At 69.7% G+C, this 56,346-nt stretch carries 52 protein-coding genes and 1 tRNA gene (1 of these 53 only partly in view); 28 read left to right on the top strand and 25 right to left on the bottom strand.

Annotated elements, in window-relative coordinates; genetic code table 11:
* The 5 genes from ACFFJD_RS13440 to ACFFJD_RS13420 form a co-directional block, all read left to right on the top strand.
* On the top strand, positions 1-883 hold the 3' portion of the coding sequence (locus ACFFJD_RS13440; protein WP_382364992.1) for an MFS transporter. Its footprint begins 362 nt before the window's first position; the window shows 883 of its 1,245 coding nt (coding positions 363-1,245); the start codon falls outside the window, past its left edge; it ends in the stop codon at positions 881-883.
* 165 nt (positions 884-1,048) lie between these two features.
* Positions 1,049-2,128, top strand: a complete 1,080-nt coding sequence (locus ACFFJD_RS13435; protein ID WP_382364964.1) for a beta-ketoacyl-ACP synthase 3 — start codon at positions 1,049-1,051, stop codon at positions 2,126-2,128.
* 69 nt (positions 2,129-2,197) lie between these two features.
* The gene (locus tag ACFFJD_RS13430) at positions 2,198-3,217 is read left to right on the top strand and encodes a beta-ketoacyl-ACP synthase III (RefSeq protein ID WP_382364962.1); all 1,020 of its coding nucleotides are present in this window, start codon (positions 2,198-2,200) and stop codon (positions 3,215-3,217) included.
* 58 nt (positions 3,218-3,275) lie between these two features.
* Positions 3,276-4,883 (top strand): peptide chain release factor 3, encoded by a 1,608-nt coding sequence (locus ACFFJD_RS13425; RefSeq protein WP_382364960.1) that lies wholly within the window; start codon positions 3,276-3,278, stop codon positions 4,881-4,883.
* A complete protein-coding gene (locus ACFFJD_RS13420) occupies positions 4,883-5,599 on the top strand; it encodes a hypothetical protein (RefSeq protein ID WP_382364958.1) in 717 nt (238 codons plus the stop codon). Before ACFFJD_RS13425 ends, ACFFJD_RS13420 begins: the two co-directional genes overlap by 1 nt.
* A gap of 16 nt (positions 5,600-5,615) precedes the next feature.
* Here the strand turns inward: ACFFJD_RS13420 and ACFFJD_RS13415 are convergent, their stop codons facing one another.
* Positions 5,616-6,620, bottom strand: a complete 1,005-nt coding sequence (locus ACFFJD_RS13415) for an enoyl-CoA hydratase/isomerase family protein (protein ID WP_382364956.1) — start codon at positions 6,618-6,620, stop codon at positions 5,616-5,618.
* A gap of 81 nt (positions 6,621-6,701) precedes the next feature.
* On the opposite strand from ACFFJD_RS13415, the gene ACFFJD_RS13410 reads away from it, so the two are divergent.
* Positions 6,702-8,234: an ATP-binding cassette domain-containing protein gene (locus ACFFJD_RS13410; RefSeq protein ID WP_382364954.1), complete on the top strand. Its 1,533-nt coding sequence runs from the start codon at positions 6,702-6,704 to the stop codon at positions 8,232-8,234.
* On the opposite strand, the gene ACFFJD_RS13405 is transcribed toward ACFFJD_RS13410, so the two are convergent.
* Positions 8,231-8,869 carry a zinc ribbon domain-containing protein gene (locus ACFFJD_RS13405; RefSeq protein WP_382364951.1) on the bottom strand — a complete coding sequence of 213 codons (639 nt, stop codon included), beginning with the start codon at positions 8,867-8,869 and terminating at the stop codon, positions 8,231-8,233. The genes ACFFJD_RS13410 and ACFFJD_RS13405 overlap by 4 nt on opposite strands.
* Positions 8,870-9,059: 190 nt before the next feature.
* Between ACFFJD_RS13405 and ACFFJD_RS13400 the strand changes: the two genes are divergently transcribed.
* Both ACFFJD_RS13400 and ACFFJD_RS13395 read left to right on the top strand, forming a co-directional pair.
* A complete protein-coding gene (locus tag ACFFJD_RS13400; RefSeq protein ID WP_382364949.1) occupies positions 9,060-10,760 on the top strand; it encodes an HNH endonuclease signature motif containing protein in 1,701 nt (566 codons plus the stop codon).
* Between the two features lie 150 nt (positions 10,761-10,910).
* Positions 10,911-12,596 (top strand): vWA domain-containing protein, encoded by a 1,686-nt coding sequence (locus tag ACFFJD_RS13395; RefSeq protein WP_382364947.1) that lies wholly within the window; start codon positions 10,911-10,913, stop codon positions 12,594-12,596.
* A 9-nt stretch (positions 12,597-12,605) separates the two neighbouring features.
* Here ACFFJD_RS13395 and ACFFJD_RS13390 read toward each other — a convergent pair whose 3' ends face one another.
* The 6 genes from ACFFJD_RS13390 to ACFFJD_RS13365 form a co-directional block, all read right to left on the bottom strand.
* Positions 12,606-14,441 carry an ABC-F family ATP-binding cassette domain-containing protein gene (locus tag ACFFJD_RS13390; protein ID WP_382364945.1) on the bottom strand — a complete coding sequence of 612 codons (1,836 nt, stop codon included), beginning with the start codon at positions 14,439-14,441 and terminating at the stop codon, positions 12,606-12,608.
* A 46-nt stretch (positions 14,442-14,487) separates the two neighbouring features.
* Complete coding sequence (locus ACFFJD_RS13385) at positions 14,488-15,408, bottom strand: 4-(cytidine 5'-diphospho)-2-C-methyl-D-erythritol kinase (protein WP_382364943.1); 921 nt, start codon at positions 15,406-15,408, stop codon at positions 14,488-14,490.
* Positions 15,405-16,292: a 16S rRNA (adenine(1518)-N(6)/adenine(1519)-N(6))-dimethyltransferase RsmA gene (gene rsmA, locus ACFFJD_RS13380; RefSeq protein WP_382364941.1), complete on the bottom strand. Its 888-nt coding sequence runs from the start codon at positions 16,290-16,292 to the stop codon at positions 15,405-15,407. Before rsmA ends, ACFFJD_RS13385 begins: the two co-directional genes overlap by 4 nt.
* Positions 16,293-16,341: 49 nt before the next feature.
* Complete coding sequence (locus tag ACFFJD_RS13375) at positions 16,342-17,454, bottom strand: resuscitation-promoting factor (protein ID WP_382364939.1); 1,113 nt, start codon at positions 17,452-17,454, stop codon at positions 16,342-16,344.
* Between the two features lie 76 nt (positions 17,455-17,530).
* Positions 17,531-18,430 carry a TatD family hydrolase gene (locus tag ACFFJD_RS13370; RefSeq protein ID WP_382364937.1) on the bottom strand — a complete coding sequence of 300 codons (900 nt, stop codon included), beginning with the start codon at positions 18,428-18,430 and terminating at the stop codon, positions 17,531-17,533.
* A complete protein-coding gene (locus ACFFJD_RS13365) occupies positions 18,427-19,326 on the bottom strand; it encodes a PhzF family protein (RefSeq protein ID WP_382364935.1) in 900 nt (299 codons plus the stop codon). The genes ACFFJD_RS13370 and ACFFJD_RS13365 overlap by 4 nt, the downstream gene beginning before the upstream one ends.
* A 3-nt stretch (positions 19,327-19,329) precedes the next feature.
* Between ACFFJD_RS13365 and ACFFJD_RS13360 the strand changes: the two genes are divergently transcribed.
* From ACFFJD_RS13360 to ACFFJD_RS13345, 4 genes are read left to right on the top strand one after another with little or no spacing between them, the layout of a single operon-like run.
* Positions 19,330-20,049, top strand: coding sequence for an HAD family hydrolase (locus tag ACFFJD_RS13360; protein ID WP_382364933.1), 720 nt, complete (start codon positions 19,330-19,332; stop codon positions 20,047-20,049).
* A gap of 14 nt (positions 20,050-20,063) precedes the next feature.
* On the top strand, positions 20,064-22,493 hold the full coding sequence (locus ACFFJD_RS13355; protein ID WP_382364931.1) for a glycoside hydrolase family 65 protein: 2,430 nt from the start codon (positions 20,064-20,066) through the stop codon (positions 22,491-22,493).
* A 45-nt stretch (positions 22,494-22,538) separates the two neighbouring features.
* Positions 22,539-24,080, top strand: coding sequence for a methionine--tRNA ligase (metG, locus tag ACFFJD_RS13350; RefSeq protein ID WP_382364929.1), 1,542 nt, complete (start codon positions 22,539-22,541; stop codon positions 24,078-24,080).
* The gene (locus ACFFJD_RS13345; protein WP_382364927.1) at positions 24,077-25,243 is read left to right on the top strand and encodes an aminodeoxychorismate synthase component I; all 1,167 of its coding nucleotides are present in this window, start codon (positions 24,077-24,079) and stop codon (positions 25,241-25,243) included. The genes metG and ACFFJD_RS13345 overlap by 4 nt, the downstream gene beginning before the upstream one ends.
* A gap of 1 nt (position 25,244) precedes the next feature.
* Here ACFFJD_RS13345 and rsmI read toward each other — a convergent pair whose 3' ends face one another.
* Positions 25,245-26,060 (bottom strand): 16S rRNA (cytidine(1402)-2'-O)-methyltransferase, encoded by an 816-nt coding sequence (rsmI, locus tag ACFFJD_RS13340; RefSeq protein WP_382364990.1) that lies wholly within the window; start codon positions 26,058-26,060, stop codon positions 25,245-25,247.
* Positions 26,061-26,126: 66 nt separating this feature from the next.
* Here rsmI and ACFFJD_RS13335 point away from each other — a divergent pair, with 66 nt between their 5' ends.
* On the top strand, positions 26,127-27,698 hold the full coding sequence (locus ACFFJD_RS13335) for a dolichyl-phosphate-mannose--protein mannosyltransferase (RefSeq protein ID WP_382364925.1): 1,572 nt from the start codon (positions 26,127-26,129) through the stop codon (positions 27,696-27,698).
* A 24-nt stretch (positions 27,699-27,722) separates the two neighbouring features.
* Here the strand turns inward: ACFFJD_RS13335 and ACFFJD_RS13330 are convergent, their stop codons facing one another.
* A complete protein-coding gene (locus ACFFJD_RS13330) occupies positions 27,723-28,070 on the bottom strand; it encodes a hypothetical protein (RefSeq protein WP_382364923.1) in 348 nt (115 codons plus the stop codon).
* Positions 28,071-28,249: 179 nt separating this feature from the next.
* Here ACFFJD_RS13330 and ACFFJD_RS13325 point away from each other — a divergent pair, with 179 nt between their 5' ends.
* Together ACFFJD_RS13325 and ACFFJD_RS13320 are read left to right on the top strand one after the other, a co-directional pair.
* A complete protein-coding gene (locus ACFFJD_RS13325; RefSeq protein WP_382364921.1) occupies positions 28,250-29,119 on the top strand; it encodes a universal stress protein in 870 nt (289 codons plus the stop codon).
* A gap of 28 nt (positions 29,120-29,147) precedes the next feature.
* Complete coding sequence (locus tag ACFFJD_RS13320) at positions 29,148-30,428, top strand: MFS transporter (RefSeq protein ID WP_382364919.1); 1,281 nt, start codon at positions 29,148-29,150, stop codon at positions 30,426-30,428.
* Here ACFFJD_RS13320 and ACFFJD_RS13315 read toward each other — a convergent pair.
* The gene (locus ACFFJD_RS13315; RefSeq protein WP_382364917.1) at positions 30,376-32,091 is read right to left on the bottom strand and encodes a cation:proton antiporter; all 1,716 of its coding nucleotides are present in this window, start codon (positions 32,089-32,091) and stop codon (positions 30,376-30,378) included. The two genes, ACFFJD_RS13320 and ACFFJD_RS13315, sit on opposite strands and share 53 nt — an antisense overlap.
* A 165-nt stretch (positions 32,092-32,256) precedes the next feature.
* Here ACFFJD_RS13315 and ACFFJD_RS13310 point away from each other — a divergent pair, with 165 nt between their 5' ends.
* From ACFFJD_RS13310 to ACFFJD_RS13290, 5 genes are all read left to right on the top strand, one after another.
* Positions 32,257-33,270, top strand: a complete 1,014-nt coding sequence (locus ACFFJD_RS13310) for an AurF N-oxygenase family protein (RefSeq protein WP_382364915.1) — start codon at positions 32,257-32,259, stop codon at positions 33,268-33,270.
* A gap of 1 nt (position 33,271) precedes the next feature.
* Positions 33,272-34,759, top strand: a complete 1,488-nt coding sequence (locus ACFFJD_RS13305) for an FAD-dependent oxidoreductase (protein WP_382364913.1) — start codon at positions 33,272-33,274, stop codon at positions 34,757-34,759.
* A 135-nt stretch (positions 34,760-34,894) separates the two neighbouring features.
* Positions 34,895-35,176: a hypothetical protein gene (locus ACFFJD_RS13300; protein WP_382364911.1), complete on the top strand. Its 282-nt coding sequence runs from the start codon at positions 34,895-34,897 to the stop codon at positions 35,174-35,176.
* Positions 35,173-36,864, top strand: a complete 1,692-nt coding sequence (locus ACFFJD_RS13295) for an alpha/beta hydrolase (protein ID WP_382364909.1) — start codon at positions 35,173-35,175, stop codon at positions 36,862-36,864. The genes ACFFJD_RS13300 and ACFFJD_RS13295 overlap by 4 nt, the downstream gene beginning before the upstream one ends.
* 118 nt (positions 36,865-36,982) lie before the next feature.
* A complete protein-coding gene (locus ACFFJD_RS13290) occupies positions 36,983-37,993 on the top strand; it encodes a GmrSD restriction endonuclease domain-containing protein (RefSeq protein WP_382364907.1) in 1,011 nt (336 codons plus the stop codon).
* Positions 37,994-38,004: 11 nt separating this feature from the next.
* On the opposite strand, the gene ACFFJD_RS13285 is transcribed toward ACFFJD_RS13290, so the two are convergent.
* Positions 38,005-39,078, bottom strand: a complete 1,074-nt coding sequence (locus ACFFJD_RS13285; RefSeq protein WP_382364905.1) for an AI-2E family transporter — start codon at positions 39,076-39,078, stop codon at positions 38,005-38,007.
* 698 nt (positions 39,079-39,776) lie between these two features.
* Positions 39,777-39,849: transfer RNA gene (locus ACFFJD_RS13280), tRNA-Ala, on the bottom strand.
* A gap of 106 nt (positions 39,850-39,955) precedes the next feature.
* On the opposite strand from ACFFJD_RS13280, the gene ACFFJD_RS13275 reads away from it, so the two are divergent.
* Complete coding sequence (locus tag ACFFJD_RS13275; RefSeq protein WP_382364903.1) at positions 39,956-40,687, top strand: hypothetical protein; 732 nt, start codon at positions 39,956-39,958, stop codon at positions 40,685-40,687.
* Positions 40,688-40,716: 29 nt separating this feature from the next.
* Here ACFFJD_RS13275 and ACFFJD_RS13270 read toward each other — a convergent pair whose 3' ends face one another.
* Together ACFFJD_RS13270 and sepX are read right to left on the bottom strand one after the other, a co-directional pair.
* Entirely contained in the window at positions 40,717-40,893 is a 177-nt protein-coding gene (locus tag ACFFJD_RS13270; protein WP_382364901.1) for a hypothetical protein, read from the bottom strand.
* Between the two features lie 10 nt (positions 40,894-40,903).
* The gene (gene sepX, locus ACFFJD_RS13265) at positions 40,904-42,043 is read right to left on the bottom strand and encodes a divisome protein SepX/GlpR (protein WP_382364899.1); all 1,140 of its coding nucleotides are present in this window, start codon (positions 42,041-42,043) and stop codon (positions 40,904-40,906) included.
* A 126-nt stretch (positions 42,044-42,169) separates the two neighbouring features.
* On the opposite strand from sepX, the gene ACFFJD_RS13260 reads away from it, so the two are divergent.
* Positions 42,170-42,889, top strand: a complete 720-nt coding sequence (locus ACFFJD_RS13260; protein ID WP_382364897.1) for an ABC transporter ATP-binding protein — start codon at positions 42,170-42,172, stop codon at positions 42,887-42,889.
* The gene (locus ACFFJD_RS13255) at positions 42,886-43,644 is read left to right on the top strand and encodes an ABC transporter permease (protein ID WP_382364895.1); all 759 of its coding nucleotides are present in this window, start codon (positions 42,886-42,888) and stop codon (positions 43,642-43,644) included. Before ACFFJD_RS13260 ends, ACFFJD_RS13255 begins: the two co-directional genes overlap by 4 nt.
* 34 nt (positions 43,645-43,678) lie before the next feature.
* Here ACFFJD_RS13255 and ACFFJD_RS13250 read toward each other — a convergent pair whose 3' ends face one another.
* The 4 genes from ACFFJD_RS13250 to ACFFJD_RS13235 all read right to left on the bottom strand — a co-directional run bounded on the left by ACFFJD_RS13250 (position 43,679) and on the right by ACFFJD_RS13235 (position 47,053).
* Positions 43,679-44,059 (bottom strand): VOC family protein, encoded by a 381-nt coding sequence (locus ACFFJD_RS13250; protein WP_382364893.1) that lies wholly within the window; start codon positions 44,057-44,059, stop codon positions 43,679-43,681.
* The gene (locus tag ACFFJD_RS13245) at positions 44,056-44,718 is read right to left on the bottom strand and encodes a GNAT family N-acetyltransferase (protein WP_382364891.1); all 663 of its coding nucleotides are present in this window, start codon (positions 44,716-44,718) and stop codon (positions 44,056-44,058) included. The genes ACFFJD_RS13250 and ACFFJD_RS13245 overlap by 4 nt, the downstream gene beginning before the upstream one ends.
* A 34-nt stretch (positions 44,719-44,752) precedes the next feature.
* A complete protein-coding gene (gene glp / locus ACFFJD_RS13240; RefSeq protein ID WP_382364889.1) occupies positions 44,753-46,057 on the bottom strand; it encodes a molybdotransferase-like divisome protein Glp in 1,305 nt (434 codons plus the stop codon).
* Between the two features lie 102 nt (positions 46,058-46,159).
* Entirely contained in the window at positions 46,160-47,053 is an 894-nt protein-coding gene (locus ACFFJD_RS13235) for a UTP--glucose-1-phosphate uridylyltransferase (protein WP_382364887.1), read from the bottom strand.
* Between the two features lie 62 nt (positions 47,054-47,115).
* Here ACFFJD_RS13235 and ACFFJD_RS13230 point away from each other — a divergent pair, with 62 nt between their 5' ends.
* Positions 47,116-47,703 (top strand): 5-formyltetrahydrofolate cyclo-ligase, encoded by a 588-nt coding sequence (locus ACFFJD_RS13230; protein WP_382364988.1) that lies wholly within the window; start codon positions 47,116-47,118, stop codon positions 47,701-47,703.
* Here the strand turns inward: ACFFJD_RS13230 and ACFFJD_RS13225 are convergent.
* Positions 47,700-47,972 (bottom strand): FmdB family zinc ribbon protein, encoded by a 273-nt coding sequence (locus ACFFJD_RS13225; protein ID WP_382364885.1) that lies wholly within the window; start codon positions 47,970-47,972, stop codon positions 47,700-47,702. The genes ACFFJD_RS13230 and ACFFJD_RS13225 overlap by 4 nt on opposite strands.
* Before the next feature lie 177 nt (positions 47,973-48,149).
* Between ACFFJD_RS13225 and ACFFJD_RS13220 the strand changes: the two genes are divergently transcribed.
* Complete coding sequence (locus ACFFJD_RS13220; RefSeq protein WP_382364883.1) at positions 48,150-49,706, top strand: alanine/glycine:cation symporter family protein; 1,557 nt, start codon at positions 48,150-48,152, stop codon at positions 49,704-49,706.
* Here the strand turns inward: ACFFJD_RS13220 and nhaA are convergent, their stop codons facing one another.
* Complete coding sequence (gene nhaA / locus ACFFJD_RS13215; RefSeq protein WP_382364881.1) at positions 49,707-50,942, bottom strand: Na+/H+ antiporter NhaA; 1,236 nt, start codon at positions 50,940-50,942, stop codon at positions 49,707-49,709. It lies immediately after the preceding gene.
* 80 nt (positions 50,943-51,022) lie between these two features.
* On the opposite strand from nhaA, the gene ACFFJD_RS13210 reads away from it, so the two are divergent.
* From ACFFJD_RS13210 to ACFFJD_RS13200, 3 genes are all read left to right on the top strand, one after another.
* Entirely contained in the window at positions 51,023-51,604 is a 582-nt protein-coding gene (locus ACFFJD_RS13210; protein ID WP_382364879.1) for an SAF domain-containing protein, read from the top strand.
* Between the two features lie 9 nt (positions 51,605-51,613).
* Positions 51,614-52,168 carry a large conductance mechanosensitive channel protein MscL gene (mscL, locus tag ACFFJD_RS13205; protein WP_382364877.1) on the top strand — a complete coding sequence of 185 codons (555 nt, stop codon included), beginning with the start codon at positions 51,614-51,616 and terminating at the stop codon, positions 52,166-52,168.
* Between the two features lie 131 nt (positions 52,169-52,299).
* Positions 52,300-52,977 carry a biliverdin-producing heme oxygenase gene (locus tag ACFFJD_RS13200; RefSeq protein ID WP_382364875.1) on the top strand — a complete coding sequence of 226 codons (678 nt, stop codon included), beginning with the start codon at positions 52,300-52,302 and terminating at the stop codon, positions 52,975-52,977.
* A gap of 19 nt (positions 52,978-52,996) precedes the next feature.
* Here ACFFJD_RS13200 and ACFFJD_RS13195 read toward each other — a convergent pair whose 3' ends face one another.
* The 4 genes from ACFFJD_RS13195 to ACFFJD_RS13180 form a co-directional block, all read right to left on the bottom strand.
* The gene (locus ACFFJD_RS13195; protein ID WP_382364873.1) at positions 52,997-54,094 is read right to left on the bottom strand and encodes a PLP-dependent cysteine synthase family protein; all 1,098 of its coding nucleotides are present in this window, start codon (positions 54,092-54,094) and stop codon (positions 52,997-52,999) included.
* Positions 54,095-54,189: 95 nt separating this feature from the next.
* Positions 54,190-54,879: an MspA family porin gene (locus ACFFJD_RS13190; RefSeq protein WP_382364871.1), complete on the bottom strand. Its 690-nt coding sequence runs from the start codon at positions 54,877-54,879 to the stop codon at positions 54,190-54,192.
* Positions 54,880-54,882: 3 nt separating this feature from the next.
* Entirely contained in the window at positions 54,883-55,536 is a 654-nt protein-coding gene (locus ACFFJD_RS13185; RefSeq protein WP_382364869.1) for an MspA family porin, read from the bottom strand.
* A gap of 27 nt (positions 55,537-55,563) precedes the next feature.
* A complete protein-coding gene (locus tag ACFFJD_RS13180; protein WP_382364867.1) occupies positions 55,564-56,187 on the bottom strand; it encodes an MspA family porin in 624 nt (207 codons plus the stop codon).
* Between the last annotated feature and the right edge of the window lie 159 nt (positions 56,188-56,346).

Here is a 56,346-nt window from a genome sequence, read left to right as displayed (position 1 = left end):
CGGCGTCTCCACCGGCATCGCGGTGGCCTCGGCGGCGTTCACCGCACTGATCGCCGATCAGCTGCCGTCCGATCAACGCGGCGCCGCCTCGGCCTCGGTGGGCTCCTCGCAGGCCGCCGGCATCGTGGTGGGCGTCGGGGTGGTGGTGACGCTCGGCCTGAGCGTGCTGGCCGGCTACATCTTCCTGGCGGCCACCGTCGCGGTGATCGGCACCGTCGCCGCCCTCGGCCTGCCCGACCCCCCGGCGGTGCGGGACGTTCGAGCAGCACTCGTCGAACGCGACCGGTTCCGCTCGCTGCGAGACCGGGACTTCGCCTGGATGCTCGTCGGGCGCCTGGTGACCAACATCGGCAACGCGCTCGGCACCTCCCTGCTGCTCTTCTTCCTGCTCTACGGACTCGATCAGGACGACACCGCGGCCGAGAACAACCTGCTGCTTCTCGTGGTGGTGTACACCGTCTTCGTGGTGCTCGCGTCGATCGTCTCCGGGCTCGCGTCCGACCGCACCGGCCGCCGCCGCATGCCGACCGTGATCGCCGCGGGCGTTCAAGCGTTGTCCGGCGTCCTCATCCTCGCACTGCCCACCTTCTCGATGACACTGGTCGCCGCCGCGCTGATGGGTGTGGGCTACGGAGCCTTCTCCACCGTCGGGCTGGCCTTCGCCACCGACCTGCTGCCGCACGAGGAGGACCACGGCCGCGACCTGGGTGTGGTGAACGTGGCCGCCTCCCTCGGCCAGCTGCTGGGCCCGATCATCGGCGCCGGCCTGGTGGCCGCGATCGGCGGGTTCTGGCTGCTGTTCCTGATGGCCTCGGTGCTGTCGGTGGCCGGCGGTCTGCTGACGGCGTTGGCGCGGGAGAAGATGCCGATCCACGTGACCTAACTCATGTCCGCCACCGGGGCGGACCGACCTCCCATGACCCATTGGTTACTATCCCGTAACTGAGGGGTCAAAAATAAGGACGACGTAGACCTACGCCGGTCCACGACAAGACGGGATTGCGCTGTGGCGAATCTGGCTACTCCTACCGGCCATCAGAACGTATCCATGCTGGGCATCGGCGCCTGCCGCCCCGCCCGCCTGATCAGCAACGACGAGCTGTGCCGGGTGATGGACTCCTCCGACCAGTGGATCTACGAACGCAGCGGCGTCCGCAATCGCCGCTGGATCTCCGGCGACGAAGACATGCGCTACCTGGCCAAGACCGCCGCCGAGCGCGCCATCGTGAACTCCGGACTCGATCGCAGCAAGATCGACCTGTTGATCCTGGGTACCAGCAGCTGGCCGTACAACACCCCGCACGGCGCGCCCATCGTCGCCTCCGACGTGGGCCTCAACGGCATTCCGGCGTTCGACGTCTCCGCAGGCTGCGGCGGCTTCGGGTACGCGCTCGGGGTGGCCGCCGATGCCATTCGCGCCGGCAGCGCCACCTACGCGGTGGTGATCGGCGCCGAGACCATGTCGGTGGGCCTGGACCCCACCGACCGGAGCACCGGCTTCATCTTCGGCGACGGCGCCGGCGCCGTCGTGGTGGGTCCCACCGAGGAGAACGGCATCTCGCCGATCGTCTCCGGCAGCGACGGCGAGAACGCCTCCGCGATCGCCCAGAACATCGACACCGTGAGCTACATGGCGCGTGCCGTGGAATACCAGGGCAAGGACGCCGAGACCGATCCGGTGGGCCGCATGACCATCTACATGGAGGGCCCGCGCGTGTTCCGCTGGGCGGCGGTGACGCTGCCGAAGGCGCTGACCAACTCGCTGTCCGAGTCGGGCCTGGGGCTCGACGACATCGACGTGTTCATTCCGCATCAGGCCAACGCCCGGATCAGCGAGCTGCTGAAGAAGAATCTGGGTCTGCCCGACGACCTGCCGATGGCCAGCGACATCGAGAACACCGGCAACACCTCGGCCGGCTCGATTCCGCTGGCGATCGAGGAGATGCTGGCCACCGGCAAGGCCAAGGGCGGCGACACCGCGCTCCTGCTCGGCTTCGGCGCGGGCCTGAGCTACGCCGGCGCCGTGGTGACCCTGCCGCCGGCGCCGAAGGTCACCAGCTTCGACGGCCTCGCCGACGCACCCGTCGGCCCGCTCGCGGCACACCTCGCGGGCGTCGACGGCGACTGAATCGGCCCCGCGACACTCATGTGCGCGAACTACTTTTGAGTAGCTCGCGCACATGAGACATTTGATTTCATGGTGGAATTCGCGGCACTGCCCAGCATCTCCAATTTCGGCATGCTCTCGATCGGCGCCTACCGGCCCGATCGCGTCGTGACCAACGACGAGATCTGCGAACGCATCGACTCGTCCGACGAGTGGATCTACACGCGCACCGGAATCAAGAGCCGTCGCTTCGCCCGACGCGACGAGACCGTCGTGGAGATGGGCATCAACGCCGGCCGCAAGGCCATCGCCAACGCCCTGCTGTCCGGATCGGACATCGACGCGGTGATCTTGGCGACCAACACGCACCTGCTGTTGACCCCGGCCGGGGCCACCAAGATCGCCACCGAGCTCGGCGCCAACGGCGTGCCGTCGTTCGATGTGACCGCAGGCTGCGCGGGCTTCGGCTACGCGATGGGCCTGGCCTCGGACATGATCCGCGGCGGCACCGCCACCCACGTACTGGTGATCGGCGCCGAGCAACTGTCGGTCACCATGGATCCCACCGACCGGACCAACTGCTTCATCTTCGGCGACGGCGCCGGAGCCGTGGTGGTGGGACCGACCACCGGGCTCGAGCTCGGGCCGGTGGTCTGGGGCAGCGACGGCAGCCAGTACGACGCAATCCGTCAGGACATCGACTGGATCACCTTCCTCGACGGCGACGACCACGAGAACCGCCCCTACCTGCGACTGGAGGGCACGGCGGTGTTCCGCTGGGCCGCCTTCGAGATGGGCAAGGCCGCCCAGCGCGCACTGGACATCGCCAAGGTGGACGCCTCCGACATCGATGTCTTCGTGCCGCACCAGGCCAACACCCGCATCAACCAGTTGTTGGCCAAGCACCTGAACTTCCGGCCCGAGACGGTGATCGCCAACGACATCGAGACCGCGGGCAACACCTCCGCCGCGTCCATCCCGCTGGCCATGGAGCAGTTGCTCTCCACCGGTGAGGCCAAGCCGGGCGACACCGCACTCCTGCTCGGCTACGGCGCCGGCCTGAGCTACGCCGCCCAGGTGATCAAGATGCCGCCGATCCCCTTCGAATGAGCGCCGGAACGCCACGGCGCTTTTGCTCCTTCCTCGCTCGGGCCGATAGCGTGAACGGGTGAGTTCAGAGGCCATCGCACGCGAAGTGAAGCGCCGTCGGACCTTCGCCATCATCTCCCACCCGGACGCCGGCAAGTCGACGATGACCGAGGCGCTGGCGTTGCACGCCCGGATGATCAGCGAGGCGGGCGCGGTACACGGCAAGGGCGGTCGACGCTCCACCGTCTCGGACTGGATGGAGATGGAGAAGGCCCGCGGTATCTCGGTCAGCTCCACCGCACTGCAGTTCGCCTACGAGGGCGCGCACAGCGGTGACGTGCCCAACGTGATCAACCTCGTCGACACCCCCGGGCACGCCGACTTCTCCGAGGACACCTACCGCGTCCTGACGGCCGTCGACGCCGCGGTGATGCTGATCGACGCGGCGAAGGGCCTGGAGCCGCAGACGCTCAAGCTCTTCCAGGTGTGCCGCCACCGCGGCATCCCGGTGATCACCGTGGTCAACAAGTGGGACCGTCCCGGCCAGACGCCGCTGGAGCTGATCGACGAGATCACCGACCGCATCGGGCTGATCCCCACTCCCCTGTTCGTGCCGGTCGGTATCGCCGGCGACTTCCGCGGTCTCCTCGACCGCCGCACCGGTGGCTTCATCAAGTTCACCCGCACCGCAGGCGGCTCCAAGATCGCCCCGGAGGCGTTCTTCACCGCCGACGAAGCGCTCGAATCCGAGGGCGACGCGTGGATCGCGGCGGTGGAGGAGAGCGAACTGCTCGGCGAGATGGGTCAGGACCACGACCAGGAGATGTTCCTGGCCGGACAGACCTCGCCGATGATCTTCACCTCGGCCATGCTGAATTTCGGGGTGCGCCAGCTCCTCGAATCGCTGGTGGAGTTCGCTCCGGCACCGGAGGGCCGCGACGGCATCGACGGCACCGAGCGCGCGGTGACCGATCCGTTCAGCGCGGTGGTCTTCAAGGTGCAGGCCGGTATGGACACCAGCCACCGCGACCGGCTGGCGTACATGCGGATCGTGTCCGGCGAGTTCGAGCGCGGCATGGTCGTGACGCACGCGCAGACAGGCAAGCCGTTCGCCACCAAGTACGCCCAGGCCGTCTTCGGTCGGGACCGCTCCACCGTGGACACCGCCTACCCGGGCGACGTGGTGGGCCTGGTCAACGCGATGGCGCTGGCACCCGGCGACACGCTCTACATCGACCCCAAGATCCAGTACCCGCCGATCCCCTCGTTCGCGCCGGAGCACTTCTCCACGCTCCGGGTGACCACGGCCGACAAGTACAAGCAGTTCCGCAAGGCCATCGACCAGCTCGACGCCGAGGGCGTCGTGCAGGTGCTGCGCAACGACCTGCGCGGCGACGCCGCACCGGTGCTGGCGGCCGTGGGCCCCATGCAGTTCGAGGTGGTCACCGCCCGGATGAAGGCCGAGTTCAACGTCGACACCATCCTGGAGCCGCTCGGCTACTCGCTGGCCCGTCGCACCGATGAGGCCAGCGCACCGGATCTCGACCGTCAGCGCGGCGTGGAGGTGTTCACCCGTAGCGACGGCGCGCTCCTGGCGTTGTTCGGCGACAAGTGGCGCCTGCAGTTCATCGAGAAGGAGTTCCCCGATCTGATGTTGGCCCCGCTGGTGGCCGCCGCCGACAACTGATGCGCGCTCCCCGGCCGGCGCGCACCGCCGTGGTGCTCGGCCTGACCGTCCTGGGCCTGATCGTGACCGGCTGCACGGACACCGGCGAGGAGCCGGACCGGGCGGACGACGACCGCGCGGTCTCGTCGTCCGCGGCCGCCCCGCAGGCTCCGGAGCCCGCACAGCGCCGCGCACTGGAGGCCTGCGGCCAGACCCCGCCGCCCGGCCGTGTGGTGCGCAGCGGCTACGGCCTGGACTACTCCAGCGGCTCGATCCACGTCGGCGTCTACCCGTACGCCGGTCCGGGAGCGGTCTGCGTCGAGTTCGCCAAGAGCGGTCCCGCAGACCCCCAGGTGCCGCCGGACACGCTGCTGTTCACGTTCGCCGGTCCCCGCGGCGAAGGCGCCCAGGTGGAATTCGATTCGGTCTCCTTGACCGGCGGGGTCCTGCCTCCGCTCGGCAACGGCTACGTCCCGAAGGTCGGCCCGCTGGACTATCCGATCAACGCGCGCATCGGGGCGTCGATCGACGGCGTCTACTACTCCGCGGATCAGTGTTCCCTGCTGCTGCGGACGGTGACCGCCGAGGTCGCCAGCGGCCGCTTCGATTGCGCGGCCGCGGCCGCCCGCGCCGCGAACCCGTTCGCGCCCTCCGACGACGTCGACTACAATCGCGACGACCTGGCGCTGCCGGCCCCGACGGTCTCCCTGTCCGGCTGGTTCACCGTCAAGCACTGAACCGCGCCGGCCACCGTCACTCGCCGACGATTCGCGCCACGGTCGTCGGGTCGACGGCGTCGAGGGCCGCCGGCTCGAACGCCGGGTTGCGGTCCTTGTCCACCAGCACCGCCCGCACGCCTTCGATGAAGTCATGGGTCGCGGTGATCCGCTCGGCCACCTGCAGTTCCCGCTCCAGGCACTGTTCCAGCGACGACTGCGCGCCCGCCTCCAGCAGGATCGCCGTCACCGCGAGGCTGGTCGGCGAGGCCGCGTCCATCAGGTCGGCGGTCTCCTGCGCCCAGTCGTCACCGACGGCGCCGCGTAGGCCGCCGAGGATGCCCGCGGCACCCGCCCCGACCTCGAAGTAGCCGGCGATCTTGGCCAGCGGGAGCTCGGTGCTCACCGGCTCGCGGTGGTTCTCCAAGGCCGCCCGAAGCCCCAGGCCCGAGCGGATCGCCTCGGCCACCCCGTCGAGCTGAGCGGACGGCACGAAGTGGGTGGCCAGCCCCACGGCCACCGCGTCCGCACCGCGCAGCCGCGCCCCGGTCAGGCCCAGCCACAGGCCCACGCCGTCGGGCAGGCGCGGCAGGAAGTACGTGGAACCCACGTCGGGGATGAAGCCGATGGCCGTCTCGGGCATGGCGATGAGCGCCCGCTCGGTGACCACGCGCACCTCCCCGTGCACGCTGATGCCCAGGCCGCCGCCCATCGCCGGTCCGTCGATCAACGCGACATAGGCCTTCGGGTATTCGGCGATCAACTGGTTGAGTCGGTACTCGGCGGCGAAGTAAGCCGAGACGGCCGCGGTGTCCCCGTCGAGGGCGCTGTCCCGGATGGCCCGGATGTCGCCGCCAGCGCAGAAGGCGCGCTCGCTGGCCGAGGTCACCAGCACCGTCTCGATCGCGTCGTCGTCGGCCCAGGCCAGCAGCGTGGCGTACAGGTCGTCGATCATCGACTGGTCGAGGGCGTTGAGGGCCTGGGGCCGATCGAGAATGATCTCGCCGACGTCGCCGTGCACGGTGGTCCGGATGTAAGACATGCCCCACACGCTAGCCCGCGGCCCGAGCCGCGGAAAAACAGTGGCCGAGCCCCGGCCGCACGCCGTAGCCTCGGCTACGATATGTCTTCCCCCTCCCTGATCGCCACCGACCTGCACTTCGCCTGGCCGGACGGCGCACCGGTCCTCGACGGAGCCGAACTGACCCTCGGCCCCGGCCTCACCGCGCTGGTGGGCGAGAACGGCGCAGGCAAGACGACGTTGCTGGAGATCCTCGCCGGCCAGCGCTCGCCCGACCGCGGTGCCGTGACCCACGACGGCCGGATCGCCCTGGTGCGCCAGGAGTCCGCCGCGCCGGCGACCGCGGCGACGGTGGCCGACGCTCTCGGGATCGCGAGCAATCGCACGGCCCTGGCGCGGATCGAAGCCGGGAGCGTGGACCCGGGCGACTTCGACGCCGTCGGCGAGGACTGGGATCTGTCCGCCCGCGCCGTCGCGCAGCTGGACCGCCTCGGCCTGCCCACCGACCTCGATCGCCCGCTGGACCGGCTCTCCGGCGGCCAGTTCCGGTCGTTGGCGCTCGCGCGCGCCCTGCTCGCCGAGCCCGCGGTGCTGCTGCTGGACGAACCCACCAACGACCTCGACGACGCCGCACGGACACGGTTGCAGGCGGCCTTGGCCGAGTTCGGCGGTGCCGTGCTGGTGGTGAGCCACGACCTGGAACTTCTCGACCGCGCCACGCACACGCTGGAACTGCGCGAGGGCGGGCTCCGCTCGTTCGGCGGCAACTACACCCACTACCGCGAGGTGCTCGACGCCGAGGCTCAACTGCACGCCGAGCAGACCGCGACCGCGGCCGCGCAGGTGCGGCGCGAGCAACGCCAGTTCGACGAGGCGCAGACGGCGCTGGCACGTCGCCGTCGTACCGCCGCTCGCGCCCAACGGGAGAAGCGGGTGCCGCCGATCGCCGCCGGACTGCGTGCCAACAAGGCCCAGGTGTCGGCGGGCAAACTCGAACGGGGCCAACGCGATTCGGTGGCCGCCGCCCGCGCCGACTGGGCCGACCTGCGCGCCGCCGACCGGCGTTCGGCGACGCCGACGCTGCGCCTGGAGAACCCGGACCTCGGCAGCGGCACCCAGGTGGTCGTCGACCCCCGGTTGCCGATCACCGGTCCGGAGCGAGTCCTGGTGGCCGGCGGCAACGGCACCGGGAAGTCGCGCCTGCTGGCATCGCTCACGGCCGACCCCGCGGCGATCGTCGTGCCCTATGTCTTTGTGCCGCAGATGATCTCGTTCGCCGACGAGGACCGCACCGTCGCCGAGGCCGCTTGTGCGGTGGCGCGCGACGCCGAGCCCGAGAGGGTCCACGCCCATCTGGCCCGGTTCGGCTTCGTCGGCGACCGCTCGCAACGGAGGCTCAGTGAGCTGTCCGGTGGTGAACGCCTGCGCACCGGGCTGGCTCTGGCGCTGTCGGCCACGCCGAACCCGAGTCTGCTGATCCTCGACGAACCCACCAACAACTTAGATCTGGGTACCGTCGAGGCCCTGGTCGCGGTGCTGTCCGAGTGGACGGGAGCGCTGGTGCTGGTCTCCCACGACCGTGGCTTCGTCGAGCGGGTCGGCGTGGACCGCACCGTGGTGCTCGGCGGTCGCTAGAGCAGGCTGCCCCCGCATTCGCAGCAGAACACCGCGCCGGGCGGATTCTGCGCCTGGCAGCCGCCGCACGCGCGCACCGCGGCCAGGGCGGTGCCGCAGTTGCCGCAGAACTTGCCGCCGGTGGTCTGCGACTGGCAGCCCGGGCACCGCGGCACCGATTGCTGCGCCACATCGATACCGTCGATCAGCGGGGTGTCGCGCAGCTTGTCGCGCAGCTGCGTCTCCCGCGCCTGTGCCTGCAGCTGGGCCAGTTGCTCGGACTGGATCGGCGTGCAGCGGACGCACTGACCCACCTGATCGTTCCAGCAGACCTGCTCGCACACCCAGTCACCGCAGCCGCGGCACTGCACGAACATCGGGGAGATCTCGGTGACGGCGGCGCGCAGCGCGGCGTCCTTCTCGGTCGAGTTGGTGCCGCGGTCGAGCGCGCTGCTGGCCTGGTAGGCCAGGGAGCTGCCGCGCCCGCCCAGGAAGCTGCCGACGCCGCGCAGCAGCGCCCCGCCGGTCTTGCGCATGCTCCGCCGGAAGGCCGAGCGGTAGCCGTTTCCGCATCGTTCGCACCGGAACTCGAACTGGTAGCCGTCACCGTTCGAGAGGTCCCGATAGTTGTCGGTAAAGGGCATTGAGGACGACACGGACAATCCTTCCGAAAACAACAAGTCTCACGATCACTCCTCGCACCGATGCCCCGGTCGGCAGAATTCGGTCGGAATTCTCGGGAAAGACGAGGTCGCCGGGCCCAATCTTGTCGTAGGGCGGGTCTAACATTTCTTTAGAACGTCAGATCCACCAGGGGTATCGGCTCACTCGGGGAGGTGAGTAGCCATGACACAGCGAACCGCTTCGATGTGGCCCGACGCCGACCTGACCGGCTGCGGCCTCCCCGCGCCCGGCACCGACCTCGCCGGCCTGCCGACGTCACGTGTCGTCGGCGCGATCGCTGCCACCAAGAACGGACACTGCTTCCTCGACTGGCAACTGTTTCAGTTCGCGCTGTCGCTGCACTCGCGTGTCTGCACCTCGATGAGCGACCTCGTCGCGACCCAGAAGTCGCTGATCGACGCCGAAGCCCAGACGACGCTCGAACTGCAGATGAGCCTGGAGAGCACCCAGTACGCCGCCGAAGCGCTCCTCGCCGACGCCCTCGACGCCCGAGAACGACTACCGCGCGTCTACGCCACCATGCGCCTGGGCCTGATCGACCGCGACCGCTTCCACCGCATCGCCCACGAAACCCGACTCGTCTTCGACGAAGCCCTCATGAGACAGATCGACACCCTGATCGCCAAGGAGATCCTGGGTGCACAACGCGGCTACACCTCGATCTCAGTCACTAAGACAGGCGCGCTGGCCCGTCGGCTGGTCGCCGAGAACGATCCCGATGCCGTGCGCCGCGAACGCGACGGCGCCAAGGATGGCCGCAGCCTCGGCCACCAGAGCCTCGAAGCGGGCATGGCGCAGCTGTTCCTCACCGCGACCGCCGAGGACGTCCGCCTCGCGCGGCAAATGCTCGACGCGGTGATTGCCGGCCGCTGCCCAGCAGATCCGCGCACCAAAACCCAGGCCCGCTCCGATGCGGCGATCGCGCTGCTGCAGCGCAAGCCGTTCACCTGCGAATGCGACAGCGACGGCTGCACCGCGCAGATCAGCGAGGTCGAACTCGACGCGCGCGCGGCCCGCATCGTCGTGCACGTCCTCTGCGACGCGACCACGCTGGAGGGCGGCGATAAGTGCGGCTATCTCGACGGACACGGGCCGATCTCGGCGGAGCATGTGCGCGAGATCGCCGCCCGCGGTGACGCCGTCATTCGTCAGCACAGCCTCGACGACCTGCTGGCACCCAACGCCGCTGCCGGGCAAAACTCGGCTGCGCGACCGGAAGAGGCTGCGCTGCATCGACGAGCACCCCGCCCCGAAACCCCGGACGAGCGCCGGGGCGATGACACACGGCCTCCCGCAGAAATCGGTGGAGAACCCGCCGCGGTGATCGCGAAAACGTCGTTGCCGAGCGATCCGTATCGCCCGAATCTGCTCACCGACCTCATCGCGCGGTTCCTGTGGGGCACCTGCTCCATCCCCGGGTGCGAACGAGCAGCCTTCGCCTGCGATCTCGACCATGTGGCCGAGTACGACAACGTCCGACCCGACCTCGGCGGACCCACCTGCGTTTGCAACCTGTTGCCCAAGTGCCGCTATCACCACCTGGTGAAAACAAATCTGGAGGGCTTCGTCGACGACCTGTGGATCGACTCCAGCGGGCGCTATCACTCCAGTGTCACCACCCCGATGGGACAGACAGTGGAGGTGCTCGCGCCCAACCAGTGGCTGATCCCGCGCCTGACCGACCTCCGCTGCACCCACCAACTCGCCGGCCAGCACGCGACCGGAACCGCCAGCGGATCCGTCGAAGACGGCCCGCAACGAGCCCGCACCCGCACGGCGGCCAAGCACGCCCGGCGTCGCGCCGAACGCAAGGCCAACCACGACCGTCGTTTCGCCGGACTGCCCGACGAGCCGCCGTTCTGAGCCCGGGAGGCCCAAGGCCGAAGGCAACCTGTCACGCGGGCACGACGACCTCCCCCGAACGGATGAACCCGGCGACGCAACCGGTCCTTTCGAGGTCCGTATCGGACGAAGCGATACGCAACGATGCGGAGCCGTCCTACCGTACGAGGCATGAAGGCGTTGGCTCGAAATCACCTGCTGCCGTTCGTGATCCTGGTCGCCGTGGCAAGCCTGATCCTGGCGGGCTGTAGCCGTTCGGTGCCCGGCGAACCTCAGAAGATGCCACCGGCCGCGGCAGGCGAGACGAAGGCGGTGCCGACCGTCGTGGTGCTCGACGCCTCGGAGTCGATGCAGACCGCCGACGCCCCCGGGCCACGGATCGAAGCCGCCCGCAGCGCAGTCACCGCGCTCGCTGACAGCCTGCCCGAGGGCACCGATTTCGGTGTGGTCGCGTTCGGTTCCACCAAGCCGGTGAGTGTCGGCCCGGAGCAAGCCTGCACCGACGTCACGACTGCCGTTCCCCTCGGCCCGCTCAACAAGGCGCAGCTGCGGACCACGCTCGACGGACTGGCGCCGCAAGGCTTCACTCCGATCGGTAGCGCGCTGCAGGCGGCGGCCGATCAGCTGCCCGAGAGTGGAGCCGGATCCATCGTGCTGGTCTCCGACGGTGCCTCGACCTGCGCCCCCGACCCGTGTGAGACCGCTGCACGGATCCACCAAGACCGGCCGGACATCACGATCAGCGCGGTCGGCTTCCGCACCGACGATTCCGGCCTGGAATGCATCGCCGACGAGGGCGGCGGCCTGTTCGTCACCGCCGACAACGCCGCGCAGCTGACTGCCAGGCTCGCCGCAGCACAGAACGCGCAAGTCGCTGCCCTACGGCTGTCGCCCACCTCGCGCCACGGTATCGAGATCGGCCAGAGCCTCGCCGAAATTCGCCGCAGCCACCCGGACTTCCCGGCCAGCGGCCGCACCGACGGCAAGCGGGTGATCTACGTCTACGTCGACTGCACCTACGTTTTCGAGGACGAGGCGCTGGTTGAGATCGGCCCCGGTGACCCGCCGGGCAGCGCCGGCACCACGATCGATGGCGTCACCAAAGGTACTCCCGGCACACGGGCCGTCGAACTCTACGGCCAACCGGTCCAGGACTCCGACGGGGTCGCGATCTTCACCGCCGACCAGGCTGCCGGCACCGCCTACCGCATCGGCTACACCGGCGGGGACAGTATCGACACCGCCACCGTCACCACCGTCGTCCTGTGCCGCTGCCTACCCGGCACCGGCGGTTCCACCAGCGGCGGCCCCGAGGCGAACCGCGTGGTGGCCGTCGACAAGTCGGGCAACCCGATCAACGGCTTCACCCGCGGCAAGGTCAACCCCATACCGTACGAGGCCGAATACTGCCGCCCCGGCGTCGGCGCGATCACCAAAGGCGTCTACTTCTGCGGGGCGGGCGCGTCCGCGGTACCCAACTGCTGGCCCGCCGGCGGCAAGAAGATGCTGTGTGCCTTCTCCCCGACGCAGAAGGAACTGATCGAGATCACCCTGACCGGGACCCTGCCGGACGACGGCCCGAAAGACGACCCCATGCCATGGACTCTGACCCTGGCAGACGGCACCGAATGCCTGCAGAAGTTCGCCGGAGCCTGGGATATGCCGCCCCCCGGATTCAGCGACGCATACAGCTGCAAAGCGACTAACAGCGGCGACTACAAGTTCGTCTACCTGCGCACGAACAGCGCTGAACTGTTCGACAAATCCGGTGACGCATGGAAGGTCTGGTTCGGGAACAACAAGTCCGCACCGCAGCAGGTCGCGGTCGCCGAGGTGACCTACTCCGCGGCCGAGTGATCGAGCGGGTCACTCGAGCAGTTCGGCGGCGGCCATCCACTCCAGTTCGGCGGTTTCCTTCTCGGCGATCACCTGCTGCAATTCCTCATTGAGTGCGGCCAGGCGGTCGGGGTCGACGGCGGCGTCGATCATCGCCTCATGCAGTTGGTCCTCGCGCTTGCCGAGCTTCTCCATCTGCCGTTCGGCGCGGCTGACGGCCTTGCGCGCGGCCTGATGCTCGGCCGGCGTCAAGCCCGACGTCGCCTGCGGGACAGGCGATTTCGTTGCGCTCGCAGCCTTGTTCCGGCTCACCGCGGCCGCCGCATCGCTGGCCCGCCGCTCCAGGTACTGGTCGATACCGCGCGGCAGATTGGTCAGCGCACCGTCGCCGAACAAGGCCCAGGTGCTGTCGCAGATGCGCTCGATCAGGTACCGATCGTGACTGATCACCACCAGCGTGCCCGCCCAGCCGTCGAGGATGTCCTCCAACTGCTGCAGCGTGTCGATGTCGAGGTCGTTGGTCGGCTCGTCCAGCAGCAGCACATTGGGCTCACCCATCAGGACACGCGTGAACTGCAGCCGACGCCGCTCACCACCGGACAGATCGCGGATCGGGGTGCGCTGACGCGCCGGTGAGAAGCCCAACCGCTCGGCCAGCTGGCTGGCCGAGAGTTCCTTGTCGCCCAGCATCACGTGCCCGGCGACCTCCTCCACCGCCTCGAGCAGGCGCATGTTCTCGTCCAGGTCGTCGAGTTCCTGCCGCAGCCAGCCCAGCGAGACCGTCTTACCGACGATCCGCCGCCCCGGCGCCACCGACACCTCGCCGGCCAGTGCGCGCAACAGTGTGGTCTTGCCCGACCCGTTGACCCCGACCAGACCGATGCGCTCACCGGGCGCCAGGCGCCAGGTGGTGTCCGTCAGGAGCACTCGACCTTCGGTGCCGTCGGCTGCGGAGGGCGCCCGAACCTGCGCGTCTTCCAATTCGATGGCCACCCGGCCCAGCCGCCGCTTGGCGAACGCCGACAGCGAGACGCTGTCCCGCGGGGGCGGCACGTCGGCAATCAGCTTCTCGGCCGCCTCCACCCGGTACCGGGGCTTGGAGGTGCGGGCGGGCGGGCCGCGCCGCAGCCACGCCAGTTCCTTGCGCGCCAGGTTGCGGCGGCGTTCCTCGGCGGCGTCGGCCAGCCGCGCACGCTCGGCGCGCGCGAACACCCAGTCGTTGTAGCCGCCGTCGTAGGCGTCCACCCGTCCCGAATGCACCTCCCAGGTGCGGTCGGCGACGGTGTCCAGGAACCAGCGATCATGGGTCACCACCACCAGCGCACTGCGCCGCGCGCACAGGTGCTCGGCCAGCCAGTACACACCCTCGATGTCGAGGTGGTTGGTCGGTTCGTCCAGGATCAGCAGATCGGCGTCGGTGATCAGGGCCGCGGCCAGCGCGACTCGCCGCCGCTGTCCGCCGGACAGTGCCGACACGTCCCGCTCAAGCAGTTCGTCCACCCCGAGACCGGCCAGAACCCCGCGGATCCGCGAATCCGCGGCCCACTCGTGTTCGGCGGTCCCCGCACCCAGCACCACTTCGAACACCGTCGACCCGGCGGGCAGTTCACCCCGCTGGGTCACCGTCACCATCTCCAGGCCGCCGGTCCGCGTGACGCGACCGGAATCCGGTTCGGTGATCCCGGCGATGATCTCCAGGAGGGTGGTCTTGCCACCACCGTTGAGGCCGACGACGCCGATGCGTTCGCCCTCGTGCACCCCGACGCTCACCTCGTCGAGCAGCGGCTTGATGCCGAAGCTCTTGCTCACCTTCTCGACGATCACCAGCGAGGTGTTGGTGCCCGCATCTGTCGGACGGCGTGCCATGTTTCTCCGTTCGTTCTGCCGGAAGGTGTTTCCAGGTCGGTGTGTGTCAGCCGTGCGCCGGGACCAGCCGCGCACCCGGGACCGGCCCGTGGGCGGTGCGCACCGCTTTGGCCACACCCAGCCCGGACAGTTCCGCGGCCACCGCGATCGCCGCGTCCGCGTCGGCGCACAGGAAGGCGCAGGTGGGTCCGGAACCAGACACGATCCCGGCCAGCGCACCGGCTTCCTTGCCCGCGCGCAGGGTGCGCCGCAGCAGCGGCTGCAGTGACAGCGCCGCGGGCTGTAAGTCGTTGTGCAGCAAGGGTGCGACCGCGTGCACGTCCCCGGAGGCCAGCGCCACCATCAGTTCGTCGGGCCGTTCCGGCGGCGGTACGGTCTCGCCGCGTCCGGCCCGCAGTCGGTCCAGTTCGTGGTACACCGCCGGGGTCGACAGCCCCGTCTTGGCCACCACCAGCACCCAGTGCAGGTCCCCGCGATGCAGCACCGGCAGCAGCTTCTCGCCGCGGTTGGTGCCGAGCGCCGCCCCGCCCAGGAGCGCGAACGGCACGTCGCTGCCCAGCGTGGCGGCGATGTCCATGATCTCCTCGCGGCCCAAGTCGACCCGCCACAGCCGCGCCGCGGCCAGCATGGCGCCGGCGGCGTCGGCGGAGCCGCCGGCCATGCCGCCGGCCACCGGAATCTGCTTGTCGATCTCGATCGCCACGTTCACGTCGGCCTGGTTCGCGTATTCGGCGATCGCGGCGACGCCGCGCGCGGCGAGATTGGTCGGATCGGCGGGCACCTCGCCGGCGCTGTCGCCGGTCACGGCGATCGCGAGCTCCTCGGCGGCGCGCACCGTCACGTCGTCGTACAGCGATACGGCACAGAACACCGTGCTCAACTCGTGGTAGCCGTCCTCGCGCAGCGGGCCCACGCCGAGATGCAGATTGATCTTGGCCGGCACCCGGGCCGTGGCCCCGCCCATCATCGGTCGCCCCCGGCCACCGAGGTTCCGGCCACTTCGGCCAGCCGCACGAAGTCGGCGACGTCGAGCCGCTCGCCCCGGATGCCCGGGTCGATGTCGGCGGCCCGCAGCAGTTCCTCCGCGCGCGGGGCTCCGCCGGCCCAGCCGGACAGCGCCGAGCGCATCGTCTTGCGTCGCTGCGCGAACGCGGCGTCGATGGCGGTGAACGTCGCCCGTCGGTGCTGCGCGTCGGTACCGAACACGTCGCGACGATCGATGCGCACCAGCCCCGACTCGATCTTCGGTTCCGGCCAGAACACATTGCGGCCGACGGCACCGGCGCGTTTGACGTCGCCGAAGTAGCGCGCCTTGACGCTCGGCACGCCGTAGATCCGACTGCCGGGGCCGGCGGCGAGACGGTCGGCCACTTCGGCCTGAACCATCACCAGTGCGGTCCGCAGGGTCGGGAAGTGCGCCATCAGGTGCAGCAACACCGGAACGGCCACGTTGTAGGGAAGGTTTGCCACCAGCGCGGTCGGCGTCACCGGGAGTTGCTCGGGCAGCACCGACATCGCGTCGGCGGTCACCACGTCGAAGTCTCCGCTGCGCGTGGGCGCGTATTCGTCGATGGTGCGCGGCAGGCGCGCGGCCAGGACCGGATCGATCTCGACGGCCACCACCCGACCGGCGGTCTGCAGCAGCGCCAACGTCAGCGAGCCGAGACCGGGGCCCACTTCCAGGACCACGTCGTCGGCCCCCACCCCGGAGACGGCGACGATCCGCCGCACGGTGTTCCCGTCGTGTACGAAGTTCTGCCCGAGCTGTTTGGTGGGTCGCACGCCGAGCTCGGCGGCCAGGCCGCGAATCTCAGCCGGGCCGAGGAGGCGCACGTCGGACGAATCAGTCACCCGGTCATTGTCCCTGGTGCGTCAACCCGCGCATGCGGCGGGCGCGCGGTCAGCGCAAACCCAGGCGTGAGGTGCAGCTGGGCCAGGCGCCCCAGCCCTGCGCGGCCTGGGTCTTCTTGGCGATGGCGATCTGCTCTTCGCGGCTGGCCAGGTCGGCGCGCGGCGCGTACTCCAGGCCGCCCCAACGCTCCCAGGTGCTCTGGTTGAACTGCAGGCCGCCGTAGTAGCCGTTGCCGGTGTTGATCGCCCAGTTGCCGGTGGCCTCGCACTGCGCGAGGGCATCCCACACGCCGACGGGCACGTGCGGCGCACCCGGCTTGGTGCCGATCCGCACCGTGGCCGGCGTGGGCTCCACTAGCACCTTCTCGCCGATCTTCTCGCGCTTGGTGACCTTGCCGTTGACGGTCGTCACCTTGTAGGTCACCTCGGCCTTGCCCGGGGTGCCCGGCTTCTCGACGACCTTGCGGTCACGGACCAGCGTGGGGTCCTTCTTGGCGATCTCCGGCGGCGCGACCTTCTCGGTGACGGTCTTGTTCTCATCGCGAATACGAGTGACCTTGACGGTCATGTCCTTGCTGACCGGCGTGTCTGCGGCGGGCACCACCTTGTCGGTGGGCGCCAGCGGATTGCCGGTGCGTTCGAAGAGCTCGCCGACGGTCTTCGCCGCCACCTCGGTGCGCTGGGTCTTGCCTGCGTCGACCACGACCACCGACTTGGGCAGCGTCACGTCGAGGTCCGCACCGACCACCGGGACCGGCTGATCGAGCGAGGACGTGACCGCGGCGGCCGTCAGGCCCCGTTCGGCGAGGATCTCGCCGACGGAGTTCTTGTGCGTCTGGACCACCTCGACCTGACCGTCGAGGTTGAGTTCGACCTGCTTGAGTCGATCGATGGTCAGCGTCTGGCCGTCCTGCGGCATGCTCGCCAGGTCGACGTTCACCTTGTCCCCGGAGGTGGGCTCGATGCCCTGTTCGTTGAGCAGATCCTCCACCGAGAAGGCCATCGTGGAGACCTCGCGCACCTGCCCGTCGACCGCCAGGGTCAACTCCTTGTGCATCACCATGCCGGTGACGCCGCCGCCCGCGAGAGCGACCAGGAGCGCACCGGTGACGGCGCGCGCACCGACCGAGCGAGTGGCGTTGATGCGGTGAAATACAGACAAAACAAGTCTCCTGCGAGCAGATCAGCCCCACCATCCCGACCGGTAGGGTCACAGCACGGTAACGAAAAGGGGTGTGTTATTGCAACGGCAACCCGTAGGCGCGGCGCGCGTTCGCGCCCAGCGCCACGGCCAGATCCTCCGCCGAAACGCCCCGCACCTCGGCGAGTGCCCGCGCGGTGTACGGCAGGCAATAGGACTGATTGGGCTGGCCACGGTAGGGATGCGGGGTCAGGAACGGTGCGTCGGTCTCCACCAGCAGTTGAGCCTCGGGCGTCAGTGACGCGGCCTCCCGCAGCGGCCCGGCGTTGACGAAACTCACAGTGCCCGCGAAGCTCAGCAGGTAACCGCGATCGACGCATTCGCGTGCGATCTCGGCATCGCCGGAGAAGCAGTGCATGATGACCGTTTCCGGGCTGCCCTCGGCCGCGAGCACGTCGAGCAGGTCGCGATCGGCCTCCCGGTTGTGGATCATCAGAGGCTTGCCGCTGCGCTTAGCCAGGTCGATGTGCCAGGCGAAGACGTCCTTCTGCGTCGCCGGATCGGCGCACGTGTCCGAGCGAGTGGTCCAGTAGTAGTCCAGCCCGGTCTCGCCCACGGCCACCACCCGGTCGTCGGCGACCATCTGTTCCAGCTCGGCACGGTTCGCTTCGTTCAGGTCCGCGGCGTGGGTGGGGTGCAGCCCCACCGCCGCGAAGACGCGTCGATCCCAGTGCGCCGCGGCCACCGCCCAGCGCGCATCCACAATGTCGTCGGCGACGGTCACCACCTGACTCACCCCGACGGCTTCGGCGCGGTCGACGATCTCGGCGACGGCCTCGCGGGTGCGGCCTCCACAGGCGGCCAGATGCGTGTGTGCGTCCACCAGGCCCGGCAGCGGCTGCGGGTCCGGCGGCGGCTCACGCCGACGCCGCTTGCGGATCTCCTTGGCCGACAGGCCCTGGTCCGCGTCCTGCTCCACGCCCTGCGCGTCGTTCACAGCTCCACCGTCCCGGCGATCACCGTGCGGGCGCGGCCGCCCACCCAGATGCTCTCGCCGTCGTCGTCGATCCGTACCCGGCCGGTCCGACCCAGCACCGTGCCCTGCGCGGCGACGTACCGCTCCGGGACCGCCCCGATGCCGCGCAGCCACACCGCCAGCCCGGCGTTGAGGCTGCCGGTCACCGGATCCTCCGGAACCCCGGTCCCCGGCGCGAACGCGCGGACCTCGTAGTCTGCGTCGCCGGGACCCGCGGGCCCGGTCGCGGTGCGCCACGGACCGATCAGCCCGACGAAATCGCCGGGAGCAAAGGCAGCCGCGTCCGGCACCACGTCCAGCACCCGCTGGCCGTCGGTCAGCAGCAGGCCCAGCCACGGGGGTCCGTTGTCCACCCACTGCGCGGCCACCACGTCGCTGCGCCGCAGACCGCAGGCCGCGCGCACTCGATCCAGGGTCTGCGCATCGGGCGCGCCGGTGCGCCGAAGCTCCGGGGCCGCGAACGCGAAGTTCCCCGCACCGTCGTGCGTCACCACCACGTTGCCGATCCCGCACTCCTGCACCAGGCGCGGCCGGACCCCGGCCGGGTCGGCCGCGACGGTCAGCCAGGCGTGCGCCGACCCCAGCGTGGGGTGTCCGGCGAAGGGCAGTTCGCCGCCCGGGGTAAAGATCCGCAGTCGGTAGTCGGCCTCGTCCGAGGTGGGCGCCGACACGAAAGTGGTCTCGGACAGGTTGGTCCAGCGCGCGAACTGCGCCATCTCCTCGTCGGCCAGCCCGTCGGCGTCGAGCACCACGGCCACCGGGTTCCCGATGCCCGCACCGGCACCGAAGACGTCGACCTGTAGAAATCTGCGCGCGCTCACAACGAGCAAGGATAGGGCAGGACAGGTAGCGTTCATCTCGTGCTCGGATTGCCTGCCCAGATCACCGTCGCGCTCTTCGATCTCGACGGAGTCCTCACTTCGACCGCGACCGTGCATTCGGACGCGTGGCGTCGTGCTTTCGATGCTTTCTTGGCCGAACGCTCCGCCGGCGCCGCCGGCGAAGACCTGCGGCCGTTCACCGAGCGCGATTACCTCGACCATGTGGACGGTCGACCCCGTCTCGACGGGGTCCGCGGTTTCCTGGCCTCCCGCGGTATCGCCGTCGACGACACCGTCGTGGAAGCGATCGCCGAGGCCAAGAACGCCGAATTCCTCGCCACCCTGGCCCGCGACGGAGTGTCCGCGTACCCGGGTTCGGTGCGCTACCTGAACGCGGCGCGCGCAGCCGGACTGCGTATCGCGGTGGTCACCTCCAGCAAGAACGGCGCCGCCGTGCTCGAGGCCGCCGGGTTGACCTCGTTCGTCGAACACCGGGTGGACGGCAACACCATCGTCGACGAGCACCTGCGGGGCAAGCCCGCCCCCGACTCGTACCTGCGCGGCGCCGAACTGATGGGCGTGGCCCCGGCGAACGCCGCGGTCTTCGAGGATGCGATCTCCGGAGTCCAGGCCGGCGCGGCTGGCCGGTTCGGCTACGTCGTCGGCATCGATAGAGTCGGCGGGTCGCAGGCGGAGAACATGACCGCCGCCGGCGCCGACATCGTGGTCACCGACCTCGACGCCCTGCTGCCCCGCTGACCCGAGGAGTCCCCATGGCTGAGATCCACAGCGAGCTGACCCACACCACGCACGGCGACACCTCGAGTCACGCCGACCCGACCAACGTTCCGCAGCACGGCGTCCACCCCGTGCACGGCTTCGACGTGCACCCGTGGCAACTGTGCTGGCGCGGCTGGGACATCGACCAGATCGGGCGCACCGAGAGCCTGTTCGCCCTGTCCAACGGTCACATCGGGCTGCGCGGAACCTTTGAGGAGGGCGAGCCGGTCCAGCAGCCGGGCACCTACCTCAACGGCTTCTACGAGACGCGGGATCTGCCGTACGCCGAGAGCGGCTACGGCTACCCCGAGGCCGGGCAGACCGTGGTGAACGTGACCGACGGCAAGGTCATCCGCCTGCTGGTGGAGGACGAGCCGATGGACCTGCGCTACGGACGCACCGTCGACCACGAGCGCTGCCTGGACTTCCGCACCGGCACCCTGCGCCGCAGCACCCTGTGGACCTCGCCCACCGGGCGAACCGTGCGGATCCGCAGCGAACGCCTGGTGAGCTTCACCAAGCGCACGATCGTGGCCACCCGCTACGAGGTGGAGCCGATCGGCGAGGACATGAGCCTGGTGCTGCAGTCGGACCTGCTGGCCAACGAGCCGGTTCCGCTGCCCGGCAACGATCCCCGCCTCGCCGCAGCCCTGGAGCAGCCGCTGATCTCCGCCCTCGCCGACTGCGAGGACAGCAGCGCCGTCCTCGTGCACCACACCAAGCGCTCCGGACTCACCGTCGCCGCGGCGATGAGCCACGAGCTGGACGCGCCCGGCAACGCCGACGTCTCCATCCGGGCCGACGGCGACCTCGCCCGGATGACGGTGGCCGCGACCGTCCCGCAGGGCGGCCGCCTGGTCCTCACCAAGTACGTGGCCTACGGCTGGTCGGCCCGACGCAGCGTCCCCGCGCTGCGCTCGCAGGTGGAGGCCGCCCTGGCTATGGCGGCCGAAACCGGTTGGGAGGCACTGAAAGCCGAGCAGGTCGAGTATCTCGACGAGTTCTGGCGGGATGCCGACATCGAGGTGGACGGAGACCCGGAGGTCCAGCAGGCCATCCGGTTCGCGCTCTTCCACGTGCTCCAGGCCGGCGCGCGCGGACAGTCGCGCGCCATTCCGGCCAAGGGCCTCACCGGCCCCGGCTACGACGGCCACACCTTCTGGGACACCGAGAGTTTCGTCCTGCCGATGCTCACCTACACCGTGCCCGGCGCGGCAGGCGAGGAGCTGCGCTGGCGGCATTCCACGCTGGCTCAGGCCAAGGCGCGCGCGGCCGAGCTCGCGCAGGAGGGTGCGATGTTCCCGTGGCGGACCATCGAGGGCGACGAGTGCTCCGGCTATTGGCCGGCCGGCACCGCGGGCGTGCACGTCTCCGCCGACATCGCCAACGCCACCGGACGCTACATCCGCGCCACCAACGACGAGGGCTTCGAAATCGAGTGCGGCGTAGAGCTTCTCGTCGAGGTCGCCCGGTTCTTCGCGGGCTTCGGCCACCACGACGTCAACGGCAAGTTCCGCATCGACGGCGTCACCGGCCCCGACGAGTACACCGCCATCATCAACAACAACCTGTTCACCAATCTCGCTGCGCAACAAGCCCTTCGCGATGCGGCGTGGACCGTCGCCCGACATCCCGCTGTCGCCCGCGACCTCGGTGTGACCGATGACGAAGTGGCGCACTGGCACGCGTGCGCCGACCACATGACGATTCCGTACGACGAGGCCGCCGGGGTGCACCAGCAGTGCGAGGCGTTCACGCTGCTCGACCGGTGGGATTTCGAAGCCTCCCGGGACCGCTACCCGCTGCTACTGAACTATCCGTACTTCGACCTGTACCGCAAGCAGGTGGTCAAGCAGGCCGACCTCGTGTTCGCGACCTACCTGTTCGGCGAGGCGTTCACCCTCGACGAGAAGCGCACGATCTTCGACTACTACTACCCGATCACCGTGCGCGACTCGTCGCTGTCGGCGTGCTCGGAGTCGGTGGCCGCCGCCGAGGTGGGCTACCTGGACCTGGCCTACGACCTGATGTGCGAGTCGCTGTTCACCGACCTGCACGACCTGCACAGCAACGTGTTCTCCGGCCTGCACATCGCCGCCCTCGGCGGAGCCTGGACCGACTGCGTGGCGGGCTTCGGCGGCATGCGCGACTTCGGCGGGCACATCACGTTCGCGCCGCGGCTGCCGTCGCACCTGAACTACATGTCGTTCCGAATGGTGGTGCGCGAATCACGCCTCGTGGTCGCGATCGATGCGACCAGCGCCACCTATCGCCTGCTCGGCGGCCCGCCCATCGATCTGGCCCACCACGGGGAACCGTTCACGCTCAGCGACGCCCCGGTGACCCGGCCGATCACTCCCCTGGCCGAGCTGACGCCGCCGCTCCCGCCGGTCGGTTGCGAGCCCTACCGCCGAACGCCCTGAGTGGACGCGAGCGCGCCCACCACCACCGGTATCCTTCTATTCACTATGCGTCCTGCCTTCTACGTCACCACGGCCATCGCCTACCCGAACGGCGCGCCCCACATCGGGCACGCCTACGAGTACATCTCCGCCGACACCCTGGCCCGATTCAAGCGACTCGACGGGTACGACGTCCTGTTCCTGACCGGAACCGACGAGCACGGCCAGAAGATGCAGCAGACGGCCGAGGCCGAGGGCATTCCCACCGGCGAACTCGCGCGGCGCAACTCCGACCGATTCCAGTCGCTGCAGGAACGCCTGGGGTCGAGCTTCGATCGCTTCATCCGCACCACCGACGCCGACCATCATCGCGCCTCCGAAGAGATCTGGCGCCGCATGGTCGAGCGCGGCGACATCTACCTGGACTCCTACTCGGGGTGGTACGACGTCCGCGACGAGAGCTTCGTCAACGAGGACGACACCACCGTCGACGACGACGGCCACCGAGTCTGCACCGAGAACGGCCACGTCCTGACCTGGACCGAGGAGGAGACCTACTTCTTCCGCCTGTCGGCCTACCAGGACAAGCTGCTCGAGCTCTACCGCAGCCGGCCCGAATTCATCGGCCCGGACGTGCGCCGCAACGAGGTCACCAGCTTCGTCGGCGGCGGACTCAAGGACCTGTCGGTCTCGCGCACCACCTTCGACTGGGGCGTGCCGGTGCCCGACGGCGACGGGCACGTCATGTACGTGTGGGTCGACGCCCTCACCAACTACCTGACCGGTGCCGGCTTCCCCGACGATCCGGAGACCTTCGCCCGCTTCTGGCCCGCCGACCTGCACGTGATCGGCAAGGACATCATTCGCTTCCACTGCGTCTACTGGCCGGCCTTCCTGATGAGCGCGGGCATCGAGCTGCCCGAGCGGGTGTTCGCGCACGGCTTCCTGTTCAACAACGGCCAGAAGATGAGCAAGTCCCTCGGCAACGTCATCGACCCGCAGGTGCTGCTCGACGAGTTCGGCGTGGACCCGGTGCGCTTCTTCTTCCTGCGCGAGGTGTCCTACGGACAGGACGGCTCGTACTCGACGGAGGCCATCGTCGCGCGCACCAACGCCGACCTGGCCAACGAGTACGGCAACCTGGCCCAGCGCACGCTGAGCATGATCGGCAAGTACTTCGACGGCACCCTGCCCGCTCCGGGTGAGTTCACCGAGGCCGACCGGGCGCTGCTGGCCACCGCCGACGGTCTGCTGCCGGTGCTGCGCGGACATTTCGACGCGCAGGCCCTCCACCTCGGACTGGAGGCGCTCTGGTCCACGCTGGCCGACACCAACCGCTACATCTCCGCGCAGGAACCGTGGAAGCTGGCCAAGACCGACCTGGAGCGCACCGGCACCGTGCTGTACGTGTGCGCCGAGGTCATCCGCATCGTCACGCTGCTGGCCCAGCCAGTGATGCCGACCTCCACCGGCACCATCTTGGACCTGCTGGCCGTGGCCGACGACGAGCGCGACTTCGCCGCTATCGGCACGCGCCTGCGGCCGGGCGCGGCACTGCCCAAGCCGAGTCCCGTCTTCCCGCGCATCGAGTCGGCCAAGGACGAGTGAACGCGGCGTCGGCGCTGGATCTGTTCGGCGCCCTGGCCGCCGCGGCCGAGGAGTCGGGGCGGCCGGGCCCGGCGGCGCTGATCGGCGACTGGTGCGATGCCGACGCGGTCATCGCCCCCTCCCTCACGCTGGTGCCGGGGCTGCGACCGCCGGACCGGCCCGATCGCTTCTGGTTCGGCTACCTGGGTTTCCCCGTCCGCGGGGACCAGGGAACCCTCCCCCCGGTGGTCGGCGGCCTCACCGACGGCATCCTCGTGCTCCGCGACGGACGCTGGTCGTGGGAGAGCCCCGTCGGCGCCCCGCCGCCCGCATGGCTGCCGCCGTTGACCCCCCGCGCCCCGGAGGCCAACGACTGGTCGACGTCGTGGACGTCCCCCGAGCGCGACCCGCACCTGACCGCCATCGCCGCCTGCCGGGACGCCATCGCCGCCGGCGAGGTGTACCAGGCCTGCATCTGCACCCGCTTCACCGGCCGCCTCGACGGCGCGGCCCACCGCTACTTCGCCGATCTGGCGGCGGCGACCACACCGGCGAAGGCCGCTTTCCTGCAGGGCGAGTGGGGCGCGGTGGCGAGCCTGTCGCCGGAGACCTTCCTGTCCCGGCGCGGCAGCACCGTCAGCTCGTCACCGATCAAGGGCACCGCGCCGCGCAGCGAGGACCCGATGGTGCTCGCCCAGTCGGTCAAGGACATCGCCGAGAACGTGATGATCGTGGACCTGGTGCGCAACGATCTCGGCCGCGTCGCCCGCACCGGCACGGTGCGCGTCCCCGAACTGCTCACCGTGGTCGGGGCGCCCGGCGTGTGGCATCTGGTGTCCACCGTCGTCGCCGAACTCGACGACACCGTCGGCAACGACGCCCTGCTGGAGGCCGCCTTCCCGCCAGCGTCGGTCACCGGAACGCCGAAGATCCGTGCCGCCGAACTCATCGCGGAATGGGAGACCCACCCGCGCGGGGTCTATTGCGGGGCCGTCGGGATCGCCGGCCCGGACGGACTCCTCGACCTGAACGTCGCGATCCGCACCGTGACCGTCGCTCCGGACGGCGCACTGACCCTCGGCGTCGGGGGCGGCATCACCTACGACTCCGAGCCCGCCGCGGAATGGCAGGAATGCCTGGACAAGGCCGCCTCCATTCTCGCGCACACGCGCGCGCCGCACTGACTCAGTCGTCGGCCCCGCGGCGCGCGACCAGCACCGCCTCGTACACCTCGCGACGACTGAACGAGGTCCCGGCGGCCGCCTGCTCGCAGGCATCCTTGAGGCGGCTGCCCGCCGCGGCGAGTTCCTCGGCGGCGGTCACCACCGACTCCAGGTCCACGTCGTCGTCGACCGTCGTGGCCCCGGCCACCACCACGGTGATCTCCCCCTTGACGCCCTCGGCGGCCCACCGCGCGAGTTCGCCGAGGCCGCCCCGCCGCACCTGTTCGTAGGTCTTGGTCAGCTCCCGGCACACCGCCGCCGCCCGGTCGTCGCCGAGGACCTGCGCCGCGTCGGCGAGCGTCTGCGCCAACCGGTGCGGGGACTCGAAGAAGACCACGGTGCGCGGTTCGGTGCGCAGCGAGGCCAGCCAGTCGCGGCGCGCCCCCGGCTTACGCGGCGCGAAACCGTCGAAGCAGAAGCGTTCGGACGGCAGCGCCGACAGCGCCAGCGCCGTGGTCACCGCCGACGGTCCCGGCAGGCACGTCACCCGCAGATCGGCGGCCGCACAGGCGGCCACCAGGCGGTATCCGGGGTCGCTCACCGACGGCATGCCCGCGTCGGTGATGAGCAGCACCGTGGCCCCGTCGGCGATCGCCTCCACCAGTTGCGGGGCGCGCTGGGCCTCGACGTGGTCGTAGTAGCTGACGAGCCTGCCGGTGATCGTCACGTCCAACGACGACGCCAGGCCGCGGGCCCGCCGCGTGTCCTCGGCGGCCACGATGTCCGCGGTCGCCAAGGCCTCCCGCAGTCGCGGGGAGGCGTCGCCGGCCTGCCCCATCGGCGTTCCGGCCAACACCAGTGCTCCAGTCACCAGGCCAACGTACCTTCCTCTACCATCGGCCTGGTGAGTCCAGCCGTCCTCGATCGCGCCACCGTCGCACCCCGCGCGCGCACCGAGGACCTCGGCACCGCTCCCGGCCCGGAGATTCCCGCACCGGTCTTCGGCGCCACTGACACCCGACGCGGCATCGTCATCGGCGTCGTCCTCACGCTGATCGCCGTCGTGACCCGGTTCTGGGACCTGACCCATCCGACCGACGACGGCACCCCCGTCTTCGACGAGAAGCACTACGTGCCGCAGGGTTGGCAGGCGCTGACCGGCGGCGGCTGGATCGAGGACAATCCGGCCTACGGCCTGGTGGTCCATCCGCCGGTGGGCAAGTGGATGCTCGCGATCGGTGAGGCGATGTTCGGCTACGGGCCGATGGGCTGGCGTTTCACCGCCGCCGTGTCCGGCGTGATCATCGTGCTGGCCATCTATCTGACGGTGCGGCGACTGAGCCGCTCCACCCTGATCGGCGCGCTGGCCGGGGTCTTCGCTCTCTGCGACGGCGTGCTCTTCGTCCAATCCCGCATGGGCATGCTCGACATCTTCCAGGCGCTCTTCGTGGTGCTGGCCTTCGCCGCTCTGATCGCCGACCGCGATCAGATGCGCGCCCGCATGCACCGCGCCTGGCTGGCGGGCCGCGTCCGGCTGAGCCCCCTCGGACCACGCTTCGGTTTCCGCTGGTACCGCTTCACCGCGGGCGTGATGCTGGGTCTGGCGTGCGGCACCAAATGGTCGGGCATCTACTTCGTCGTCTTCTTCACACTGCTGTCACTCGGCTTCGACGTCGCGACCCGCAAGGCCTATCACGTGGAGAAGCCGTTCAAGGGCGTGCTCGCGCGCGACCTGTTTCCCTCCGCCGCGTCGCTGGCCGCACTGCCGGTGGCGATGTACCTCGCCTTCTTCGCGGTGTGGTTCCGGGCGGAGACCTCGGTGTACCGCTACGTCGTCGGCACGGAAGTGGGCGTCGACGGGCCCTTCGCGTGGGTACCGGCCGCCATTCGGTCGTTCTGGTACTACGAGACCGGGATCCTCGAGTTCCACTCCGGTCTCACCAATGCGGCCGGCAATCAGCATCCGTGGGAGTCCAAGCCCTGGTCGTGGCCGATGGCGCTGCGGCCCATGCTGTACGCCATCTCCTACGGCCCCGATCAGTGCGGCGGCGGCGACTGTATCCGCGCCCAGATGCTCATCGGCACGCCCGCCCTCTGGTGGCTGGCGCTGCCGATGCTCGTGTGGGGCCTGTGGCGGATGCTCTTCCGCCGGGACTGGCGTTACGCCGCGGTCCTGGTGGGCTACGGCGCGGCGATTCTGCCGTGGTTCTTCGAGATCGACCGCCAGATGTACTTCTTCTACGCCACCGCGATGGCGCCGTTCCTCGTGATGGGCCTGGCGCTGTGCTGCGGAGACGTCCTCGCCGCAGCGGGCAGGGGACGCATGTCCACCAGCCGCTTGCTCGCCGTCCTGGCGGTCGCGTTGTACGTCGGCCTCGTAGTGGCCAACTTCGCCTTCCACTGGCCGATCCTCACCGGCGTCCCGATCAGCAACGAGCTGTGGAACATGCAGCTCTGGCTGCCCAGCTGGACCTGACGTCGTACCCGGGTCGACGGGGTGTCAGGCCATGGCTGCGCCGATGGCGCTGAACACCCAGAGCAGGAAGATCAGCAACAGTGCCCACATCCCGCCCTGGTACACCTGCCACCGGCCGCCGCTGCGCTGACTGCGGAAGGCCTGCACGCCGAGGGACGCGGCGCCGAGGAAGATCACCACGGCCGAACCCAGCACCAGGAAGGTGAACCAGCCACCGCTGGTGAGGGCGCCGCCGACGGCGAACAGCGTGGCCAGGCACACGGTGCCGACCACCTGCAGGATGGTCCGGCGCAGGTCGACGCGCGGCATCTCCGGCTCCAACTCGCCACCGGGGGCCTGCTGGGGAAGATCGTGCTGCGAATCGAGGCTCATGATCACCAGGATACCGGCGGTGACGCGGGCGGGCCCGGGCCCCACCTGCACGGTTCCGGGTCCAAAGTCCCGACCTGCCGTGCATCCGGCTGGACGGTACGACAGAATGGAGACGAGGCTTGATACGGATGCGCATTCCGGGCGTCCGGGCCGTAGCGAGCGAGGATGTGGGATTCACGATGAGCGTGGTTCTTGTGGGTGTCGACGGATCGGCCGAGGCTGTCAACGCGGTGCGCTGGGCGGCGCAAGAGGCGAAGCTCGAAGGCGCCGACCTGAAGATCGTTTCGGCCTACACCACCACTACCAGTGACTATGCGCCCGGCCTGGTGATCCCGCAGGACGTGATCGATGCGATCCGCGGCGAAGTGAGCAAGTACGTCCAGGATGCGGCCAAGGTCGCCGAAGAGACCGCTCCCGGCCTCACCATCCACGGCTCCATCGCCGAGGGCGATGCCGCGCACGTGATGATCGACTTCAGCGAGGACGCCGAGATGGTGGTCCTGGGCAGCCGCGGCCTGGGCGGCCTCAAGGGCCTGTTCCTCGGCTCGGTCAGCACCAGCGTCGCCGCGCACGCCAAGAGCAAGGTGGTCATCGTGCCGCCCGAGGCCGAACTGAACGACGGCCCCGTGGTGGTCGGCGTCGACGATTCCAAGGTCAGCGACCCGGCCGTGGCCGAGGCCTACCGGCAGGCCGACCTGCGTAACGCCGAGCTCATCGCGGTCCACACCTGGACGCCGCTGGACGCCGATGCGCTGCACGGCTTCGGGCTGAGCGCCGACGAGATCGACCAGATGAGCGAGCAGGCCGTCGGCGCCGTCGCCGAGCGTCTGGCCGGCTACTCCACCGATCACCCGGACGTGCAGGTCAAGCGCGTGGTGATTCCGGAGGAGCCGGGCAAGGCCATCCTCGACACCGCGGGCGACTCGGCCGCTCTGATCGTGATGGGCAGCCGCGGTCGCGGCGGTTTCACCGGCCTGCTCCTGGGCTCGCGCAGCCAGAAGGTGCTGCACCACGCCAAGGTGCCGGTGATGATCGTGCGCCACCACTGATTCGACGAGAAGGGCCTGATTCCGCGGTATGAAGCATCTTCCCCGCGGCCTGTGGGTTCTCCTGGCGGCCAATGTCGTCATCGCGCTCGGCTACGGACTGATCGCGCCGGCACTGCCGATCTTCGCCAGCACCTTCGGGGTGTCGGTGACGGCGGTGTCGGCGGTGATCTCCGCGTTCGCGGTGATGCGGCTCGCCTTCGCTCCCGCGACCGGACGACTGGTCACCGTCCTCGGCGAACGCCGTATCTATCTGACCGGCCTCATCATCGTCGCCGCCAGTACCTTGGCCTGCGCGTTCGCGGCCTCCTACTGGCAACTGCTGATCTTCCGCGCCGCCGGCGGCATCGGCTCCACGATGTTCACCGTCTCGGCGATGGCGCTGCTGATTCGGCTGGCCCCGCCGCAGATCCGCGGGCGGGCCTCCGGGTACTTCTCGGCGGGCTTTCTGATCGGCAATCTCACCGGCCCGCTGATCGGCGCCGCTCTTATCGGCGGCGGCCTCAAACTGCCCTTCGTGGTCTACGCGATCGCGCTGGTGATCGCCGCCATCGGCGTGGCCGTCCTCATGCCGCCGGTGCCCGCGCACGCCGGATCCACGCCGGGTGCACCGGCCGTGGTCGAAGCGGTCACCTTCGCCACCGCCTGCCGGGACAGCGCCTACCGGGCCATCCTGGCCTCGAACTTCGCCCAGGGCTGGGCGTCGATGGGTGTGCGCATCGCGCTCGTGCCGCTGTTCATCACCCAGGGCCTCGGCCAGTCCGACGCCTGGGCCGGCGTGATTCTGGCGTTCTACGCGGGCGGCAACATGGTGGCGATCCTCATCGCCGGACGCCTGTCCGATCGGTACGGCCGCCGCCCGGTTCTGCTTCCCGGGCTGGCCATCGCCGCCGCGTCGACCCTGACCCTCGGCTACTCCCCCAACTTGGCCGTGGCGGTGGCGCTGACCACCATCGCCGGACTCGGCTCCGGTCTCTTCGCCCCCACCCATCAGGCGGCGCTCGGCGACGTCCTCGGCACCTCCCAGCGCGGGGGTTCGGCGTTGGCCGCCTACGGCATGGCCTCGGACCTCGGTGCGGTGGTCGGGCCGCTCGCGGCCGGTGCGGTCGCCACCGTCTTCGGTTACGGACCGGCCTTCCTGCTCACCGGACTCGTGGTGGTCGTGGCCCTGGTGTTGTGGCTGCCGGCCCGCGAGACCAACCCGGACGGGCACCCCACCGCACCCGACGACGCCGTGCCGATCGACGCACCCGAGCAGCTCAACCCCGCAGGCCGAGCTCCTGGGCGTCGAGTTTGGTCAATTCGGCGGTGAGGGCGCCCGAACTGTAGGTGCCCCGGTCGCGGAAGACGAGCAGCGTGCGACGCTGCTCGTCGATCACTCGCCGCCGCAGGCGACGCACCTCCCGCGAGGTCTGCAAACGCCGATCCAAGGCATCGATCTCGGAGTCGTCGTCGTCGACGTCCGGGGCCTCCAGCTCCCGAAACAGCCGCACCTGCTGGGCCAGCAGCGGGTCCGCGCCGACCACCGCGGGATCGTCGAGCATGCGCTGGGCCACGTCGAGCATCTCCCCGCGCAGCCGCGCCCGCTCGGCGCGGATGTCGGCGCTCTGATCGGGAAGGTGCAGGCGGCGCAGCACCGGGCCCATCAGGCCGCCCTGCAGGGTCAGCGACAGCGCGGCGACGAAGAACGCCACCAGAATCAGCAGTGACCGGTACGGGGTGTCGGCCGGGAGCGTCTGCGCGGCGGCCAGGGTGACCGCGCCCCGCAGGCCGCCCCACACCACCACCATGCCCTCGCGGGAGCCGATCGCCTCGGTCCGGTAGTAGTCGATGTCGGCCAGGCGACGATCGAGGTGCCTGCGCAACCGGCTGCCCGCGGTGTCGTCGCCGTCGCGCTCGGTCGGCAGTTCCTCCCGCAGTTCCTCCCGCAACGCCGACAGCGCGGGCTCGCTGGCGATCACCTGGCGGGCCCGCCTCCCCAGCCACCACACCAGCGGCGTCACGAACGCCCAGCGAATGAGCAGTGCCAACACCAGCGCGGCCGCGGCAGGCCACAGTGCGTGCAACCAGGTGTCGTGCGCCTCGCTCACATCCTCCAGGAGGGTGTAGAGCTCGAGCCCCATGAGGAGGAACACCCCGCCCTCCAGGATCACCTCGACCATCTGCCAGTTCTGCACGTCGGACTGTCGATGGGCTGCCGACAGGTGCCGCACCGCGGTCCGGCCGGTCATCAGGCCGGCGGCGACGGCCGCCACCAGGCCGGAGGCACCGATCACCTCGCCGGCCAAGTACGCCACATAGGGCGTGGTGAAGGAGATTGCGGTGGCCACCGCCGGCACCCGGATGCGCGCACGCAGCCGACTGATCAGCCAACCCACCGCCGCGCCCACCACGACCGCACCGATCAGCGCCCACAGGAAGCTCACCGCCACCCCGGCGAACGAGATGCCCGCGCCGGTGGCGGCGATCGCCGCCCGCAGCACCACCAGGGCGCTGGCGTCGTTGAACAGGCTCTCCCCGGACAGCACCGTGACGATCCGGTTGGGCGCACCCATCCGTTTGATGGTGCTGGTGGCGACCGCGTCGGTCGGGCTGAGGATGGCGCCGAGAGCCACCCCGAGCGCATAGTCCACATCCGGCAGGATCCAGGTGAAGAACAGGCCCAGCAGCAACGACGAGACCACCACCAGCACGATCGAGAGAGCCCCGATGGCTGGGAAGTCGCGGCGGAAGTCCATCACGGGCATGGCGCGCGCGGCCGCGTACAGCAGCGGCGGCAGCAGGCCGATCAGCACCAGCTCCGGATCGACGTTGATCTCCGGCACCTCCGGCAGGAAGCTGACGCCCACACCGACGCCGACCAGCAGCAACGGCGCGGCGACCCGCAGTCGCGGCGCCAACGTGTTCGCGGCGGCGATGGCGAGTACACACAGCACCGCGATGGCCGCGATTTCGATGGCATCCACGGAAGTCATTGTGTCGCACGCCTCAGGGCTCCCCTAAATCGGCGCGACGACACTGTCCTCGACGTCGCATACCGTGACATTGAGCGTTGACAAGATCAATGGATGATGTCAGCGTTAGAGGCGGAACACGTTCTCGTTCCGCGCCTCGAGTGCGGACCACGAAAGGGAATGACGATGACCAGCACCCAGCCGCGGCCGATCGCGTACGAGCCGCCCGCCGCCAAGTCCGGCACCGACGCCGACTACGACCAGATCGTCGAAGACCTGTCGAAAGCCTCGGTGCACCGGAACTTCGATCCGTACATCCACATCGCCTGGGATGCGCCGGAGATGGCGATCGTGCCGAACGATCCGCGCTGGATCCTCGACCCGCAGGTGGACCCCGTCGGCAAACACCCCTGGTACAAGGCGCTGCCGCAGGAGAAGCAGATCGAGATCGGCATGTGGCGGCAGGCCAATGTCGCCAAGGTGGGCCTGCAGTTCGAGTCGATCCTGATCCGCGGGCTGCTGCAGTACGCGTCGAAGCTGAAGAACGGCGACAAGCGCTTCCGGTACGTGACGCACGAATCCAAGGAGGAGTGCCAGCACACGCTGATGTTCCAGGAGATGGTGAACCGCGTGGGCATGGACGTCCCCGGCATGCCGCGCGGCATGCGGGTGGTCGATCCGATCATTCCGCTGTTCTCCACCTTCTGGCCGACCGTCTTCTTCTTCGGCGTCCTCGCCGGCGAGGAACCGATCGACCACCTGCAGAAGGACTTCCTGCGGGCCGGCGCCAACGTGCACCCGGTGATGGCCGCCGTGATGGAGCTGCACGTGGCCGAGGAGGCCCGGCACATCTCGTTCGCCCACCACCACCTGCGCGCCACCGTGCCCACCCGCAGCCGCCCGACGCGTTTCGTGCTGTCGATGGCCATGCCGATCGTGATGCGCGTGCTCTGCGGTGCCATCGCCCGCCCGCCGGTGCAGTTCCGCCGGGAATTCGACGTCCCGGACGAGGTCTTCAAGGAGATGTTCTGGAAGTCCGAGGACTCGCAGAACTTCCTCAGCGACGTCTTCGGCGATGTCCGGATGCTCGCCGAGCAGTGCGGTCTGATGAACCCGGTGTCGCGTCGCATCTGGAAGGCCCTTGGCATCGACGGACGTTCCTCGCGCTACCGCAGCGAGCCGTCGTACAACGCCCGCTGACATGCCGCACGTCATCACGCAGCCGTGCTGCGGCGACGCCTCCTGCGTCTACGCCTGCCCGGTCAACTGCATTCATCCCACGCCCGACGAACCCGGTTTCGCCACGGCCGAGATGCTCTACATCGATCCGGACAGCTGCGTGGACTGCGGCGCGTGCGTCACGGCCTGCCCCGTCGGCGCCATCGTCCCGGACCATCGCATCCCGCTGGGCCAGGAGCGGTTCACCGACGTGAACGCCGAGCATTTCGCCGATCAGCCGCCCAGCACGGTGCGCTTCCCGGTCGACGCACTCTGGCGCAAGCCCCTGGCGCCGATCGGCAAGCCGCAAGCCTTCAACGGCCTGCCCGATCCGATGCGGGTGGCCATCGTGGGCTCGGGCCCGTCGGCCATGTACGCGGCCGACGAACTGCTCAAGCACCGCCAGGTCCAGGTGACGATGTTCGAGCGGCTGTCCGAGCCGTTCGGGTTGGCCAGGTTCGGGGTGGCCCCGGACCACCAGGCCACCCGCAGCGTGGTGAACCTGTTCGACACCATCGCCGCGCATCCGCGCCTGCAGATCCTGCTGAACTCACCGGTCGGCACGGACCTCACGCTCGATCAGTTGCGCGCCGAGTTCGACGCCGTGCTGTGGGCCGGCGGTGCGCCCACCGACCGTCGGCTCGACATCCCCGGCGTCGAGCTGCCGGGCGTGCAGAGCGCGACCTCGGCGGTCGGCTGGTACAACGGGCACCCCGACTTCCGGGACGCCGCGCCGTCGCTGTCCGCCGAGCGCGCCGTGGTGATCGGCAACGGCAACGTGGCCCTGGACGTGGCTCGGATCCTGACCGCCGACCCGAACCGCTTGGCCGACACCGACATCGCGCCGGCCGCCCTCGCGGCATTGCGCGACTCCGCCCTGCGCGAAGTGGTGGTCGTGGGCCGTCGCGGTCCCGAACACGGTGCATTCACCCTGCCCGAACTCGTCGGATTGGCCGACGGGTCGGCGCGCGTGTGGGTGGATCCGGAGGAGCTCCGCGGCGTGGACGTCGCACCCCTCGACAACCGGGAGGACGCCGAGAAGGTGGCCCTGCTCCGGGAGATCGCCGCCCGTCCGCGGCCCGCCGAGCCCTACCTCCGGTTGGCCTTCGGGCTGACGCCACAGCGGGTGCTCGGCACCGAGCGGGTCACCGGGATGCGGTTCGTGCGCACCGGCACCGACGAGGTGGTCGACCTCGAGACGTCGCTGGTGTTCACCGCGATCGGTTATCGCGGACGTCCGATCCCGGGTCTGCCGTTCGACGACGCTCGCGGCACGGTGGCCAACGTCGCCGGACGCGTCTGCGTCGACCAGGAGCCGGTGCCCGGGCTCTACGTGACCGGGTGGATCAAACGCGGCCCCACCGGTTTCATCGGCACCAACAAGACCGACTCCGCCGAGACGGTGGCGAATCTGCTCGCCGACGCCGACACCGGTGTGCTGCCGCGGAGGCCGGCGCTGGCCACCCGCTGACCGATCCCTAGAACGAACGCCCGAGCTGTGCACAGCTCGGGCGTTCGTCGTCGCAGCTGTGGACACCGGCGCGCCGATGCGGTCGCCGCGCGCGTCAATGGAAGGAACACTGTTCCAGCGACGACGGGATCACCGATGACCAGCCTCACCCCGGATCAGTTGCGGGCCATGGCCGCGGACTGGCGCACGCACGGCCGCTCCGCCGCCGCGTTGTCCTTCGCCGACGGCCTCGCCCCGGCACCCGACTGCGCAAGCCTCGCCGGCCTGCTGCGCTGCACCCGCGCCGCCGAGGCCGCCGCCGACCGGTACGGCGCCGCCCTGGACGGACTGGCCGCGGCCGTCCACCGGTTCGCCGACCTCGCGCAGACCGCCGACGCCGACGCCGCCGCCAAGATCCTCTCGGCGAGCCGGCCGTGACCGGGATCGCGGCCGTCCGCGGGTGGCCGCTGGAGCAACTCGGCGCGGCGGTGCTGAATCTGGATTTCGGCGCGGACGCGCTGCTCGGCACGGCCGGTCGGGTGCATCGCTCGGTGGCCGGGCAGGTCGACTGGACCGGTGCCACCCACGATGCGGTGAGTCGCCGAGTCGCCACCGAGACCGCGTCGGTCCGGCGCCTGGTACGCACCCTGGAAGCCGCGGCCACCGCCGGACGCCAGGCCTGGGAGGAGATGGTCCCCGCGCGCACCCTGCTCCTGCAGCTGGTCGACGCCGCGAGCGGGGCCGGATTCACGGTGGCCGACGACGGCACGGTGGGTCCGCCGTCGGCCAGCCGCACCGCCGACGCCGCCTACCTCACCACCCGCATCCGCTCCCTGCTGGCCGCTCTCGGCGATCTGGACGGCACCCTCGGGCTCCGCCTGACCCAATTGGCCGGACTGCTGGCCCGCGACGGGAGCGCCGTCCCCCACCCGCTCGGCGGGTGGGCCGGGCCGCGGCAGGTGATCGCGCAGCTGCAGGCGCTCCCGCAGGACGCGCGTCGGGAGTTCTGGGACACCCTCTCCCCCAACGAGATCCAGCAGTTGATCGACGCCGACCCGCAGGTGGTCGGCAACCTGGACGGCGTCGCCTTCGCGGACCGGATCGCCGCCAATCGACTGAACATCACCCGTACGCTGGCCGCGCAGACCGCGCTGCTGGGCACCCCGTTCGGGAACCCGCGCCGCGTCGCCGAACTGAAGGAGTTGCTGGCCCCGGCACCCGGGGTGGACGGCACCCCGACGCCGCGGGCGTTCCTCGCCTTCGACAGCCGCGGCAACGGCCGCTACATCGAGCAGATCGGCGCACTGACCCCCGGCGTTCCCGGCGTCGGGGTGTTCGTCCCCGGCACCGGCGCCAACCTCGACAACAGCGAAGCCCAGCGCCGCCGCGCCCTGGACCTGGCGCGCCGTTCCGGGGCACCGGTGTTCGTCTTCGCCAACGGCGATCTGCCCCAACGGATCACGCCCCACCTGACCCTCGACGCGCGCGACGTTCTCACCGACTCGGCCGCCGACCCGGTCCCGGCGGATCGGCTGGCCCGCAGACTCGTCGCCTTCGGCCGAGACCTCGACCAGGAAGTCGCCGCCGCCGCGCCCGGCACCCCGGTCACCTACCTGGGGCATTCGTACGGCGGCTCGGTGGTCGGCACCGCCGAGCAATACGGGCTGCGCGCGGACAACGTGGTCTACGCGTCCTCCGCCGGGACCGGCGTCGCCGACGGACCGTGGAACAACGCCAACCCCGAGGTCCACCGTTACTCGATGACCCCGCCGGGCGATCCGATCCACCTCGCCCAGAAGCTCGGCGGTGCCGTGCACGGCGGAGACCCGGACACCGCACCCGGGGTGCAGCGCATGGATTCGGGCCACTACTCGGCCGACGGCCCCCACCACGGCGGCTTGGTGGCCGGCACCAACGCGCACGCCGGCTACCTGGACGACCCCGGATCCACCGCCTTCGCCAACCTCGCGGCGGTGCTGGCCGGTCGCGAACCCACGCCCTACCTGGACCGGGTCCCGGACATCGTCGACGAGCGCACCCCCGGACTCGTCGCGCAGAGCCCGGCGGTCGACGTCCTCGGCGCCGCCATGAAACTCTCCGCAAAGCTGCTGCTGCGCTTGCCGTGACCCGCCGCCACAACGGACCTGTCGTACAGATCGGACATACTGGCATGGTTGTCCGGAGGTCTGCGTGGGGGGTTCGATGTCGAAGGTGTTGCGTCGGTGTGCGGTCGGAGCCGCGGCGATGGTTCTGCTGGCCGGCTGTGAACCGGTTGATTCCGAGAAGGCGGAGGGCACCGGGGTCAGCGGCCTCGCCTCCCCGACCCGAGCCGTCCCGGAGGCCGCCGAGCAGGACAGCAGCGCCGCGCGCCCGTCCCAGGCGCCGCCGTCGACCGACCGCCGCCCGCTCGATGAGCGCTCCTCCGCCGCGCTGGCGAGCTTGGCCGAGATCCCGGTCAAGGGCCGCGCCCCCAAGACCGGCTATTCCCGCGACCTGTTCGGGCAGCGGTGGAGCGACGACGTCGACGTCGAGTTCGGCCACAACGGCTGCGACACCCGCAACGACATTCTGCGCCGCGATCTGACCCAGACCGCCCTCAAGGCCGGCACCCGCGACTGCGTGGTGGTCTCGGGCACCCTGACCGACCCGTACACCGGGAAGACCATCGACTTCGTCCGCGGGTCCAGCTCGTCCAGCGCCGTCCAGATCGACCACGTGGTCGCGCTGTCGGATGCGTGGCAGAAGGGCGCGCAGCAGCTCTCCTCCGACGAGCGGCGGAACTTCGCCAACGACCCCCGCAATCTGCTGGCCGTCGACGGCCCGACCAACCAACGCAAGGGCGACGGCGACGCCGCCACCTGGCTGCCGCCGAACCGCGCCTACCGGTGCACGTACGTGGCCCGGCAGATCGAGGTGAAGGCCGCCTACCGGCTGTGGGTGACGCAGGCGGAGAAGAACGCGATGACGCGGCTGCTCACCGATTGCGGAGGCACCGCGCCCGCTTCGGACCGGTCGTCGACCACCGAGTCCGCGGAGGACGAGCCCACCGCGCCCACGCGCACACCCACCGAAGCGGCACCGCCGCGAACCACCGAGCGTCCCCGACCACTGGTGCAGACTCCCACGCCGGGCCCGAACGCCTACTACCCGAACTGTTCGGCCGCCCGCGCCGCCGGTGCCGCCCCGCTCCACGTCGGCGATCCGGGCTACTCGTCCAAGCTGGACCGCGACGGCGACGGGGTCGCCTGCGAATAGCGCCGTCGGCGCTAGCGACCGTCCTCGGCGGCCGCCGAGGCCGCACGCCGTCGGGACACCGCCTCGACGGACTTGAGCACCGCCGAGAGCACCGGCGCTCCCAGCACCATGCCCAGCAGGCCGGCCACGGTACCGCCGATGATGGTCGCCAGCAGGACGGAGATGGGGTGCAGTCGCAGCGATGAGCCGAGCGCCCAGGAGCTGACCGCGCTCTGGATGGTGCCGTTGGAGATCAGGAAGGTGACGGCCATGATGAGCGCCGCCGTGGTGCCGCCGGACCCGAAGGCGATGAGCACCACGAAGCCGCCGGCGATCCACGCCCCGAGGAACGGGACGAAGGACAGCACGAAGTAGAGGATGAAGATCGGGATCGCCAACGGCACCCCGAGCAGCAAGAGCGGCACCATGAAGATCGGCGCCGTCAGCAGCGCCGTGATGGCCGTGCCGCGGAAGTAGCCGCGGATCGACTGGCGGGAGATCTCGGTGACCTCGGCGACGGTCTCCCGGTCCAGCCGGGTCGACGTCGACAGCCAGTCGGCGAAGCGCTTACCGTCGCGCAGGACGAAGAACAGGAAGAAGACCGCGAAGAACGTACCCATGATCGCCGAGATCGCGCCGTAGACGGTGGACGAGACCGCCCCCAGCACGCCCTGCCCCACCGCGGGAGCCAGGTCCTCCACCGCGGTCCGGGCGTTCTCCAGCCACGCGTCGTCGATGTCCAGGGACACGAGCCAGGCCGTCAGGCTGTCCCAGCCGAGCAACAGCTGCCGCTGAATCTCCGACCACTGATCCACGAATCCGCGGGCCACGATCACGATGACGGCCACCAGCACCACCAGCGCCGTCAGGAGCGTGATCACCGGGGCCAGCGCCGCCGGAACCTTGTGCCGCACAAGGAAATCGACCATCGGCTCGAGCACCACCCCGAGAATCACCGCGATCGCGAGGGGCACCAGAATTCCGCTGACCGCACCGATGGCCAGGGCCGCGATCACCACCAAGGCGATCGCACCGAGCACCGACCACGAGAAGATCCCGATTCTCCGGATGCGCCCGAGATCCATCCACTGCCGCTGCTTGTCCACCGCACTCCTCAAAGGCCTGCCTCGCATCAGGATCGAGGATCGCACAAGTATGGCAGACCTCAAGCAATGCTTAAGACTTGCTGGGAGTTTCGGCGATGAACGCCGAATGTCGCGCGTTAACAGTGCGTGACGCCCACTCGACCCCGACCTGCACCGACCCGAGACGGCCCGCGAATCCGCGCTGGTCGGCGCCGAAAATTCCTTGTTCGTGTCGCCCGTCACAATCGGCACCGATTGTGACTTAGGGTAGGCTAACTTCCTTCAAAGGCGTTGGCGTGTAACGCTTTTGGCACATCGACCGATGTGAAACGAACTTCGAAAGGACACCACATGTTCCCGGCTCTCACCCAGTTCTTCAACGACGTCACCATCTTCGGCGGCGACCTGCTGCACATCGCCGTGACCATCGGCTTCGGCGCCTGATACAGCCGCCATCCTGTCGGAGGACACTCACGCCGCTTGCCCACTCGGGCAGGCGGCGTGAGTGTTTGGTGGACCAGCCAGCCCGCCCGCTCCCCCACGCCCCACACCCCTGCCGCCGTGTCGCGACCCGTGCCTCGTGTCGCCGGAGCTGCAGCACGGCGACACGAAGGACGGGTCGCGACACGAGATCGGGAGGGGGTGCGCGGCGGCCGAGCGCGGCGCGAAGAAGAGAGAAGGTCGGGCACGGAAATCGCTTCCGGGCCCGACCTTGTCGGTGGAGCTAGGGAGAATCGAACTCCCGACCTACTCGATGCGAACGAGTCGCGCTACCAACTGCGCCATAGCCCCGTAGTCATCCTCGGGTTGCCCCGCGGAAGAACCGTGGACCAGTTTAACAGCGGCGCTCCCGTACCGAAAAATCGGGCCCGCGCGCGGGGCCGGTACCGTCGACCGCATGGCAATGAGCGACGCGCAGATCGTGACGATCCTCGACCGCACCGCAGCGGTCGCCGATCCCATTCTCGACATCCTGGCCAACAGCGACCCCTTCGACCTGAAGCCACGGACACATGCCCGCGCCTGGGACCGCATCCCCACCTCCGTCGCTGACGCCGCGGCGACCGCGCTGCAGGTGTCGGACTGGCCCGGAACGGCCGGCTGGGAGGCGCTCAGCCGCAATGAACGCGCCGACTGGTGGGTGGGGCGCATCGGCGCGGTGAACACCGTGGCCGTCGCCTTCCCGAGCATGTTCGGGGCGTGGACCAAGAAGGTGCCCATCGGCGCGTTCCTCGGGGCCGCCAGCCAGGCCCTGATGGTGCTGGCGGTGGGCCGCGAGTACGGCGTGGTGGACCGCTCGGATCAGATCGCCATGCTGGGGTCGGTGCTCTTCGGCCGGGAACTGGCCGCATCGGACTCCACACCCGTTGCGCGGCAAGAGTTTCCGCAGAGCGGACCGGCGCTGGCCAAGGCCGTGCTGAAGGGCATGTGGGACATCGCCACGGGCCTGCGCAGCCTCACCAAGGCGCTCGGCGCACGACCGCAGGCACCGCGGGTGTTCGGCTACCTGATGTGGCTACCCCTGATCGGCGGGCCGGCGGCCTACCTCGGCGAACGAGTGGCGCTGTGCCGGGCGGTCGCCGCCAGCAAGCAGTGGATCGTCGACCACCGCGAGGCGATCGACGTGTGAGACGGCGCCGAAATCGGCCCCGAACCGCTCTAGTCTTCGTCCTCGGCGTCGGCCGCGGCGTTGCGCTCGGCGGCGATCTCCAGGGCGCGACGGGCTTCGTCCTCCGAGGCGTACGGGCCCATACGGGTCAGGGCGTGGGTCGCCTTCCCCTGGCTCACTTCACCGGTGGAGACGTCGTAGTACCAATCGCCAGTCAATCCGCTCATATCCCCCACCTTAGACCGCGTACCGGTAATCATCGGTGACCGGCGCGTCCTCGGCGTACTCGAAGTCGTAGGTCGGCAGATGATCGAACGACGGATCCTCGTCGTCGATCTCCAGCACCACCATGCCGCCCGGACGACGTCGTACCGGCGCCGCCGGCCGCAGCGCGACGTCCTCGGCCTGCTCGCGCCGCAGACGCTCATCCTCGGCAGCGTGCCGCCGCAGTCGGGCATTGCGCTGGGCGCGGTACTGCTGCTCGGCCAGGGCCGTGCGCCGCAGGAAGTACAGGTACAGGCCGGACAGGACCACCATCACGCCCGTGGCGAGGAAGCCGTACGGCTGCCAGAAGAAGCAGCTCGCGATGGCCAGCACGGTGGCCACCGTCAGCCCGGCGACGATGCGCTGACGCTCACGGTAGCGATGGGCGTCGCGCTCGGCGATCGCCTCGGGCGCGTACGCCCGGCCGCGCAGTTCGCGCGGCTTGGCCGCCGGGCGCGCCTGGACCTCGTCGTCCTCCACGTCGTCCAACTCGTCGTCGAGATCGTCCACGTCGTCGAGCTCGTCGAGTTCGTCGTCGAGATCCTCGTCGTCCAATTCGCCGACGTCGGCGTCGTCCTCGTACTCGTCGTCGAGATCGTCGGCTTCGTCAAGTTCTGCGTCGGCGTCGGCGGGCTCCTCGACGGTCTCGACATCCAGGATGTCGTCGTCCGGCGCCTCGACCGCATCCAGCACGTCGGTCACCTCGGCGGCGGTCTCCTCCGCGACCACGTCCCCGGCGATGACCTCTTCTGCGAGGACCTCTTCTGCGAGGACCTCTTCTGCGAGGACCTCTTCTGCGACAACCTCTTCCGCGAGGATCTCGTCCGCGACGGCCTTGTCGTTTACCGCTTCGTCCATGGGGGTCTCCTCGAGAACGGCCCGCTTGAGGGTCGGCTCGGTGCGCGCGGGCTTGCGCACGTAGTCGGGGTTGCTCGGGTGCCGTCCCGCGGAACGATGGACCACCGCCGCCCGCTGCCCACCGCGATGGAGCAGCCGTGTGTTGGCCGCCGCCTGGGTGGTCTTGCGGACTTCGGGCCGCCCGCGCAGCACCATCGGCAGCAGAATGAACAGCCATGCCACGATGAGGAAGATCCACAACACCGACGAATTCACCGCACGACCTCCGATTCTGTTCCGATTTGCTGACACGCGACCACACTTCAACCTAGGTGCGGACGGCCCGGGGATCGCTCAGGCGCGCCGCACCCCCAGCGAATTCTCAGCTGCTACCGTGAAGGTGTGACCGAGAACGCAATCGAGCTCCGCAGCGTCAGTGTGCGACGCGGCACACACCTGGCCGTGGCCGACGTGAACGCGGTGGTGCCCCGCGGCTCGATAACCGGCCTCCTGGGGCCCTCCGGCTGCGGCAAAACCACCCTCATGCGCGCCGTGATCGGGTCGCAACGCAATGTGCGGGGCACGGTCACCGTGCTGGGCCTGCCCGCGGGCTCGGCGGCCCTCCGGTCGCGGATCGGCTACGTGACGCAGGCCGCCTCCGTCTACACCGATCTCACCGTGCACCAGAACATCACCTACTTCGCCCGGTTGACCGACTCGACGGCCAACGTCGACGAGGCCCTGGCCGCCGTCGACCTCGTCGACCTCGCCGGGCAGCGCGCCAAGAACCTCTCCGGCGGGCAGCTGCGCCGAGTCTCCATCGCGAGCGCCCTCGTCGGCCGCCCCGATCTGCTGATCCTCGACGAACCGACGGTGGGCCTGGATCCGGTCCTGCGCGCGGACCTGTGGCAGCGTTTCCGCGGCCTCGCCGATGCCGGCACCACGCTGCTGGTGTCGAGCCACGTGATGGACGAGGCCGACCATTGCGACGGCCTGATCCTGCTGCGCGACGGCGCGCTGGTGGCCACCACCACCGCGGCGGAGATGCGCGCACGGACCGGCGAGCAGAGCCTCGACGAGGCCTTCCTGAAGATCATCACCGAGAAGGGGGCGTCGGCATGAACCACGTACGCACCACCGCCGCGACCGGCCTGCGCGTCTTGCAGCAGCTGCGTGCCGACCCCCGCACCATCGTCATGCTGCTGGCCATCCCGCTGGTGATGTTGGTGCTGCTGTACTACATGTTCGCGGCGATGCCGCTGGCTCCCGGCCAGCCCACCCATTTCGACCGGGTCGCCACCGCGATGCTCGGGATCATCCCGTTCATCGCGATGTTCCTGGTGACCTCGATCGCCATGCTCCGCGAACGCAGCTCCGGAACGCTGGAGCGCGTGCTGGCCACCCCGATCAGCAAGGGCGCACTGATGGGCGGCTACACGCTGGCCTTCGCGCTGTTCGCCGCGGTCCAGGCGGCACTCACCTGTTGGCTGGCCTTCGGCGCCTTCGACCTCACCATCGCCGGGTCCGTGGGCGGTGTGATCGGCGTGTGCATCCTGATCGGCGTGCTCGGCGTCGCCTTGGGCCTGCTGTGCAGCGCCTTCGCCCAAACCGAGTTCCAAGCGGTCCAGTTCATGCCGGCCATCGTCTTCCCGCAGCTGTTCGTCTGCGGTCTGTTCGTGCCGCGCACCCAGATGCCCGACTGGATGCAGTACCTGTCCGACGTGATGCCGTTGACCTATGCGGTGCAGGCCCTGCAGGAGATCCGCGACCACGCCGCACCGACCGGTCTGCTCTGGCGCGACATCGGCATTCTGGCCGCGTTCGCCGTGGCGGCACTGGCGCTGGGCGCGGTGACGCTGCGTCGTCGCACCGCCTGACCGACCGCCGACGCCGCGCGCCCGAGACGGCGGATCAGGGCAGGTTGAGCTGCCAGGAGACGCCGAAGCGGTCGGCGACCCAGGCGAACGCCGACGAGAAGCCGTAGTCGCCCAGCGGCATCAGCGTGGCGCCGTCGGCACCGAGCGTCTGGACCAGCCGCTCGAGTTCGGCCCGATCCGCGCAGTCGACGAACAACGACGTCGACGGCGTGAAGTCGAAGCCGTGATCGACCGCGCTGTCGCTGACCAGGACACGCTGCCCCTTCAGGTCCAGCTCGGCCAGCTGGATGCCGCTCTGCGGCGGGGCGTGCGGCGTCGACGCCACGACGGTGCCGCCGAAGGCGGAGACGTACAGGTCGGTCGCGGCCTGGGCCACCCCGCCCTGGAACATGAGGAACGGACGAATCGTCGTCATGGGTCGATTCTAGTGGCCCGGCCGGCTCGCACGAGGGTGTCCACCGCGCTGTCGACCACTTCCTCCACGGTGAGGGCGAACAGCAGATGATCGCGCCACCGGCCATTGACGTCCATGTACCGCTTGAGCAGGCCCTCCTCGCGGAAACCCACCTTGCCGAGCACGGCTCGGGAACCCCCGTTGGCCGGTTGCACGGTGGCATCCAGACGATGCAGTCCCACCGGGCCGAAGCAGTGATCCACCCCCAGCGCCACCGCGGCGGAGGCGACGCCCTGCCCGCTGAAGTCCACGTCCACCCAGTAACCGATCCAGGCGCTGCGCACCGCGCCGCGCTGGATGTTCCCCACGGTCAGTTGGCCGGCGTAACGCCCGTCCACCTCGATGACGAAGGGCAGCACCGTGCCGTGCTTGGCTTCGGACTTGAGCACCGAATGCAGCGGCGCCCACGCCGAATGATGATGGCGCCGATCCCACGGCCCCACGCCGGTGGGTTCCCACGGCAGCAGACTGTTCTGGTTCTTGATCCGCAGCCGACTCCACTCCCTGCCGTCGCGCATGCGCACCGGCCGCACCGTCACCACCCCGGCGTTGACCCGCAGCGGCCCCAGCGTCGTCGGCCACCCCGGGCTGCGCGGCGAGTCGACGAACCATCTCAGCATGGGAGGAGTCTAATCGGCGAACACTCCGGGTCGATCACCCGCGCTGGGCCAGGAACATGACCTCGACCCGGTCGCCGGTCTCCAACTCCTCCACGTCCTCGTCCACCACGATGAGGCAGTTCGCGTCGGCCAGTTCGGCGAGCAGATGCGATGTGCCCGTGGGGGATTCGCCGATCACCTGCACCAGGTACTCGCCCGACCGCTCGTCGCGCATCAGCTGTCCGCGCAGATAGCCGGTCCGGCCGGCCACCGAGGCGATCGGGCCGATGGTGCGGGCGGTGACGGTGCGCCGACGCGGCTGGCGCTTGCCCAGGGCGATCCGGATGAGCGGTCGAACCATCACCTCGAAGGTGACCAGCGCGCTCACCGGATTGGCGGGCAGCCAGAACGTGGGGATCTCGTCGCGGCCGAGCAGACCGAAGCCCTGCACCGATCCGGGGTGCATGGCGATCCGCCCGATCTCCATGTCACCGAGATCGGCGAGCGCCTCGGCGACCTCCTGCGAGGCCTGCCCGCCGACCGAGCCGCAGAGCACGACGATCTCGGAGCGGATCAGTTGGGCCTCGACCACCTCGCGCAACCGATCCTTGTCGCGCACCGCCACGCCCACCCGATGCACATCGGCGCCGGCGTCGCGCGCGGCGGCCGCCAGCGCATAGCTGTTGACGTCGAAGACCTGACCGGGGCCGGGAACGCGATCGATGTCGACCAGTTCGTCGCCGACGGTGATGACCGCCACGCGCGGGCGCGGATGCACCAGCACCCGGGCCCGGCCGACGGCCGCCAGCAGACCCACCTGGGCCGGTCCGATCACGGTGCCCTCGCGCACCGCGATGTCGCCGGGCACCACGTCGTCGCCGATGCGTCGCACATAGTCGCCGCTGTCGACGCCGTGCCCGATCATCACGCGCTGGGCGCCGCCGTCGGTCCAGCGCAGCGGCACCACCGCATCGGCCAGGGTCGGCGTGGGTGCGCCGGTGGAGACCCGGACGGCCTGGCCGGGCTGCAGTCGAATCGGTGTGCGCGAGCCGGCGACCACCTCGCCGACCACCGGCAGATGCACCACCAGGTCGTCGCTGTCGTCGGGCCGGGTCACCTCCAGGTCACCGGCGTCCACGTCGGCCATCTCCGCCGGAGCGGGGGTACCGGCCAACGCCACGTCCACCGCGCGAACGGCGTAACCGTCCACGGCGACCTGATCGAAACCGGGCAACGGTTCCGTGGTGACCACTTCCTCGGCGCACAACAGACCTTGCGCCTCGGAGATGGCCACCTGGACCGGCTTGGGTGCCACCACCGAGGCCGCCACCAGGCTCAAATGGTCCTGCACCGAGCGCATGTCTTCTCCTCACCGCCGATCCGTCCGGCGTCCACAGGCGTGCTGGAATCGACGTTAGTCATCGGTCGCCGCCTGCGCGGGCAGGCGCGCGGAACCGCGCCGCTACTGCGCGAGACGCTCGATCAGCCAGGCCCGCAGTTCGGGACCGTAATCGTCGCGGTCCAGGGCGAAGTCCACGGCGGCCTTGAGGTAGCCGCCGGGATTGCCCAGGTCGTGTCGGGTGCCACGGTGCACGACGACGTGCACCGGCTCCCCCTGCTCGATGAGCAGGGCGATCGCGTCGGTCAACTGCAGTTCGCCGCCGGCGCCCGGCGTGATCTGCCGCAGCGCCTCGAAGATCTTCCGGTCCAGGATGTACCGGCCGGCGGCGGCCAGGTTCGACGGCGCCTGCGCGGCCGGCGGCTTCTCCACCATGCCCTTGACCCGCTTGACCTGCGGGGTGGGCGGGTCGGCGTCCTCCACGTCGAACACGCCGTAGGCGCTGATGCTCGCGTCGTCCACCTCCACCGCACACAGCACGCTGCCGCCATACCGGGCCCGCGTCTGCGCCATGGCGCTCAGCACCCCGCCGGGCAACACCAGGTCGTCGGGGAGCAGCACCGCGACGGCGTCCTCGTCGTCGCCGAGTTCGGCCTCCACACAGCCGACGGCATGGCCCAGACCCAGCGGGCGGTCCTGAATCACCGAGGCCACTTCCAGCAGCGACGGCGCGTTGCGCACCTTCGCGAGCATCGCCTCCTTGCCGCGGGTGGCGAGGGTGCGCTCGAGCACCAGGTCTTCCACGAAGTGGGCCACCACGCCGTCCTTGCCGGGCGAGGTGATGATGAGCAGTCGCTCGGCGCCCGCGGACTTGGCTTCCTCGGCGACCAGCTCGATGCCCGGAATATCGACCACGGGCAACAATTCCTTCGGCACCGTCTTGGTGGCCGGCAGGAAGCGGGTACCCAGACCGGCCGCCGGAACCACTGCGGTGCGCGGAATCTTCGACTGCGACATGTAGCTCACCTTACTGGCCGGTTCTGGCAGGATCGGACGCGAGTGAAGGGATCCCCCAGATGATCACGTCAGACAAGGCCGCACTGCGGACCGAACTGTTGGCGGCACGCGACTCGATGAGCCCGTTCGTCCTGTCCCAGGCCATCGGCGACCTCGCCGAGTGGATGTACAACCTGCCCGTCGACGTGGCCGCCGGCGACACCGTCGCCGCCTACGTGCCCACCCGGCGCGAACCCGGTGGCACCGCGATGCTCGACGCCCTCGTCGACCGTGGGCTGCGCGTGCTGCTGCCGATCGTTCCCGAGGGAGAGCCACAGCGGCTGCAGTGGGGCGTCTACCGGGGCGAGCAGTCTCTCGCCGAGGGACGCTGGAATCTTCTCGAGCCCCGCGGGCAGCGCCTGGACCCGGACACGCTGGTGCAGGCCGCCCTGATTCTGGTGCCGGCCGTGGCGGTGGATCGCCGCGGCGTCCGGCTGGGCCGCGGGGCCGGTTACTACGACCGGACGCTGACCGACATGCCGGGGCAGATCGCCGTGGTGGTGCACGACGCCGAGGTGGTCGACGGCGAACTACCCGAGGACCGGTACGACGTGCGTGGACAGTGGATCCTCACGCCGTCGGGCGGGTTCGTGCCGGTCGAGGCCGGCTAGGACGCGGCGGAGCTGCTCGAGGCCGAGGACGACTTGCTCGACGACGAGTCCGACGTGCTCGAGGACGAACTGCTGCTCGACGGGACCGAACCCTTGCGGGAGTCGGTCCGGTAGAAGCCGCTGCCCTTGAAGACCACGCCCACGGAGTTGAAGAGCTTGCGCAGCTTTCCGTCGCACTGAGGGCACTTGGTCAGGGCATCGTCGGAGAAGGACTGCTGGATGTCGAACTTGTTGTCGCAGTCGGTGCACGCATAGCTGTAAGTGGGCACGAAAACCTCCGGGTAATCAAAGACTGGCGTCCAGTGTAACCGTTGCTGGCACTCGCCCATTCCGAGTGCCAGCCCTGGGCGGCACCCCGCGGGGAATCCGCGCGTGTCGGCGCGTCGTATGTCACACTCGCACCCTGGCCGGGGCACCGGTCGAGCAGCCGAACACCCGGAGATCTGATGACCGAGACGCTGTCGACGCTGAATGGCTACATCTGGAGCAACGCTCTGGTCTACCTGTGCCTGGCGGCCGGGGTCTATTTCTCCGTCCGCACCAGATTCGCCCAAATCCGCCTGTTCAAGGACATGGTGCGCCTCATCTGGCGCGGCACTTCGTCCCAGGACGGCATCTCGTCGTTTCAGGCACTCGCGGTGTCGCTGGCCGGCCGCGTCGGCGCGGGCAACATCGTGGGCGTGGCCACCGCCATCGCCTTCGGCGGTCCGGGCGCGCTGTTCTGGATGTGGGGCATGGCGTTCCTCGGCGCCTCCACGTCGTTCGTCGAATGCACCCTCGGCCAGATCTACAAGACGCGCGACGCGGTGACCGGCGAATACCGCGGCGGACCGGCGTTCTACTTCCGCGGGGCCATGGCGCACACCCGCGCCCGCGGCGCGTTCAAGGTGTACGGGTGGATTTTCGCCCTGGTCACGCTGATCGCCTGCGGTGTCCTGATGCCCAACATCCAGGCCAACTCGATCTCCGATTCGATGAACAACGCGTGGGGCGTGGAGAAGTGGGTGGTCGGCACCATCACCGCGGCGCTGCTCGGCTTCGTCATCATCGGCGGCGTCAAGCGCATCGCCGCGTTCGCCGCGATCGTCGTGCCGGTGATGGCGACGGTGTACATCGCGCTGGCGCTGATCGTGGTGCTGCTGAACATCGGAGACATCCCAGAGGTGCTCCGCCTGGTGTTCTCCAGCGCGTTCGGCGCCGACGCCGCCTTCGGCGCGATCCTCGGCTCGGCCATCATGTGGGGCGTCAAGCGCGGCATCTACTCCAATGAGGCCGGCCAGGGCACCGGTCCGCACGCGGCCGCCGCGGCAGAGGTGAGCCACCCTGCCAAGCAGGGCCTGGTGCAGGCCTTCGCCGTCTACATCGACACCCTGTTCGTCTGCTCGGCCACCGGTTTCCTGATCCTCGCGACCGGTGCCTACCGGGTGTTCAACGGCGAAGCCGAGACCGGCGGCGTGATGGTCGACGGCGGGGGCCTGCCTGCGCACGTCCCCGGCCAGGCAGAGGTGGGCGCGGGCTATGTTCAGCACGGTTTCGACAGCATGTGGGCGGGCGCGGGCGCCTCGTTCGTGGCGATCTCGCTGGCCTTCTTCTGTTTCACCACCATCGTCGCCTACTACTACATGGCCGAGGTGAACCTGCGGTTCATGCTGGGCGAGAAGGCCAAGCTGTACATCCGCCCGCTGCGCAGCACGGTCGGCGACAACCTGCAGATCCTCTTGCAGGCCGTCATCCTGGCCTCGGTGGTGTACGGCGCGATCGCCACCGCCGAGCAGGCGTGGACCCTCGGCGACATCGGCGTCGGCACGATGGCGTGGCTCAACCTGATCGGCATCCTGGTGCTGCAACGGCCGGCGTTGAAGGCCCTGCGCGATTACGAACGACAGCGCAAGGCCGGGGTGGACCCGGTCTTCCGGCCTGCTGAACTCGGCATCAAGGGCGCCACCTTCTGGGAGACCTACACCGGTCCCCCGGCGCGCGAGCAGAAGGTGCCGCTCCCCTGATCACTCGATGACGCGGGTGTTGGTGTCGACCAGGCCGTCGCGGTTCATGTCCGCTTCGCGCGGGTGCTTGGCGTTCCAGCGCAGCAGCACGGCGCCCAGGGCGGCCGCCAGCAGCGAGCCCACCAGGATACCGACCTTCGCGGCCGCGGTGTGGCTCTCGGCCTCGCCGCCGGTGAACGACAACTCGGCGATCAGCAGGGCCACCGTGAACCCGATGCCGCACAGCAGGCCGATCGGCAGGAGATCGCGCAGGCCGATCGCGTCGGGCAGCCGCAGCGGCGTCACGCGGGTCACCAGCCACGTGGTGCCCAGCACGCCCGTCACCTTCCCGACCACCAACGCCACCACGATGCCGATACTGACCGGCTGCACCAGGTCGCTGGTGCCGACGACGGTGACGCCCGCCGCGGCGAACGCGAACAGCGGCAACGCCACGCCCGATGACCACGGCGTCAGCGCACGGCTGCCGGTGATGGTGCGCGGCAGGATCTCCCCGAAGCGCGCCACCGCGGGAACCGTGAAGCCCAGCAGGACACCGGCGACCGTCGCGTGCACACCCGAGGCGTGCACGAACGCCCAGGCGACCAGGGCGATCGGCCCGAGCACCCACCACAGCACCAGCCGCTGACGCACCAGCACGCCGAAGACCACCACGCATGCCAGGCCCGCGGCCAGCATTCCGAAGTCGATCGTCTCGGTGTACACCGTGGCGATCACGATGATGCCGAGCAGGTCGTCGACCACGGCGAGCGTCATCAGGAACACCCGCAGGGCGATCGGCAGGCCGCGCCCGAAGACGGCGAGCACGGCCAGGGCGAAGGCGATGTCGGTGGCGGCCGGAATCGCCCAACCGTGCGTCGCGTCGGGCGCGGCGGGACCGACGATCGCCAGGTAGCACAGCGCGGGCACCGCCATGCCGCCCACCGCGGCGGCCACCGGCACCCCGGCTCGCCGCGGGTTGCGCAGGCTGCCGGCCACGAACTCGTGCTTGAGCTCCATGCCGACGACGAAGAAGAAGATCGCGAGCAGACCGTCGGCGGCCCACTGCGACAGCGACAGGTTCAGGTGCAGAGCCGACGGCCCCACCTCGATGGCCAGCAGCGACGCGTAGCTGTCCCGCCACGGCGAATTGGCCCAGATCAGCGCCACCACGGCGGCGGTGAACAACAGGATCCCGCCGCTCACATCGCGGGCGATCCAGCCCTTGAAACGTCCAGTGAATTTCAGCGCTGCCATGTGGACATCCTGTCATCGACGCCGCCGGCCTGTGGATCGGCGGTATCGAGACCGGCCCCGACGGAGCTAGTTTTCCCGGTATGCACCAGCCGATACGGTTTCGCCGACCGCGTTCGCCGCATCTGCGCGTCGTGACCTTGCGGCGCGTCGCCGCCGTGGCCCTGCTGGCGTGCGCGGCGGCGGTGTTGGCAATCGATCGCAGCCAGGTGCGCACCGACCCGGTGGTGGTGGCCGCGCACGACCTGCGCCCGGGGCAGGTCCTCGGCGCGGGCGACGTGAACCTCGCCCGGGTCCCGGCGGGCAGCGCGCTACCCGGCACGCTGCGCGAGACGACCGCGGCCGTCGGCGGCACCGTGACCGGGGCGGTGACGCGCGGCGAGGCCGTCACCGCCTCCCGACTGCTCTCGTCGCGCCTGCCGGCGGCGCTCACCGGCGACCCACGCGCACGCCTGGTGTCGGTGCGCCCCGCCGACCCGGAAATGGCCGGGCTACTGCGCACCGGGGACGTGGTGGACGTGATCGACGAGCAGGCACAGATCTTGGCCGCGGGGGCCGTCGTCGCCGTTCCCGCCGAACCCGTCCTGCTCGCCGTGGAGGAGAAGTCGGCCCGCCGCGTGGCCGCCGCAGGCCTGGCAAATGCCCTCACTCTGGTATTTCACTGAGTTACACTCATGCCCGTGCTAAAGGGATTCAAGGAATTCATCCTTCGGGGGAACGTCGTCGAGCTGGCCACCGCCGTCATCATCGGCGCCGCCTTCACCGCGATCGTCACCGCGTTCACCGACAAGATCATCGCGCCGTTGCTCGCTGCGATTCCGACCGGTCAGGACTGCGGCCAGACCGTCGCCGACAACTCGGGCGAGGCGCAGAGCGCCGCCGTGCAGGTCTGCGGTCTGTCGTTCCAGCTGCGCGACGGCGCACCGGCGACCACGATGGACTTCGGCGCGGTGATCGCGGCCGGCATCAACTTCCTGATCGTCGCCGCGGTCGTCTACTTCATCATCATCGTGCCGTACAACAAGCTCAACGAGCTGGCCGCACTGCGTCGCGGCGCCTCCTCCGAGGAAGAGGCCGAGGAGACCGAGGTGGGCCTGCTCACCGAGATCCGCGACCTGCTGGCCGCTCCGACCGCCGGCGCGGCGCCGACCGCTCCCCTGAGCGGCGGTCTGCCGACCCCGGCACCCGAGGGCTTCCCGCCCGCCGACGGACCGCGTCACTCGCGGTAGATCGTTCGACCGACACGCCGTCGCCCGCCCCCGGTTTTCCGGGGTGCGGGCGACGGCGTGTTTCGTCGGAGAGGTTACCCTTACCTCAAGAGGGTGCCACGCACCCGCATCAGCTTCGAGGAGACCACCCCATGACCACCACCTCGCTCGCCCCGTCTGAGCTCGTCAAGCTGCCCCTGTCTGCGGCGATGAAGCAGGGTTCCGCACTGGAACACGACCAGGCCGAACAGTCCGCCTTCATCGACGCGCTGCTCGGCGGCCGCGTCAATGAAGCCGGCTACGCCGTCTACCTCCGCACTCTGCGCCCGGTGTACGCCGCGCTGGAGAGCGTGGGACGCGACCTGGCCGCCGCCCCCCTGGTCGCACCGATCTTCGACGCCGGACTCGAGCGCCTCGCCGCGATCGACTCGGACATCGACCACTGGGCCCCGGGCGAAAGCCACTCGATCGAGTCGGCGGCCGCCAGCGCCTACGTCGAGGCCATCACCGAGTCGACCTCGTGGGCGGGCTTGTACGTGGCCCACCACTACACGCGCTACCTGGGCGACCTGTCCGGCGGCCAGGCCATCGGCACCCTGCTGAACCGGGCCTTCGAGCTCGAGGGCAAGGGCCTGTCGTTCTACGACTTCGCCGAGATCGGCAAGAACAAGCCGTACAAGGACACCTACCGCGCCCAGCTCGACGCCATCGGCGCCGGGCTGACCGACGACGAGCGCCTGCGCGTGGTCGACGAGGTGTGCACGGCCTTCCGCCTGAATCAGGCCCTGTTCGCCGAGATCGGCGCCAACCTCGACCAGTACCGCCGCTGAGCGCGTCGGCTCCGCGCCGCTAAGGGAGTTCGCCGGTGCGCAAGAACGCGTCCAGGCGGGCCCGGTAGGGCGCGGGGTCGAGCCCGGCGTCGTCGACCCAGGCGTCGGAGTAGTACTTGTCCAGGTAGCGGTCACCCGGATCGCACAGCAGGGTGACGATACTTCCGGTGCGCCCGGCGCCGAGCATCTCGGCGCAGAGCCGGTAGGCGGCCCAGAGACCGGTGCCGGTGGATCCGCCGACCCGGCGGCCGGTCGCGGCTTCCAGGTGCCGTAGCGCGGCGATGGTGGCCGCGTCGGGCACCACCATCATCCGGTCGATCGCGGTGGGCAGAAAGCTGGGTTCCACACGCTGGCGCCCGATCCCCTCGATCCGGGATCCGGTGTCGGTCCGCACGGTCCGATCCCGCTGCTGCCACCCCGGGAAGAATGCGGAGTTCTCCGGGTCGGCGACGCAGACCCCGGTGCGCCGACCGGTATAGGCCAGATAGCGCGCGATGGTCGCCGAGGTGCCGCCGGTGCCCGCGGTGGCCACGATCCACTCCGGCTCCGGGAAGCGTTCCAGGGCCAGCTGGGCGAAGATGGATTCGGCGATGTTGTTGTTACCCCGCCAGTCGGTGGCCCGCTCGGCGAAGGTGAACTGGTCCATGTAGTGGCCGCCGGTCTCGACGGCCAGTTGCTGGGCGACGTCGTACACCCGACTCGGATCGGCCACCAGATGGCAGGTGCCGCCCTCGCGTTCGATGAGTTCGATCTTCTGCCTGCTGGTGCTCTCGGCCATCACCGCGATGAACCCGACCCCGATCAGGCCGGCGAAGTACGCCTCGGACACCGCCGTCGACCCGCTGGAGGCTTCGATCACCGGGGCGTCTCGGCGAATCCAGCCGTTACAGAGGCCGTACAGGAACAACGATCGCGCGAGGCGATGCTTGAGCGAACCGGTCGGGTGGGTCGACTCGTCCTTCAGGTACAGGTCGATGTTCCACTCGGCGGGCAGCGGCACCGCGATCAGGTTGGTGTCCGCCGACCGATTGGCCTCGGCCTTGATCCTCCGGACCGACTCGGCCACCCACTCCCGGTGGCTGGCGTCGTACCGGTTCACGTCGACGGTGGATCCCATACCGCTGATCCTGCCACGGGCAGCCCTGTCCCTACCGAACAGTGCGGCCACGCCCGGATCCGGGCGTGGCTGCACTGTGGGTTCGTGGGTCGGGGTCAGCCGATACTGAACGGCCGACCGTACAGGGTGATGTTGCCCTTGTAGTCGTCAGTCGCGACCTTCACGTTCACGAGCGCTCGCGCCTGGGCGAAGCCCGCGCAGCCGTCGACGCCGAAGCGCTCCTGGCTGTAGGCCACCCCGCCGCGCTGGCCGGTGAAGGTGAAGCTCTCGACGGGCTGGCCGCCGATCGACGCCTTGATCACCGGGACGAACTTCGCCGCACCCGGGGCCAGCGTGAAGCCGCCCCCGACACCGGTGTCGGTGTCCAGCGGGGTGGTGATCGGAACGGGGGTGCCGTTCGGGCCCGGCACCGAGGTGGAGAACTGATCCTCAGAGATACTGGTCAGGCTGATGTTGCCGTCCGACGTGGCGCCGAAGTCGAGCTGGCAGCCGACCAGGTAGCCCGTGGTGACCGTGCCCCCCTTGAGTGAGCCGGTGGTGGTGACCCGGACCTTGCCCGAGACGTGCACCTCGCGACTGGTCGGCACGTGAGCCACCGGCCGCTGCACCGTGAAGCTCTCGTCGAACAGGCGGATCGACACACTGCCGCCGGGGACCTTCTTGGCGCCGGAGGCACCCGGAAGCGGTGCGGCTTCCGCGGTGCTGGTCGTCACGACACCGGTGACCAGCGCGCCGGCCGCCGCCGCAGCGACCAGGCCCAGCGTGCGTTTACGCGCGATCATCATCTGCTATCCGAGACTGAAGGGCTTGCCGTACATGGTGATATTGCCCTTGAAGGTGTCGGTGGAGACCTTCAAGGTCACCTTCGCCATGCCTTCGGCATGACCCGCGCAGCCGTCGACGCCGAAGCGCTCCTGGCTGTAGGCGACGCCGCCGCGGGCCTGATTGAAGTCGAAGCTGTCGATCGCATTGCCGCCGATCGAGGCCTTGATGATCGGCACGTAGGCCGCCTTGCCCGGCGACAGCGCGAAGGCGCCGCTCACACCGGGCTGGTTCTTCGGGTTCCATTCGGATTTCCCGAGGTCCTGCAATGGCGCGACTCTACCGCCACTGGCACCACCGCTGGCGCCGAAGTTCAGCTGGCAGCCGACGAGGTAGCCGACGTTGATGTTGCCGCCCTTGACACCGCCCTTGGTGGTGACGGCGACCTTGCCGGACACCTGCACCTCGCGGGAGGTCGGGACGTTGGTCACCGCGCGGGTGATGCGCGCCGACTCGTCGAACAGGCGGATGGTGACGCTGCCTTCGTCGAAGCTGCGGGTCTTGGTGGCACCCGGCAGGTTCTTGGCCTCGGCCACACCCGCGGTGACGCCGGTCAGGGCGATCATCGCGGCGCCGGCCACGGCGACGGGAGCCACGACGCGCTTGGTCAGATTCTTCATGTCAGGGTCCTTTTCGCGTGGGGCGGATCAGTTGAGGCTGAAGGGCTGGCCGTACAGGCTCGACTGCACGAAGCCGCTGTCGCCGGAGAGCACGCCGTCCTCGGTGGACATGCCGTCGGCCGCCATCACGGTGACCACCGAGCGGGCCGACGCGTAGCCGCCGCACTGCTGGACGTCGATGTGGAAGCTGTCGACCATCAGGGTGGCCTTGCCCTTGGTGATGGACATGTTGTCGCTGCGGATCAGCGCGACCTGGCCAGGCTTCAACGGCACCGAGATGCTGCCACTCAGCGACGCGCCGCCCAGAGTGAGTCCACCGGACAGACCGCCCTGCAGGCCGGTAATGTCCACCTGGCAACCGACCAGGTACCCGACACTCATGGTGCCGGTGCCCTTGCTCAGGGTGGCCTTGTAGGTGCCGGAGACGGCAGCGGCGCGACCGGCGCCGTTGTTGGCCACCGACGGCATCGGGTAGGCCCGCTCGCCGGTGCGCTTGATGGTGACCACCTGGCCGTCGATACCGGTGGACTTCTTGAAGCCGTTGGGCAGCTTGGCCGCCTCGGCCGAGCCCGCTCCCGTGAGGAGCGTGGTGGCGCCGAGCGCGCCGACCACGGCGGCGATCATGGACGTACGCAACATATGCTTGCGCATGAGAGTTCTCCTCGCTGGTCAGGGGCGTGCATGAGCGACAACTCCAGTGCGATAGCGGGTTAAAGGCCAAAATGTGTGTATAGAATCGCCGATTTCTGCTGCCTGACCTCGGATGATGGTGGTTCGAACATGCTTTGAGAGCATGTTCGGTGTCAGGTC

It is taken from the genome of Gordonia phosphorivorans, from assembly GCF_042432625.1.
In the GTDB taxonomy this organism is placed as follows: Bacteria; Actinomycetota; Actinomycetes; order Mycobacteriales; family Mycobacteriaceae; genus Gordonia; species Gordonia phosphorivorans.
The sequence above is the reverse complement of the archived record's forward strand: the minus strand, read 5'-3'. Positions and strand labels throughout refer to the sequence as shown.

What these genes read in the sequence shown, in the direction of transcription:
- ACFFJD_RS13435 (WP_382364964.1), top strand. Translation starts at nt 1,049, where the DNA reads ATGCTGGGCATCGGCGCCTGCCGCCCCGCCCGCCTGATCAGCAACGAC.
- ACFFJD_RS13430 (WP_382364962.1), top strand. Translation starts at nt 2,198, where the DNA reads ATGGTGGAATTCGCGGCACTGCCCAGCATCTCCAATTTCGGCATGCTC.
- ACFFJD_RS13420 (WP_382364958.1), top strand. Translation starts at nt 4,883, where the DNA reads ATGCGCGCTCCCCGGCCGGCGCGCACCGCCGTGGTGCTCGGCCTGACC.
- ACFFJD_RS13415 (WP_382364956.1), bottom strand. Translation starts at nt 6,620, where the DNA reads ATGTCTTACATCCGGACCACCGTGCACGGCGACGTCGGCGAGATCATT.
- ACFFJD_RS13410 (WP_382364954.1), top strand. Translation starts at nt 6,702, where the DNA reads ATGTCTTCCCCCTCCCTGATCGCCACCGACCTGCACTTCGCCTGGCCG.
- ACFFJD_RS13400 (WP_382364949.1), top strand. Translation starts at nt 9,060, where the DNA reads ATGACACAGCGAACCGCTTCGATGTGGCCCGACGCCGACCTGACCGGC.
- ACFFJD_RS13395 (WP_382364947.1), top strand. Translation starts at nt 10,911, where the DNA reads ATGAAGGCGTTGGCTCGAAATCACCTGCTGCCGTTCGTGATCCTGGTC.
- ACFFJD_RS13390 (WP_382364945.1), bottom strand. Translation starts at nt 14,441, where the DNA reads ATGGCACGCCGTCCGACAGATGCGGGCACCAACACCTCGCTGGTGATC.
- ACFFJD_RS13385 (WP_382364943.1), bottom strand. Translation starts at nt 15,408, where the DNA reads ATGATGGGCGGGGCCACGGCCCGGGTGCCGGCCAAGATCAATCTGCAT.
- ACFFJD_RS13365 (WP_382364935.1), bottom strand. Translation starts at nt 19,326, where the DNA reads ATGAACGCTACCTGTCCTGCCCTATCCTTGCTCGTTGTGAGCGCGCGC.
- ACFFJD_RS13355 (WP_382364931.1), top strand. Translation starts at nt 20,064, where the DNA reads ATGGCTGAGATCCACAGCGAGCTGACCCACACCACGCACGGCGACACC.
- metG (WP_382364929.1), top strand. Translation starts at nt 22,539, where the DNA reads ATGCGTCCTGCCTTCTACGTCACCACGGCCATCGCCTACCCGAACGGC.
- rsmI (WP_382364990.1), bottom strand. Translation starts at nt 26,060, where the DNA reads ATGGGGCAGGCCGGCGACGCCTCCCCGCGACTGCGGGAGGCCTTGGCG.
- ACFFJD_RS13330 (WP_382364923.1), bottom strand. Translation starts at nt 28,070, where the DNA reads ATGAGCCTCGATTCGCAGCACGATCTTCCCCAGCAGGCCCCCGGTGGC.
- ACFFJD_RS13325 (WP_382364921.1), top strand. Translation starts at nt 28,250, where the DNA reads ATGAGCGTGGTTCTTGTGGGTGTCGACGGATCGGCCGAGGCTGTCAAC.
- ACFFJD_RS13320 (WP_382364919.1), top strand. Translation starts at nt 29,148, where the DNA reads ATGAAGCATCTTCCCCGCGGCCTGTGGGTTCTCCTGGCGGCCAATGTC.
- ACFFJD_RS13315 (WP_382364917.1), bottom strand. Translation starts at nt 32,091, where the DNA reads ATGACTTCCGTGGATGCCATCGAAATCGCGGCCATCGCGGTGCTGTGT.
- ACFFJD_RS13310 (WP_382364915.1), top strand. Translation starts at nt 32,257, where the DNA reads ATGACCAGCACCCAGCCGCGGCCGATCGCGTACGAGCCGCCCGCCGCC.
- ACFFJD_RS13305 (WP_382364913.1), top strand. Translation starts at nt 33,272, where the DNA reads ATGCCGCACGTCATCACGCAGCCGTGCTGCGGCGACGCCTCCTGCGTC.
- ACFFJD_RS13300 (WP_382364911.1), top strand. Translation starts at nt 34,895, where the DNA reads ATGACCAGCCTCACCCCGGATCAGTTGCGGGCCATGGCCGCGGACTGG.
- ACFFJD_RS13290 (WP_382364907.1), top strand. Translation starts at nt 36,983, where the DNA reads ATGGTTCTGCTGGCCGGCTGTGAACCGGTTGATTCCGAGAAGGCGGAG.
- ACFFJD_RS13275 (WP_382364903.1), top strand. Translation starts at nt 39,956, where the DNA reads ATGGCAATGAGCGACGCGCAGATCGTGACGATCCTCGACCGCACCGCA.
- ACFFJD_RS13270 (WP_382364901.1), bottom strand. Translation starts at nt 40,893, where the DNA reads ATGAGCGGATTGACTGGCGATTGGTACTACGACGTCTCCACCGGTGAA.
- ACFFJD_RS13255 (WP_382364895.1), top strand. Translation starts at nt 42,886, where the DNA reads ATGAACCACGTACGCACCACCGCCGCGACCGGCCTGCGCGTCTTGCAG.
- ACFFJD_RS13250 (WP_382364893.1), bottom strand. Translation starts at nt 44,059, where the DNA reads ATGACGACGATTCGTCCGTTCCTCATGTTCCAGGGCGGGGTGGCCCAG.
- ACFFJD_RS13245 (WP_382364891.1), bottom strand. Translation starts at nt 44,718, where the DNA reads ATGCTGAGATGGTTCGTCGACTCGCCGCGCAGCCCGGGGTGGCCGACG.
- glp (WP_382364889.1), bottom strand. Translation starts at nt 46,057, where the DNA reads ATGCGCTCGGTGCAGGACCATTTGAGCCTGGTGGCGGCCTCGGTGGTG.
- ACFFJD_RS13235 (WP_382364887.1), bottom strand. Translation starts at nt 47,053, where the DNA reads ATGTCGCAGTCGAAGATTCCGCGCACCGCAGTGGTTCCGGCGGCCGGT.
- ACFFJD_RS13220 (WP_382364883.1), top strand. Translation starts at nt 48,150, where the DNA reads ATGACCGAGACGCTGTCGACGCTGAATGGCTACATCTGGAGCAACGCT.
- nhaA (WP_382364881.1), bottom strand. Translation starts at nt 50,942, where the DNA reads ATGGCAGCGCTGAAATTCACTGGACGTTTCAAGGGCTGGATCGCCCGC.
- ACFFJD_RS13210 (WP_382364879.1), top strand. Translation starts at nt 51,023, where the DNA reads ATGCACCAGCCGATACGGTTTCGCCGACCGCGTTCGCCGCATCTGCGC.
- mscL (WP_382364877.1), top strand. Translation starts at nt 51,614, where the DNA reads ATGCCCGTGCTAAAGGGATTCAAGGAATTCATCCTTCGGGGGAACGTC.
- ACFFJD_RS13200 (WP_382364875.1), top strand. Translation starts at nt 52,300, where the DNA reads ATGACCACCACCTCGCTCGCCCCGTCTGAGCTCGTCAAGCTGCCCCTG.
- ACFFJD_RS13195 (WP_382364873.1), bottom strand. Translation starts at nt 54,094, where the DNA reads ATGGGATCCACCGTCGACGTGAACCGGTACGACGCCAGCCACCGGGAG.
- ACFFJD_RS13190 (WP_382364871.1), bottom strand. Translation starts at nt 54,879, where the DNA reads ATGATGATCGCGCGTAAACGCACGCTGGGCCTGGTCGCTGCGGCGGCG.
- ACFFJD_RS13185 (WP_382364869.1), bottom strand. Translation starts at nt 55,536, where the DNA reads ATGAAGAATCTGACCAAGCGCGTCGTGGCTCCCGTCGCCGTGGCCGGC.
- ACFFJD_RS13180 (WP_382364867.1), bottom strand. Translation starts at nt 56,187, where the DNA reads ATGCGCAAGCATATGTTGCGTACGTCCATGATCGCCGCCGTGGTCGGC.